This window comes from Kitasatospora sp. NBC_00039, assembly GCF_045160625.1.
Lineage (GTDB): Bacteria > Actinomycetota > Actinomycetes > Streptomycetales > Streptomycetaceae > Kitasatospora.
This window is the reverse complement of the sequence record NZ_CP108290.1, coordinates 112,625-169,191: the sequence shown is the minus strand read 5'-3', so window position 1 is coordinate 169,191 and position 56,567 is coordinate 112,625. Positions and strand designations below refer to the sequence as shown.

48 protein-coding genes and 1 pseudogene are annotated in these 56,567 nt (G+C 73.2%); 24 read left to right on the top strand and 25 right to left on the bottom strand.

What is annotated here, in order from left to right; translation table 11 throughout:
* Positions 1–408 precede the first annotated feature (408 nt).
* Both OG286_RS36990 and OG286_RS36985 read right to left on the bottom strand, forming a co-directional pair.
* A complete protein-coding gene (locus tag OG286_RS36990) occupies positions 409–2,112 on the bottom strand; it encodes a DUF885 domain-containing protein (protein ID WP_331741303.1) in 1,704 nt (567 codons plus the stop codon).
* A gap of 245 nt (positions 2,113–2,357) precedes the next feature.
* The gene (locus OG286_RS36985) at positions 2,358–2,885 is read right to left on the bottom strand and encodes an SRPBCC family protein (RefSeq protein ID WP_331741301.1); all 528 of its coding nucleotides are present in this window, start codon (positions 2,883–2,885) and stop codon (positions 2,358–2,360) included.
* Here OG286_RS36985 and OG286_RS36980 point away from each other — a divergent pair.
* Complete coding sequence (locus tag OG286_RS36980) at positions 2,884–3,552, top strand: XRE family transcriptional regulator (protein ID WP_331741299.1); 669 nt, start codon at positions 2,884–2,886, stop codon at positions 3,550–3,552. The two genes, OG286_RS36985 and OG286_RS36980, sit on opposite strands and share 2 nt — an antisense overlap.
* A gap of 229 nt (positions 3,553–3,781) precedes the next feature.
* Positions 3,782–4,828: a cation diffusion facilitator family transporter gene (locus OG286_RS36975; protein ID WP_331741296.1), complete on the top strand. Its 1,047-nt coding sequence runs from the start codon at positions 3,782–3,784 to the stop codon at positions 4,826–4,828.
* Between the two features lie 221 nt (positions 4,829–5,049).
* Here the strand turns inward: OG286_RS36975 and OG286_RS36970 are convergent, their stop codons facing one another.
* Positions 5,050–6,003 (bottom strand): NmrA/HSCARG family protein, encoded by a 954-nt coding sequence (locus OG286_RS36970; protein ID WP_331741294.1) that lies wholly within the window; start codon positions 6,001–6,003, stop codon positions 5,050–5,052.
* 217 nt (positions 6,004–6,220) lie between these two features.
* A complete protein-coding gene (locus OG286_RS36965; RefSeq protein ID WP_331741293.1) occupies positions 6,221–6,592 on the bottom strand; it encodes a hypothetical protein in 372 nt (123 codons plus the stop codon).
* A gap of 97 nt (positions 6,593–6,689) precedes the next feature.
* On the opposite strand from OG286_RS36965, the gene OG286_RS36960 reads away from it, so the two are divergent.
* Positions 6,690–7,541: an aldo/keto reductase gene (locus OG286_RS36960; protein WP_331741291.1), complete on the top strand. Its 852-nt coding sequence runs from the start codon at positions 6,690–6,692 to the stop codon at positions 7,539–7,541.
* A 341-nt stretch (positions 7,542–7,882) separates the two neighbouring features.
* Here OG286_RS36960 and OG286_RS36955 read toward each other — a convergent pair whose 3' ends face one another.
* Together OG286_RS36955 and OG286_RS36950 are read right to left on the bottom strand one after the other, a co-directional pair.
* Positions 7,883–8,089 carry a MarR family transcriptional regulator gene (locus tag OG286_RS36955; RefSeq protein WP_405358707.1) on the bottom strand — a complete coding sequence of 69 codons (207 nt, stop codon included), beginning with the start codon at positions 8,087–8,089 and terminating at the stop codon, positions 7,883–7,885.
* Positions 8,090–8,153: 64 nt separating this feature from the next.
* The gene (locus OG286_RS36950; RefSeq protein ID WP_331741290.1) at positions 8,154–8,474 is read right to left on the bottom strand and encodes a hypothetical protein; all 321 of its coding nucleotides are present in this window, start codon (positions 8,472–8,474) and stop codon (positions 8,154–8,156) included.
* Positions 8,475–8,696: 222 nt separating this feature from the next.
* On the opposite strand from OG286_RS36950, the gene OG286_RS36945 reads away from it, so the two are divergent.
* Positions 8,697–9,320: a hypothetical protein gene (locus OG286_RS36945; RefSeq protein WP_331741288.1), complete on the top strand. Its 624-nt coding sequence runs from the start codon at positions 8,697–8,699 to the stop codon at positions 9,318–9,320.
* 183 nt (positions 9,321–9,503) lie between these two features.
* Here the strand turns inward: OG286_RS36945 and OG286_RS36940 are convergent, their stop codons facing one another.
* The 3 genes from OG286_RS36940 to OG286_RS36930 all read right to left on the bottom strand — a co-directional run bounded on the left by OG286_RS36940 (position 9,504) and on the right by OG286_RS36930 (position 11,123).
* Positions 9,504–9,815, bottom strand: coding sequence for a DUF1232 domain-containing protein (locus OG286_RS36940; RefSeq protein WP_331741286.1), 312 nt, complete (start codon positions 9,813–9,815; stop codon positions 9,504–9,506).
* 223 nt (positions 9,816–10,038) lie between these two features.
* On the bottom strand, positions 10,039–10,527 hold the full coding sequence (locus tag OG286_RS36935) for a hypothetical protein (protein ID WP_331741285.1): 489 nt from the start codon (positions 10,525–10,527) through the stop codon (positions 10,039–10,041).
* A gap of 140 nt (positions 10,528–10,667) precedes the next feature.
* On the bottom strand, positions 10,668–11,123 hold the full coding sequence (locus OG286_RS36930; RefSeq protein WP_331741284.1) for a MarR family transcriptional regulator: 456 nt from the start codon (positions 11,121–11,123) through the stop codon (positions 10,668–10,670).
* Positions 11,124–11,154: 31 nt separating this feature from the next.
* On the opposite strand from OG286_RS36930, the gene OG286_RS36925 reads away from it, so the two are divergent.
* Entirely contained in the window at positions 11,155–11,397 is a 243-nt protein-coding gene (locus OG286_RS36925; protein ID WP_405366114.1) for a DUF2252 family protein, read from the top strand.
* A 335-nt stretch (positions 11,398–11,732) separates the two neighbouring features.
* On the opposite strand, the gene OG286_RS36920 is transcribed toward OG286_RS36925, so the two are convergent.
* From OG286_RS36920 to OG286_RS36910, 3 genes are all read right to left on the bottom strand, one after another.
* The gene (locus OG286_RS36920; protein ID WP_331741283.1) at positions 11,733–12,206 is read right to left on the bottom strand and encodes a hypothetical protein; all 474 of its coding nucleotides are present in this window, start codon (positions 12,204–12,206) and stop codon (positions 11,733–11,735) included.
* A 1,098-nt stretch (positions 12,207–13,304) separates the two neighbouring features.
* Entirely contained in the window at positions 13,305–14,891 is a 1,587-nt protein-coding gene (locus OG286_RS36915; RefSeq protein WP_405358708.1) for an FAD-binding oxidoreductase, read from the bottom strand.
* Positions 14,892–15,226: 335 nt separating this feature from the next.
* The gene (locus OG286_RS36910) at positions 15,227–15,559 is read right to left on the bottom strand and encodes a hypothetical protein (RefSeq protein WP_331741279.1); all 333 of its coding nucleotides are present in this window, start codon (positions 15,557–15,559) and stop codon (positions 15,227–15,229) included.
* Between the two features lie 103 nt (positions 15,560–15,662).
* On the opposite strand from OG286_RS36910, the gene OG286_RS36905 reads away from it, so the two are divergent.
* Entirely contained in the window at positions 15,663–16,358 is a 696-nt protein-coding gene (locus OG286_RS36905; RefSeq protein ID WP_331741277.1) for a TetR/AcrR family transcriptional regulator C-terminal domain-containing protein, read from the top strand.
* 155 nt (positions 16,359–16,513) lie between these two features.
* Here the strand turns inward: OG286_RS36905 and OG286_RS36900 are convergent, their stop codons facing one another.
* The gene (locus OG286_RS36900; RefSeq protein ID WP_331741275.1) at positions 16,514–17,920 is read right to left on the bottom strand and encodes an IS1380 family transposase; all 1,407 of its coding nucleotides are present in this window, start codon (positions 17,918–17,920) and stop codon (positions 16,514–16,516) included.
* 426 nt (positions 17,921–18,346) lie between these two features.
* On the bottom strand, positions 18,347–18,985 hold the full coding sequence (locus tag OG286_RS36895; RefSeq protein WP_331741273.1) for a TetR family transcriptional regulator C-terminal domain-containing protein: 639 nt from the start codon (positions 18,983–18,985) through the stop codon (positions 18,347–18,349).
* A gap of 195 nt (positions 18,986–19,180) precedes the next feature.
* Here OG286_RS36895 and OG286_RS36890 point away from each other — a divergent pair, with 195 nt between their 5' ends.
* The 5 genes from OG286_RS36890 (at position 19,181) to OG286_RS36870 (ending at position 28,029) form a co-directional block, all read left to right on the top strand.
* Positions 19,181–20,473 (top strand): FAD-dependent monooxygenase, encoded by a 1,293-nt coding sequence (locus OG286_RS36890; RefSeq protein ID WP_331741271.1) that lies wholly within the window; start codon positions 19,181–19,183, stop codon positions 20,471–20,473.
* 376 nt (positions 20,474–20,849) lie between these two features.
* The gene (locus tag OG286_RS36885; RefSeq protein ID WP_331741268.1) at positions 20,850–24,878 is read left to right on the top strand and encodes a Pls/PosA family non-ribosomal peptide synthetase; all 4,029 of its coding nucleotides are present in this window, start codon (positions 20,850–20,852) and stop codon (positions 24,876–24,878) included.
* A gap of 50 nt (positions 24,879–24,928) precedes the next feature.
* Positions 24,929–26,338: a M1 family metallopeptidase gene (locus OG286_RS36880; RefSeq protein ID WP_405366113.1), complete on the top strand. Its 1,410-nt coding sequence runs from the start codon at positions 24,929–24,931 to the stop codon at positions 26,336–26,338.
* A gap of 158 nt (positions 26,339–26,496) precedes the next feature.
* Complete coding sequence (locus OG286_RS36875) at positions 26,497–26,838, top strand: hypothetical protein (protein ID WP_331741264.1); 342 nt, start codon at positions 26,497–26,499, stop codon at positions 26,836–26,838.
* A gap of 39 nt (positions 26,839–26,877) precedes the next feature.
* Positions 26,878–28,029: a polymorphic toxin type 44 domain-containing protein gene (locus OG286_RS36870; RefSeq protein WP_331741261.1), complete on the top strand. Its 1,152-nt coding sequence runs from the start codon at positions 26,878–26,880 to the stop codon at positions 28,027–28,029.
* Between the two features lie 131 nt (positions 28,030–28,160).
* On the opposite strand, the gene OG286_RS36865 is transcribed toward OG286_RS36870, so the two are convergent.
* Together OG286_RS36865 and OG286_RS36860 are read right to left on the bottom strand one after the other, a co-directional pair.
* Positions 28,161–30,140 carry a HEAT repeat domain-containing protein gene (locus tag OG286_RS36865; RefSeq protein ID WP_331741259.1) on the bottom strand — a complete coding sequence of 660 codons (1,980 nt, stop codon included), beginning with the start codon at positions 30,138–30,140 and terminating at the stop codon, positions 28,161–28,163.
* A 109-nt stretch (positions 30,141–30,249) separates the two neighbouring features.
* Positions 30,250–31,070, bottom strand: a pseudogene (locus tag OG286_RS36860) (chitinase); the annotation flags it as partial.
* A gap of 257 nt (positions 31,071–31,327) precedes the next feature.
* Between OG286_RS36860 and OG286_RS36855 the strand changes: the two are divergent.
* The 3 genes from OG286_RS36855 (at position 31,328) to OG286_RS36845 (ending at position 34,866) form a co-directional block, all read left to right on the top strand.
* The gene (locus tag OG286_RS36855) at positions 31,328–32,707 is read left to right on the top strand and encodes a serine hydrolase domain-containing protein (protein ID WP_331741256.1); all 1,380 of its coding nucleotides are present in this window, start codon (positions 31,328–31,330) and stop codon (positions 32,705–32,707) included.
* A gap of 351 nt (positions 32,708–33,058) precedes the next feature.
* On the top strand, positions 33,059–34,045 hold the full coding sequence (locus OG286_RS36850; RefSeq protein ID WP_331741253.1) for a GNAT family N-acyltransferase: 987 nt from the start codon (positions 33,059–33,061) through the stop codon (positions 34,043–34,045).
* Entirely contained in the window at positions 34,042–34,866 is an 825-nt protein-coding gene (locus OG286_RS36845) for a lysophospholipid acyltransferase family protein (protein WP_331741250.1), read from the top strand. Before OG286_RS36850 ends, OG286_RS36845 begins: the two co-directional genes overlap by 4 nt.
* Positions 34,867–34,996: 130 nt before the next feature.
* On the opposite strand, the gene OG286_RS36840 is transcribed toward OG286_RS36845, so the two are convergent.
* Complete coding sequence (locus OG286_RS36840; RefSeq protein WP_331741248.1) at positions 34,997–36,610, bottom strand: MFS transporter; 1,614 nt, start codon at positions 36,608–36,610, stop codon at positions 34,997–34,999.
* 173 nt (positions 36,611–36,783) lie between these two features.
* Here OG286_RS36840 and OG286_RS36835 point away from each other — a divergent pair, with 173 nt between their 5' ends.
* The 3 genes from OG286_RS36835 to OG286_RS36825 all read left to right on the top strand — a co-directional run bounded on the left by OG286_RS36835 (position 36,784) and on the right by OG286_RS36825 (position 40,349).
* Complete coding sequence (locus OG286_RS36835; RefSeq protein ID WP_331741247.1) at positions 36,784–37,467, top strand: TetR/AcrR family transcriptional regulator; 684 nt, start codon at positions 36,784–36,786, stop codon at positions 37,465–37,467.
* 155 nt (positions 37,468–37,622) lie between these two features.
* The gene (gene pip, locus OG286_RS36830) at positions 37,623–38,609 is read left to right on the top strand and encodes a prolyl aminopeptidase (protein ID WP_331741245.1); all 987 of its coding nucleotides are present in this window, start codon (positions 37,623–37,625) and stop codon (positions 38,607–38,609) included.
* A 132-nt stretch (positions 38,610–38,741) separates the two neighbouring features.
* Positions 38,742–40,349, top strand: a complete 1,608-nt coding sequence (locus tag OG286_RS36825) for an alpha/beta fold hydrolase (RefSeq protein ID WP_331741243.1) — start codon at positions 38,742–38,744, stop codon at positions 40,347–40,349.
* Between the two features lie 134 nt (positions 40,350–40,483).
* Here the strand turns inward: OG286_RS36825 and OG286_RS36820 are convergent, their stop codons facing one another.
* Positions 40,484–41,041 (bottom strand): MarR family transcriptional regulator, encoded by a 558-nt coding sequence (locus OG286_RS36820; protein ID WP_331741241.1) that lies wholly within the window; start codon positions 41,039–41,041, stop codon positions 40,484–40,486.
* A 75-nt stretch (positions 41,042–41,116) separates the two neighbouring features.
* Here OG286_RS36820 and OG286_RS36815 point away from each other — a divergent pair, with 75 nt between their 5' ends.
* The 3 genes from OG286_RS36815 to OG286_RS36805 all read left to right on the top strand — a co-directional run bounded on the left by OG286_RS36815 (position 41,117) and on the right by OG286_RS36805 (position 45,421).
* A complete protein-coding gene (locus OG286_RS36815) occupies positions 41,117–42,391 on the top strand; it encodes an MFS transporter (protein WP_331741239.1) in 1,275 nt (424 codons plus the stop codon).
* A 50-nt stretch (positions 42,392–42,441) separates the two neighbouring features.
* On the top strand, positions 42,442–43,440 hold the full coding sequence (locus tag OG286_RS36810; RefSeq protein ID WP_331741238.1) for a YdcF family protein: 999 nt from the start codon (positions 42,442–42,444) through the stop codon (positions 43,438–43,440).
* Between the two features lie 349 nt (positions 43,441–43,789).
* Positions 43,790–45,421 carry a PHB depolymerase family esterase gene (locus OG286_RS36805; RefSeq protein ID WP_405358712.1) on the top strand — a complete coding sequence of 544 codons (1,632 nt, stop codon included), beginning with the start codon at positions 43,790–43,792 and terminating at the stop codon, positions 45,419–45,421.
* Between the two features lie 77 nt (positions 45,422–45,498).
* On the opposite strand, the gene mca is transcribed toward OG286_RS36805, so the two are convergent.
* Both mca and OG286_RS36795 read right to left on the bottom strand, forming a co-directional pair.
* Positions 45,499–46,380: a mycothiol conjugate amidase Mca gene (mca, locus tag OG286_RS36800; RefSeq protein WP_331741235.1), complete on the bottom strand. Its 882-nt coding sequence runs from the start codon at positions 46,378–46,380 to the stop codon at positions 45,499–45,501.
* Positions 46,381–46,542: 162 nt separating this feature from the next.
* Positions 46,543–47,904, bottom strand: a complete 1,362-nt coding sequence (locus OG286_RS36795; RefSeq protein WP_405358713.1) for an MDR family MFS transporter — start codon at positions 47,902–47,904, stop codon at positions 46,543–46,545.
* A gap of 276 nt (positions 47,905–48,180) precedes the next feature.
* Between OG286_RS36795 and OG286_RS36790 the strand changes: the two genes are divergently transcribed.
* Entirely contained in the window at positions 48,181–48,825 is a 645-nt protein-coding gene (locus OG286_RS36790; protein ID WP_331741231.1) for a TetR/AcrR family transcriptional regulator, read from the top strand.
* 128 nt (positions 48,826–48,953) lie between these two features.
* On the top strand, positions 48,954–49,634 hold the full coding sequence (locus OG286_RS36785) for a DUF6445 family protein (RefSeq protein ID WP_331741229.1): 681 nt from the start codon (positions 48,954–48,956) through the stop codon (positions 49,632–49,634).
* A 151-nt stretch (positions 49,635–49,785) separates the two neighbouring features.
* On the opposite strand, the gene OG286_RS36780 is transcribed toward OG286_RS36785, so the two are convergent.
* The gene (locus OG286_RS36780) at positions 49,786–50,430 is read right to left on the bottom strand and encodes an endonuclease (protein ID WP_331741227.1); all 645 of its coding nucleotides are present in this window, start codon (positions 50,428–50,430) and stop codon (positions 49,786–49,788) included.
* A gap of 65 nt (positions 50,431–50,495) precedes the next feature.
* Between OG286_RS36780 and murQ the strand changes: the two genes are divergently transcribed.
* Both murQ and OG286_RS36770 read left to right on the top strand, forming a co-directional pair.
* Entirely contained in the window at positions 50,496–51,425 is a 930-nt protein-coding gene (murQ, locus tag OG286_RS36775; protein WP_331741225.1) for an N-acetylmuramic acid 6-phosphate etherase, read from the top strand.
* A gap of 24 nt (positions 51,426–51,449) precedes the next feature.
* Positions 51,450–52,370 carry a Rieske 2Fe-2S domain-containing protein gene (locus tag OG286_RS36770; RefSeq protein ID WP_331741223.1) on the top strand — a complete coding sequence of 307 codons (921 nt, stop codon included), beginning with the start codon at positions 51,450–51,452 and terminating at the stop codon, positions 52,368–52,370.
* A 151-nt stretch (positions 52,371–52,521) separates the two neighbouring features.
* On the opposite strand, the gene OG286_RS36765 is transcribed toward OG286_RS36770, so the two are convergent.
* The 4 genes from OG286_RS36765 to OG286_RS36750 form a co-directional block, all read right to left on the bottom strand.
* Positions 52,522–52,755 (bottom strand): hypothetical protein, encoded by a 234-nt coding sequence (locus tag OG286_RS36765; protein ID WP_331741221.1) that lies wholly within the window; start codon positions 52,753–52,755, stop codon positions 52,522–52,524.
* A 158-nt stretch (positions 52,756–52,913) separates the two neighbouring features.
* Entirely contained in the window at positions 52,914–54,176 is a 1,263-nt protein-coding gene (locus tag OG286_RS36760) for an MFS transporter (protein WP_331741220.1), read from the bottom strand.
* A gap of 323 nt (positions 54,177–54,499) precedes the next feature.
* Positions 54,500–55,777, bottom strand: a complete 1,278-nt coding sequence (locus tag OG286_RS36755; protein WP_331741219.1) for an ABC transporter permease subunit — start codon at positions 55,775–55,777, stop codon at positions 54,500–54,502.
* Positions 55,774–56,562, bottom strand: coding sequence for an ATP-binding cassette domain-containing protein (locus OG286_RS36750; RefSeq protein ID WP_331741217.1), 789 nt, complete (start codon positions 56,560–56,562; stop codon positions 55,774–55,776). Before OG286_RS36750 ends, OG286_RS36755 begins: the two co-directional genes overlap by 4 nt.
* Positions 56,563–56,567: the final 5 nt, after the last annotated feature.

Genomic DNA, 56,567 nt, shown 5'->3' with positions numbered 1-56,567 from the left:
GCGCCACTCCGCGACCTTCACGGGCGCCACCACGCCCGCCCCAGCCGCCGCCCGCGCAGTACTCGGACACCCCGCCTGCCGCGCCCAGCGCCCCTGGCGCCAGCGCCCACGCCCACACCGGCAACTGCCCGCGTATCAGCAGAGAGCAACAGAAGAACCATCAGCGCCCTGGTCGATGTGGCCCGGTGACCACAGTGCGACCACCAGCTGACGCAACAACAGAAAGAAGCCCCGGACGAAGACTCATATGTCACCCTCTCACAGCGGTCACGTGTCTCAGCGTGGTCGTGGTAGGGCGGGCGCCCCAACGACACTGGACCTCACATCGGGGCGCTGCCCTGGGGGGCTCCTCGCCCCGCCAGGACAGCGCGGTTCGGCGGTGCGCGGCTCGTCCGACGCTGTCGGGACCTACAGCGCCGAGAGGTTGCCGACCAGATCGTCCAGGCCCAGGGAGCCCTGGGAGAGGGCCTTCATGTGCCAGGTCTTGAGGTCGAAGGAGGGGCCCTGGCGCCGCCGGGCGGCTTCGCGGCCTGCCAGCCAGGCGCGTTCGCCGAGCTTGTACCCGATGGCCTGGCCCGGCCAGCCCAGGTAGCGGTCGATCTGGCCGCACCGCTCCTCGGCCGAGGCGCCGTTGTAGGTGGCCATGAACTCCGTGGCCAGGGCCGGGGTCCAGCGCTCGCCGGGATGGAAGCCGGAGTCGGCGGGGATGGCGAGCCGCAGGTGCATCCCGATGTCGATGATCACCCGGATGGTCCGCAGCATCTGCTCGTCCAGGAAGCCCATGCGGTAGCCGGGTTCGGCGAAGAACCCCAGGTCGTCCATGAGCCGCTCGGCGTACAGTGCCCAGCCCTCGATGTTGGCGCTGACGATGCCCAGCGTGGCCTGGTAGCGGCTCAGCCGGTCGGCCACGGCGACCCACTGGGCGAGCTGCAGGTGGTGGCCTGGCACGCCCTCGTGGTACCAGGTGCTGACGAGCTGCCAGGTCGGGAAGGACTCCCGGCCGAGTGTGGGCAGGTAGGTCCGGCCGGGGCGGCTGAAGTCGAGGCTGGGGCCCGAGTAGTAGGGCCCTCCGACGCTGCCCGCGGGCGCGATCAGGGACTCGACCTTGCGTATCGGTCCGGTGATGTCGAAGTGGCGGCCGTCGAGGGCATCGATCGCCCCGTCCATGAGCTGCTGCAGCCAGTCGCGGATGCCCTCCTCACCCTTGACCGCGTGGCCGCGCCGCTCCAGGTGGTGCATGGCCTCCAGCGGAGTCGAGCCGGGCAGGACGCCGGCGGCCGCGGCCCGCATGTCGGCGAGCGTCCCGTGGAACTCGCTCCAGGCCCAGTCGTACGCCTCCTCCAGGTCGAGGTCGGCGCCGGTGTTGTAGCGGGCGGCACGCAGGTAGCGCTCGGGGCCGACGGCGTCCGGCGTGCCGGCGGCGGCGGGGGCGTAGGTGTCCCGCATCCAGTCCCGGAACTCCGCGACCGCGGCGGTGGCTCGCAGGGCGGCGGCGTCCAGTTCGGCGCGGAGCGATTCGGGACCGCCCGCGACGAAGCCGGCGAACCAGCCGGCGCCGGCGCCCGCCTGCGGTCCGGCCGCCCGGTCGACCGTTCCTCCGGTCCAGGCGGTGAGCTGGCCGATGACCACGTCCACCTGGCGCGGGGCCGCGAGCAGGTCGCGGGAGATCCCCTTGGTGAGGGTGGCCCGGTAACCGTCCAGTGCGCCGGGGAGATTACGCAGTCGCCCGGCCACGGCCGCCCAGTCCTCGTCGGTGGCGGTGGGCATGAAGGTGAAGATGTCCCGGACCTGGTGGACGTGGGCGCCGATCGCCCGCAGCTGGCGGTAGTTGTCACCGGCGTCCTGGACGGCGAGTTCGGCGGTGAGTCGCTCCCGCAGCAGCCTGGCGCAGGCCAGCTCGGCGGGATCGGCCGTCACCGGGGCGGCGTCGAGTGCGGCGAGGGCACGGCGTGCGATCTCGGCGTGGGCCTCGAAGCCCTCCGGCGAGAGGTCCGGCTGCCGGTCGTCGCCGGGGTGCAGGCCCAGCCATGCGGATTCCAGCGGGTCGTGCGCTGCGACCTGGTCGAGGTAGCTGTCGGCGATGGCGCGTGGGGTGGTCCGTTCATCTGACATGCCAGCATCATGACGCACTGTCATCCGGAGCGGTCAGGCGCGGTCACTCTGCTCGTCCTGTCCCCACGCACCCCGTTCCGGAACCGGGACCGCCCGATTGTGACGTGCTTCCTGGCCGCCTGGCTCCGGAATCCGGCCTTCCATCCGGTCAAGTGACGGACTCGGCTGCTCTCGGCCCGCGGCTCAGGTCACGCCGCGCCGCAGCCACAGCAGCAGCGACGCGGTCAGCGTCGGCAGCAGCGCTCTCAACGGCGGGCTTGCGCCGCCCTGCTCGCGAGTGTGTCGACGGCTTGCTGGAACTGGCGTCGCCAGCGTGGGGCGATCATCGGCTTGGTCAGGCCGATGACCGTGCCGTCGAACACCTCGGTATTGCCGATTCGGGTTCCCCCTCCAACCCTCGCGTTGAAGGTCCACAGATGGCAGGAGCGCACCCCGTTGACATCGCCGGACCAGGAGACGCGACGAGCGGACTCGGCGATGCCGACGGTGACGTGGTCGGTGGTGGTTCCGGCGGGAAAACCGAGGCGGAGAGTCTGGTCGAAGGTCGCACCCGCCGCGAATCCGGGCGGTCCGGTCCATTCGGCGCCCTCGTGCAACGGCGACCAGGACGGCCAGCTGCCCAGGTCGCTCCAGAGCGCCCAGACGTCCTGCGGGTCGGCAGGGCTGTCGGCTGTCGCGGTGACGATGAGCGTCTTCCAACTGGGCTCGGCCACCCCGACCCCCTCCAGACAGAACTGGACATCCGGGTGAGCGGCTGGGTTCTGGCTCGTCATGCTCGACTCCTCTCGGGTACATTATCTCGGAACTCAGATGCAATATCCTGGTCGCGGAGGCAGTGCGGTGTCAACAGATCCGGCAGAGGCAGTCAGCGCGACGTTGGCGGCGAATCTGCGGGCAGGTAGAAGAGAGCGCGGCTGGCGCCTGGAAGACCTCGCCTCTCGCAGCGGAGTCAGCCGCGGCATGCTCCAGCAGATCGAGACCGGGCAGACCAATCCCAGCATCGCGACGGTCGCCCGCATCTGCGTCACACTCGGGATCTCCATCGGACAGCTCGTCGAACCGCCCGACGATCTCGGCCACGTGACGACCGCCGCCGACATCGACGTCCGGCGAGCCGGACGTGCCAGCGAGGCGAGGCTGCTCATCAACGACGGCCAAGCGCCGTTCGTCGAACTGTGGGATTTCGTCATCGCGCCGAACGACGAGATCAGCTCACACGCCCATCCCACCGGCACTCGCGAGTTGATCCACCTGCATCAGGGACAACTCGACGTCGAGGTCGGCGGAGCCTCGTTCCACGTCCCGGAAGGCGGGTCGGTACGCATCCGGGGCGACCGGGCCCACGTGTACCGAAACCCGACCGCTCAGCCGGTCCGGCTCACCATGACCGTGGTCTACCTCGGCAACCAGGACCCGCGCTACACCCGGCCCGCCCTATGACACAGTCCTCGTTCCGGGGGGTCTGCAAAAGAACGACTCTGTCCCGTCATCGGTGGTAGCGCTCTGTGGTCATCACTCAGGGACTCGCCGCTCCGGCGGGACCGAAATCGGGCAGTCACTCGAGACTCCTGCTGATCATGCGTAATCCGAAGGCGATCGGGCATCCGCCCGGTGTGAGACCCACCAGTCGTGAGCCGCCCGTGCCGGCCCACCGTGCGCGAGGCGCAGGATGACTCCGGGCGACGGAGCCGTCCGCTCCCCGCCGGGGGGCAGGCGCGCCCGAACCGACCGCGAGACCCGGGGCACGGTCGTCGTGGCGTTGCTGGCCAACGTGGTGATCGCTGCGGCGAAGGTGGTGGCAGGGACGGTCGCGCCCTCGCCCGCGCTGCTCGCCGAGGCCGCGCACTCGGTCGCCGACAGCATCAACGAAGTGTTCCTGCTCGCCTCGTTGAGCCGCAGTCGGCGCCGGGCCGACGCCCGCCACCCGTTCGGTTACGGCAAGGAACGATTCTTCTGGTCCCTGCTGGCCGCAGTCGGCATCTTCGTGACCGGCGGCTGCTTCTCCTTCTACCAGGGTCTGCACACCTGGCTGTCGCCACCGTCGGAGCCCGAGAGGTTCCTCGCGGTCTACATCGTCCTGGTCGTGGCGCTGCTCGCGGAGGGTTCCTCGCTCGCCCGGGCCGTCTTCCAGCTGCGCCGGCAGGCCCGGGCACACGGATCTCCGCTCATGCGGCAGATCAGGCAGCCCGGCGACCCCACGGTGCGGACCGTACTCGCCGAGGACTCCACCGCGGTGGTCGGCGTGCTGATCGCGGCCGGCGGCGTCGCGGGCCACCAGATCACCGGTTCCCCCGACTGGGAGGCGGCTGCGGCGCTGGCCATCGGCGCGCTCCTCATCGCGGTGGCGTACCGCCTCGGCCGCGAGGCCCAGAGCCTGCTCGTGGGGCAGGCGGTCGATCCACGTCTACAGCAGCGGGCGCATGCGCTCCTGGCCGGGCAGGAGGAGATCGACACGGTGACGACCCTGCTGACGATGCGGCTCGGGGCCGACTCGGCCCTGCTGGCGGCACGCGTCGACCTGCGCGAGGGGCTGGACAGCGAGGAGGTGGAGGAGGTGTGTGTGCGGATCAAACAAGAGCTGCGGGAGGTTTGCCCCGCCTTCGACCAGGTCTTCCTCGACATCATCGACGCCGGCAGTGCGGAGCGGGCCCGGGCCCACTCCCTGAAGGAGGAGCTCGACCGCGTCGTCGCCGAGCAGGACGATCGCGGAGAGTGATCCCTTCGTACGGCAGGCCGCGGTGTCGGCAGGCCGCCCGCAAGTGGCGGTCGGCCCGCCGGACGGCCCGTTACGGCTGGTCCCGGCTCATGGTTGGACCGGCCCACGATGTCCAGGTCGGCAGTTTCTCAGCCGGTCAGGCTCGTCTTCGGTCGGCGCGAGGACGCTCTGCCCCAGAACCGTGCGGTCCTGCCGCCGATGGGCTTCCACCTGGCCGCCTCTCACTGCCACGCAGTGCGCAGCTCGTCGCGGTGGACATCGAGCCAGGTCCGGAAGTCCTGCAACTCGGGATTGAGTTCGCGAACGGCGTCCAGGTCGCGTGCGAGGGTGAACTGCTCCTCGCAGTCGGCGTAGTACTGGAACATGTTCCCCGCCTCGTCCGCGCCGGGAAAGCCCAGGGCACGAAAGGCGTCCGGTGTCATGGGCAGGTACTCGGCCGGGACGCCGACGGCCTCCGTGATGGCCGCGGCCATCTCGCCGACTCCCAGGTGCTCGCCGGCGATGCTGACGGTGGCGCCGATGAGATCGGTACCACGCTTGAGGACGGCGAGCGCGGTTTTGCCGATGTCGGCAACGGCGATGCCTGAGAGCCGGCTCGTGCCCATCGGGAACGAGAGCCGGAGAGTGCCGTCCTCAGCGCGCTGCGGGGCGAAGGCGCCGAGGAGGTTCTCCCAGTAGAACGTGGTGCGCAGGAACGTCGTCGGGACTCCGGCCTCGGTGAAGTAGTGATCGGCCTCCGCCTTGCCGTCGAAGTGCGGCACGTTGTACGAGCCCTGGAGGGTGGGCATGCGCCCGTCGTCGAGCGGAATGCACACGCGGGTGTCTTCCAGGGTCGACCAGACGGCGTGCTGCACCCCGGCGTGCCCGGCGGCCGTCGCGAGGGCGGCGGCCTGCGCCTTCTCGCGTTCCGCGGACATGTGTTCCCAGAAGTTGGTCACGAGGTACGCGCCGTAGGCGCCCTCGAAAGCCGGGCCGAGACTCGCCTCGTCGTCCAGGTCCGCCCGGACCACCTCGGCACCGGCCCTCGCCAGTTCCCGGGCGGGATCCGAGTCGGGCTTGCGGGTGACGGCGCGGACCGTGAATCCACTGCCCTGGTCCGCCAGGATGGCTCTTGTCAGGGCTCCGCCCTGGGACCCGGTCGCACCGACCACCGTAATGATCTTTCTCTCGGTCATGACGCCCTTCCCTCGTGCACTCCGCATCCCGGATCAACGACTCCAGCGCAACCCATGCCGCCTACCTCGGCAAGCCGAACGAGGCACGACGTCGTCGGCCCGCGTGGAGGTCACCCCGACCGGTACGTCGGCGCGGCCCCCGGCGCGCACCCGCGAAGCTGCCCCGCTCGCCGGCCGGCACCAGGACAGCCCTGTCCGAATCAGCGGGGTACCGGCCTCAGGACCGGTCGGGCTGTTGTGCGGGGTGAGGGGTGTTCCAGCTGGCGAGGAGGTCGAGGGTGTCGGCGTCGCGGCTCCCGGGCGGGACACTGCACAGGATGAGGTAGAGACCGTCGTCGGCGGTGAGCCGGGTGGTCTCGTAGGTGAAGGTGAGGTCGCCGACGAGAGGGCAGTTGAGGCGTTTCGCGCCGGCGCGGTGATGGCGGACGTCGTACCGGGCCCAGCGTTCGCGGAAGGTGTCACCGCGGGTGGACAGCTCGCCGATGAGGTCGGAGAGGGCCTTGTCGTGCGGCCGACCTCGGCGCGCAGGGTGGCGACGGTCTGGTCCGCGCGGCGGCCGGATGCCGAGCCCCGGTCCTTGAAGGAGCATGACGCCGTGAGCGCCGCCGGCATCCTGACCTCGGTCGCCGGAGCCACCGACTGACCCGCCATCCTCCCGACCACCAGGTCCTCCAGGAGAGTCCCCCGTGCAGCACGTCACCCTGAACAACGGCGTCCGGACGCCGATCCTCGGCTTCGGCGTCTACCAGATCCCGTCGGACAAGACCGAGCAGGCCGTCTCCGAGGCCCTCGCCGCCGGCTACCGGCTGCTGGACACCGCCGCCGCCTACGGCAACGAGGAGGCCGTCGGCCACGCCATCAAGAACAGCGGCATCCCGTGCCAGGAGCTGTTCGTCACCACCAAGCTCTGGGTCCAGGACGCGCCGGCCCAGGACAACACCCGCCGCGCCCTGGAAACCTCGCTGGCCAAGCTCGGCCTGGACCACGTCGACCTGTACCTGATGCACCAGCCCTTCGGCGACGTGTACGGCCAATGGCGCGCCATGGAGACCGCCAACCGTGAGGGCCTGGCCAAGGCGATCGGCGTCGCCAACTTCTACCCCGACCGCCTCCTGGACCTGGTCCTCAACAACGGGATCACCCCGCAGGTCAACCAGATCGAGACCCACCCCTTCTTCCAGCGCAACCCCGACCACGACCTCATGCGCGAGCACGGAGTCCAGCACCAGGCATGGGGCGGCTTCGCCGAAGGCAAGAACGACCTGTTCACCCACCCCGCCCTCGGCACGATCGGCGCGGCGCACGGCAAGTCCGTGGCCCAGGTCGTGCTCCGCTGGCTCATCCAGCGCGACATCGTCACCATCCCCAAGTCGGTCGACCCCGACCGGATGGCACAGAACATCGACGTCTTCGACTTCGAGCTCAGCGACGACGAGATGGCCCGCATCGCAGCTCTCGACACCGGCGCCACGCTGTTCTTCGACCACCACGACCCCGAGATGGTCGCATGGCTCTGCAAGCGTCGCCTGGACAGCTGAGCCACTGCAGCGCAGCTCGCCGCGCCCGCCGGACGGCGAAAGCCCCGGACTTCGGGCGCCACCGAACCCGCGGGCTGAACGGCCTCCAGGGCCGTCGGGCGCGCGGGTTCATGCCATGGACCCTCCGAGAAGATGCGACCGTCCGGGCCGCCCTCGACGAACGGGGCCCGTGTCGGATCGTGCAGGATTCAGGGCCTGGCGACCGCCCATCCGCTGGAGGGATCAGTCAGACCCGCGGGCGGGCTCGGGGCCACCACCCCCGCCACTCCTGTGAGCCAGGACCTCGCCGCGCTCCTGGTCGGCCTTGTTGCAGGTCGGTGCCAGCAGGTCGAGCAGTGCGCTCACACTGAGCCCGGCCTCGGGCAGGGCCTCAGCCAGGTGCCGGAGGCGATGCGGTAGTGGTTGCGGCGGCCGGTGCGGGTGCGGGCGAGGTAGCCCGCCTGTTCGAGGTCCGCGACGATCGCCTGCACGGCGCGTTCCGTCAGCTGGACCTCTAGTGCGATGTCGCGAAGCCTGACGCCGGGGTCGCGGGCGATCGCCGCAAGCACCCGGGCGACAATCACCCTTCTCACCGGGCACCCGTCTTACCGACCCTGTAGCCGGTGGAGGATGTCACCCCTCGTGGGACTCAGCCGCCCATTGCCCAGCGAGCACCTGTACACGCTGGAGGGCAGCGTCGACCGACGCAGGCGCCCGGTAACCGTGAGCGGGCGCTTCGATGACGCCGACGCGAGGCGAGGCCAGGAAGACCAAGGCCTCGGCAACCTCCTCCGCACCAACGCGCCGGTCGCGACCGCGCAGCTCGCGCCTGAGCGCTGCGATGTCCAGCCATCCGCCCTCCTGGAACGGATCCTCGGCCTCGGCGATCAGGATGTCCAGCCGCGTGCGTTCGAGCCGGGTTCGGCGGCGTTGAGCGTCCCAGGTCTTACGCAACGGTTCGATGCGCTGGTCAGCGCGGAGCGCAGAACCGAGGCCCGACTCCCCTGTGCTGCCGGACCGGCCTGTGCGACGACCAGCATGTCCCCGACCGCCACTCTGCGTGAGGCCCGGTCGAGCCGCCGCCCGTCGGCTGGCCCGGCCGCCGGTCCCGGGCGGGCCCGCTGCTAGCATCCGCGGAGCTCGAACAGTGGATCAAGGCGGACAGGACGGGGCAGGATGCAGCACAGCGGAGCCGAGGAGCAGGCGCAGGTGCCGGCACGGCGCCGTAGGATCGTCGTCGGCATCGCCGCCGGGGCGTGCCTGCTGGGACTGGCGGGCACCGGTGGACTGATCCTCACGTACGGACACGACAGCGCGCCGAGCGGTGCCCCGGCCGACCTCTCGTCACCTACGCCACCGGCCCCGGCCCCGTCCTTTCCGGCGAGCCCCTCGCCGTCGGAGTCCGTTCTGCCGCAGGAGCCGTCGCCGACCGCGTCCGCCGTCGAGGACGCGTCGCCGACCGGGGCTCCCTCGAGCCCGGCGCCGCCCGCACCCACCCCTCCCGCGGCCGGACGGGCGACCGCCGCGCAGGGGCGAGCCTCCGCCGCGCCCACCAACTCGCCCGCCGCGGCCAAGCCTTCGCCTCGTGCGTCGGCGAAGGCCGGCCCGGATCTGCCGAACGGCTGGACAATTCCGCCCAGGCCCGAGCCGACGCTGCCGCCGCGGCCGGCCGACTGCCCGCCCGGATACCTCCCGCCGACCTGGGACGGATCCTGCCACCCCCTCGGTCCGGTGATCACGCCGCCCCCGATGACCGTCCCGCCGCAGCCGAACGTGCTGCCCAGCACCGTGCCCCGCTGACACCGGCCGCCGTCACCGTCACCGACCGCTGCGACCAGAGCCAGTTGACGGGCGCGTCCTGCTTCTTGCGTGGTGCGCTCTCGTCCGTAGCCCTTCAATGCGGCTTCCACCGCCGCCGGCAGGCCGTCCAGGAGTGAGGGCCCGTCGTGGACTACGTGCCGCACCGCACACGTGCTCCGGCCGCTACGGGGCTTCGGGCCCACCCGTCCGGTGCCCGGCGGGCCCGATGCCCAGCCTGGCGCCGGCCTTGGTCAGCGAGCGCAGGGCCACGAGGAGGAACGCGATGTCGTCCAACAGGACCGGGTCGGGCAGAAGGTCCACGGGACTGACCAGGTAGACGATGGACGCCCAGAACAGCACCTTGGTCGACATCGGGATGCCGGAGGCCACCAGCAGCTTCCTGGTCCGGACCAGCTTGACCACCAGGACGGCCGCAACCGCCAGGCTGGCCGCGACGACTCCCGCGGCCACCCACCAGAACACGCTGCCGTCCACGTGACCACCTCCCGCTCGAACCGGTGGTTCCCCGGGAGCCTGCCCCGTTCTCGGGAGACCGTGCACACCTCCGGACAGACTCAAGCTTCGCATCCGTGGCCAGGGAACCGCGGGTCCGTGCCCGGCCCCACGGCGGCAGGGGGCACGCCACCGGGCACGGCTGCGGGCCCGACTGCGGGCCGAAGTCGCCCGACCGCGTCCCGGGCCGGGCGCCGCTTCGCCGTCACCGCTGGAACGGGCTCGGCTCCCAGGCCCGTCCGCCGATCGGGCCGAGACCGATGGGGAGTACCCTCTTCCGGTTGCCGCTGGACCGCTCCAGTTCCAGGTACCAGCTCACGTCGTGGGAGGTCGTCTCGGCGGTGACCTCGATGACCTCCGGGTCGCCCTCGCTCACCTTGACCGGCAGGCCGGTACTGCCCTGGGTCACGACCGGACGGGGGCGGGCCGCGTCCAGATCGAGGTCGTAGGAGTGGACGCCGACTCCTCCGCCGCAGCCCTCCCCCATGGAGTAGGCGTTCCAGGCGAGGGGGGCCGCGATCCGGGCGATCCGGACATTGAGGCCCGACAGCACCACGGTGTCCCTGCCGGTGCCCTGCACCGTGATCTCGATCGACTGGTAGTGGCCGGGAACCGCGCCGAGCCGGGAGACCCAGCCCGGTACGTCCGGAACCTCGGGCGGTCGGGGGACCACGGACGGCGGACGGTCCACCACGACCGTCTCCCCCGACAACGGACTCGGTGGCTGGAACCTCCCCTGGGTGAACTGGTAGACCCGCCCACCCGTACCGCCCGTGACGCCCCTGCCGCCCCTGCCGCCCGTGCCGCCCGTGCCGCCCGTGCCGCCCGTGACGGTCAGTCGTGGCCGGCGGCGAAGGGCCCCTCGTCGACGAAGCGGCGCAGGAGGCGGGCGAAGTCCCGGGCATCGGCCTCCGGCCAGGCCGCCAGCGCGTGCTCGATGCCCAGGGCCAGCTGCCGCCTGGTCGCCGCGATGACGGTGCGTCCGTCGTCGGTGAGGGCGAGCAGGGTGGCGCGGCCGTCGGCCGGGTCGGGCCGGCGCTCGACGAGGCCGGCCCGTTCGAGGCGGTCGGCGCGGCGGGTCACGGTGGTGCGGTCGAGTCCGACCTCGCGCCCCAGGTCGGCGGCGCTGCACGGGCCGGTGCGTGCCAGGCCGCTGAGGACCGGATAGGTGAGGTCGTCGACCGCCTCCCCCAGCCCCTCGGTCAAACGGGCGTAGAGGCGTGCGCGGGTGCTCCGCCGCAGGAGCAGTGCGAGGGCGTCGGCGATGTCGTGTCCTGTCGAGTGCTTCACCCCTCCAGATTAGCGTGCGCCGAGCACGCTTATCCGCTACAGTCATGACTGGAAACTCTCCGCACCGATCGAGACGACGGTCCCCTCGGGCATGGCGCCGTACGGGCGGCTCTGCGGTTGGGCCCTGGCCCGAGCGCACGCCCGCTCCGGCGACCGGGTCGCATTGGCCACCTGCCTCGGCGCTCCGACCGGTTCGACCAAGCCAGCGCGGACTTCGCCGAAGCCTACGCCGACCAGAACGAGGACGACTTCACAGCCCTGCAGATCGCCGTGAAAGAAGGCCGGGCCGAAGCCACCACCGGGAGGCGCTGCTCCATCTCGACGGCACGGTGGTCTCGATCGGATCCTCGGCCCGTCGGTGGGAGCCCCGGGGAGCGTCCCCAGGCCACGGGCCAGGACGGCGTTTGAACAGCGACACCCCGTGCTGTACACGGGCGGTCTGGCAGAGGGCCGGCACGAGGACATCGGCACCACCGCCGACCGGCCGGCCGCAGCGCTCGTCCGCCACCCTGGGACCGGTTCCGCGACGATCGCGGACACCCTGCCGCTCGCCCCCCGACCGCGACTCCTCGGACCCGGCAAGAACCCGGCCGGGTGTCGTCAGTGTGCTCATGGCGGCAGCTGCCGCACTGGCCGCCGCGGACCCCGCCGCGGTGACCGCGTCGAGCCCGCCGTCGTTCCGGCGCAGAGGGCCCAGATGATGAAGATGTCGATGGCGATCAGCACGATGGCCCAGAACGGGTAGTAGGGCAGCCAGAGGAAGGTGGCGATCGTGCCGAGCCCGACGACGACGACACCGACGGCACGTGCCCAGACGGCGCCGGTGAAGAGGGCCACGCCGACCAGCACGATGAGTACGCCCAGGATGAGGTGGATCCATCCCCAGCCGGTGGTGTTCATCTTGTAGGTGTAGTTGTGGGTGACGACGATCAGGTCGTCCTTGGCGATGGCGGCGATCCCCTCGAATATCGCCATGGCGCCACCGAAGATCATCAGTACTGCGGCCAAGACGGTCCAGCCGGTCACTAACGGCCGCCGGGACACCTCGGCTTCGGGCGGCGCTTTGTCGGCGTTGCTGGCCATGTGTGGGCTCCTCGGGGTGGATGGCCTTGCCGCCGACTCGGGCGACCTGGCGGGAGACCCCCTGTGGCCAGGCTCCCACTTCGAAGGCTCGTCGGCACTTGCTGGTTGACGGATCCACGCCCGGCCCTGTGCGTCCGCAAGGGGCCACTGGTGTGCGGCGGCCGTCAGGCCCGTGGGGGCATGAGGCGTGTCCCTCACTCCCCCGTCGCTGCGCCGGTGGCGGCGGCCTGGCGTGGAAGTGTCCTGCTGTTCGCACCCGAGCCGCCGACCGGAACCCGGGCCCGCTGTGAGGTCCCGCGATCACGTGCCGGCCACAGAGCCCGGTGGGGCGGAGGTCCCGGACGGCCTGGTGGTCGACGTCGGTGAGCCTGTGGAGCCCGGCGCGGGCGAGGGAGGTGCAGAGGGGTCGGCGGCGGGGCCGGCGAGGTTGCGTCGCGCGATGTCGGCGGTCTGCCGGGCCTGGAGGGCGGCATCGCGAGTGCGGTCGGCGACGTCCTGGCGGTGCGCTGGGCGCGCTGGGCCCGCTGGAGTGCGAGGTTCCGGTCCGGATCGTAGGTCTCGCGCCCGGTGGTGGCGGCCTCGCCGCGGATGCGCTGCCGCTCCTGAGAGACGACCGCGGCCCGGACGACGGCGCCCTCGTCGCCGGCGTCGGCGTGCCGCTCCGCGATCCGCAGTTCGTCCTGGGCGGCGGCCACGGCCTGGTCGATGGCGCCTGGGGTGAACCCGGGGCCCTGGTACCGATCACCGGCCAGGCCGTTTCCGCGCATGCTCATGCAGAGGCAAGCCGCAGGACGTACCCAGTCCATTGCCCGGGTTCTCCGGCCGGCTGCTGGGCGAACAGCCACCCCTACGCCGATCAGACCTGACCTCCCATCAGCTCAGGTCAGCAAAAGTCAGCATCAGCCCGAGTCCGCCCTCACAGATGCGCGCATACCTGAGAACTCAGCGCACGGCACGAGGGACCCGCGCCGGCGCTGTGAGGAGGTCCGGCCGGGTCCGCCGCGCTCGGGGTGGCACCCTGCTCCGACCCCTCTACTCGCACGATTCGCCCCGATATCATCTATCTTCCGGATGGTTGGCGTGGCACTGCATGCCGGGTCAGGACGGCAGGGTGATCGACTGGGCGTGGTGGAACACGTTCTTGTCGTCCCAGGTCTTCTTCGCCCTCTGCAGGCGGCTGTAGTTCTGCTTGTAGTACAGCCGCTGGTAAGCCGGGTTCGCCTGGCCGACCACGCCGAGGTCGGTGTCGGGGTAGTTCACATAGGCGCCGTCGGTGTCGGTGTCGATCTCGGGGATGCCACCGGTCGCCTTGTACACCGCCCGGTAGAGGCCGCGCAGGTAGTCGAGGTGAGTGGTGTCCTGGGCGGGGTCGGTCCAGTAGGTCTGGTACTGGAGCTTCATGATCGAGTCACGCTGGGGGATGGCGTCCTCGGTGGGCCTTCGCTCGTTGATCCTGCAGCCGTACGAATCGACCTGGACCAGCGTCTGCGTGAGGTCGACGCCCTGGACGTCCTTGGTCAGCCACTCCCAGAAGCTGTCGACCTGTGCGGGGGTGAACGCCCTGCGGTGGTAGGCCGACTTGTACTTGCCCCGCTGGTTGTCCCCCGAGGGGTTGAGCGTCATGGTGGCCTGGAACCACGGCATCTGGCGGCTCTTGTCCGGATACGGGAGGAACAGCCCGCCGGCGCTGTAGGTCTGCACGGCTGCCTTGGTTTTCATCCCGTCCTCCATCGCGGCCAGGAATTGCTCCAGCGGCCCGGGATCGTCCTCGTCCCACTGGCTGAACAGGACGACGTTCCCGTTCGTCCGATGCGTGAGTTTGAGGATGGCGAACAACCCCCGGTAGGCCGATTCGCCCTTTCCGCTGTGCTCGGCGAAGAAGGCGGCGAAGTTGTTCACCAGCCGGCGGAAGTCCGCCGGCTGCTTGACCAGCTCGTCCCACGGCCAGGCGACACTGCTCAGCCAGACCCTCGGCGGTGGCTTCGGGAGCTCGTGGTGGAAGTGGTAGCGCAGTACCACGCCGAAGTTCCCCCCGCCACCGCCGGTGTGCGCCCAGAAGAGGTCTTTCTCGGCCGAGCCCTTCGGGTCGTCGCGGTGCGCCCTGGTCACCTCCACCTTGCCGCCGCGGACGGTGACCACGTCGACCTGGACCAGATGGTCGACGGTCAGCCCGTGCCGCCGGGAGAGCAGCCCGTACCCGCCGCCGCAGATGTGCCCGCCGGCCCCCACCGAGTAGCACGAGCCGGCCGGCAGCGTGACTCCGTACTTGCGGAAGAGCGTGGTGTAGACATCCCAGTTGGTGGCGCCGCCCTCCACGCAGTACGTGGACGCGCCGTACTTGTCCGTCGCCGCGCGGACACCGCGCAGGGTACTGAGGTCGAGGATGACGCCGTTGTCGTTGTCGACGAAGCCCTCGTAACAGTGCCCGCCGCCCCGGATCGTCGGCCGCAACCCCTTGTCGAGCGCCGTCTTCACGGCCGCGACGGCGTCGGCATCGTTGCCCACCAGCCGGATGTAGGCCGGTGTGCTGCTCCACCGCTGATTGAAGCCCTGACTGAGCGTCTGGTACCGCGGGTCGCCGGGGAGCACCGACTGCCCGTCGGGCACCTCGGCGGACTCGGCGGCCGCCGGGCCGGCGCCGGCCGCCAGGCCGAGGGAAGCGGCGGACGCCCCGGCGGCGGCCATTCCCGCGGTACCCAGAAATCCACGCCGGGAGAATTCTTGACGCATGACAGGACCCACTTTCTCGACTCTGAGAAGCTGGCAACCGCACGCTAGCATGTACGTTTGGCCCTGTGAATCCCTGTACGAATTAGTGTGACTGTAAGCCATTTCCCTGGAACGCCTCACACCCTGCGGGCCGAACGAATTGTCAGTGGCATCGGTTAATGTCCCGCCACCTTCTCGGAATCACCGCCGAGCGAGGTCGAACCCCTGGAAGGGGAGAGCGCCGTGAGAAACCAGAAGACCGACCCACGGGCCGCCCCCTGCAGCCACCGACCGCCCCACTCCCGCTCGCGCTACTCGGCGATCGGCCTGGAGAGGTCGTCCTCGGCGAGCACCTGGTAGACGGCGTTCAGGGTGGGCGGGCCAACCAGGTCCTTGATCCGCTCGAAGCGGCGCTCCTCGGCGGGGGCGAGCCGTTCCATCCACTCCTGGATCGACTCGGGCCCGTGGTCGCCCTCGATGATCGCGATGGTGACGATCTTCTGCGGGTCCTCCACATCGGCGGCGGTGATCACCCGGGTCCGCGGGTCACCCGGGACGATCTCGTCCGGAATCCAGCTCTTGCGGAACTCCCCGTAGTCGACCCCGTCGTTGAGCCTGCGCACCATGACACTGACGAGCTGCATGACGTCCTCCCCGAACTTTTTCTTGCAGCGCAAGAAACTGGCGTCCGCTATTGTTTTCTTGCACCGCAAGACATGTCAAGTCCCAGTACGGAGGAGCACATTGATGGCGAGTGGACGCGGGCGCCCGAGGACGGGCCTGACCAGGGAGAAGGTCATCGACGCGGCCCTGGCCTTCGTCGACGAGCACGGACTCGCCGCCCTCTCCAACCGCAAGCTCGGCGCGGCGCTCGGCGTCGAGGGCATGACGCTCTACTACTACGTGCCGAGCAAGGCCGCCCTGCTCGACGGCATGGTGGAGCGTCTGCTCGAGCTGTCCGCCGGCGACCTCTTCACCGAGCCCGCCGGGCGCCCGTGGACGACGGTGGTGGGCGACTTCGCCGCCGCCCTACGCAGGATCCTGCTCGACCACCCGGCCATGCTCACCGTCCTGGCCACCCGCCCGGCCGCCACCCCGGCGGCGCTGCACCTGCTGGAACGCGGCGTCGGCGCGCTGCGCGCCGACCGGGTTCCGCTCGCGGACGCCCTGGACGTCCTCAACGCCGTGGCGTCGTTCACGCTCGGCCACACCCTCGCGGAAGTCGGCGAGACCCCCCACCACGAGGGGACGGAGCCCGATCCGGAGCAGTTCCGCTCACTGGACCCGGCGGTGTTCCCGCAGTTGGCCGAAGCCTTCGGCACCGGCGCCGGCCTGGACTCGGAGCAGCGCTTCCACCGCACGCTGCGCATCCTGCTCGCGGGGTTCGCCGCCGAGATCGACGAAGGCGCCGGGGCCGGCGATGAGGGGAGGCCGCAAGGCTAGCCTCCGCGTTTCGGTTGGGGCTGGCTGAGCCGGGTTGATCTCCGGGGCGGTGGTGCTGGACTGCTTGGGGCTGGGTGGGCGTGCCGGGGGCCCGACGCGTGGTCGGGTGCTCCTTGGTCCTCGGGTCGTGGGCGGTCAGCGGCGGTGTCTTCGGGTCAGGTCACCGGTCGGGGTAGTGCTGCGAGGCGGGCAAAGGCGAGGGCGAGTTCGTGGCGCCAGGGCCAGGTGGAGGCGATCCGTAGGCGGATGCGGCGTGCGGCGCGGGTGATCCGGGCCGCGGTGTGCAGGATCCGGTAGCGGAGCTTCTTCGGCTCAGCGGTGGCGAGCTCGCCGTCCAGCAGCAGGGTCCGGGTCCAGACGAGCAGGTCGATGGCGGTCAGGGACAGCTCCAGCCAGGCCGCGTTGATCGCGAAGTGGCGTGAGGGGAAGCGGCCGAAGCCGGTGGTCTTGCCGCAGCGGATGTGGTCCTCGACCCTGGCGTGGGCGCGGTGGCGGACCTCCAGGTGTTGCAGGGAGCCGCCGCCGGCGACGGGCGTGTCGGTGAGGAAGACCTGGTGGCGCATCCCTTCGTCCTGGTCGAAGAGCGAGAGCTGGGCTCCGGGGTGGGGACGCTCGCGCCGCACGATGGCGCGGGTGCCGTCCGGGTGGCCGGCGAGGTCGACCAGGCCGGTCAGTTCGGCGACCTCGGCCCCGGTGCGAAGGGAGCCGTCCTGTTCCAGGGCGGGGTGCCAGACCTGCTCGGGCAGGGCGCGGATGGCCTTGCGGAACTCGGCGGTGACGGCGTGTCCGACGGAGAAGGTGGTCTGGATGCCGCGCTGTCTGAGGGCGCGCACGTGGGTCAGGAACGCCTTGGCGCCACCCGCGCTGTCGGCGCGGATGAGGATCTCGGTGCCGTGGCGCTGGGCATCGGGGATCTGTGCGAGCGCCTGGTCGATGACCGTGATGTGGTCGGCTGCGGTGTTCGCTCCGGCGTTGCCCGGTCGCAGGAGGCCGGCCAGGGCCTCGCCGGTGTTGTCCAGGAAGCAGAGCAGCGGGTGGTAGCCGAAGCCGCGTTTGTAGGTGGCGGCGGCCTGTTCCTTCTCGGAGTGGCAGGTGACCAGGGTGGCGTCGATGTCCAGGACCAGGCCCGGCAGTTGACGTCCTCCGACTCGGGCCGACGGTATCCCGTCCCTGGTCTCGGCGGCCTGCAGCCAGGCGACCTCGCGGGCAGCGGCGCGGGCGGCTCGCAGCGCCTTTAGGGCTTGGGTGTCGATGCCTGCCAGGACGCGCCAGGCGGTGGGGATGGAGGCGACGGGGCCGAACACCTGCTGCTGGTCGCGCAGAAGGGCCAGGTCCCGGATCGCCTCGCCGCCGTCGGCGAGCATCACCGCCAGGTCCACCGCGACGCGGCCGGGAGCGTGCCCGGTGCCGCGTGGCCGCAGCCGCCGCAGTGCCTCGGAGAAGGTGCTGGTCAGTGTGGTGGCATCGGCCAGATCCGCCAGCAGGCGCGATCCGGCGTGGCTGACGACCCCGTGCCCGTCGGCGCTGACGACGAGCTTGGGGCGTGACCGGGTAGTGTGCACGCAGAAAGTGCCTTCCTACTGGTACGACGGAGACCTTAGACAAGCCTCATCGTCCCAGTTCAGAAGGCACTTTCGCTTTTCTGGTCATGATCCGGACGCGCCCCGAAGTGAAACGCGCAGGCTAGGGCAATTTCTTTCACATCAGCAGAGGTGATCACCGTGCGATGGGTGGTCCGGGGTCCGATCACCGGCACGTGGGACCATGCCTCGCATGGCATCAGAGGCGGCCGAGGCCGACGCGCCATTCGCCCGCGGGCCGAGCTGACGGTCCGCCAGGCAGGACTCTCGTTCATCCCGTACGCCCGGCACCGGTGGCCCGAATCAGGCTCCCGAACCGCCCCTCCGACAGCGACTCGGACCCACGCCGCTGGTGCTCGGCCACCACGGCGTGTGCGACCGACCGGCGCCCCAGCTGCGCCACGGGGGTCAGGCGTCCGCGCCGCCCGAGACGTCCAAGCCATCCGCGCCGTCCGCCCCGCGCAGGGCCGCCGCGACCAGGCCCTGGATCTCGTCCGCCCGTAGGGTCCCGCCGCCGACCAGCCGGTCGAAGACCAGGCCGTCCACGCAGGCCAGCAGTGTGAGGGTGCGTGCCGCCGGGTCCGCGACGCCCTGGGCTGCGATGAAGCTGCGGACGGCCGCGTGGCCCGCGTTCTCGCGCGGGACGAGAATCTCGCGCAGTTCGGGATCACGCACGCTCTCCACCGCACAGGCGTAGCGCGCGAGCGAGCGCCGCCGCCCTTCGCCCGTCAGCCGGCGCTCGGCCAGCAGGGCGATGCCCTCGGCCAGCTCGGTGGCCGAACGCGGCGTCGGCACCTGCTCGCCCATCGCCTGGAGCTCGCCCTGGTCCAGCTCGACCAGGCGCCGGACGAGGGCGGTGAGCAGCGCCTGCCTGGTCCGCAGGTACGCCGAGGTGGTGCCGACCGGCAGGCCGGCCGCCGCGTCCACCGCCCGATGGGTCAGCCCGCGCATGCCCGCGTCGGCGAGGACGCCGATGGCCGCGTCCGCCAGCAGGGTCCGCCGGTCGGCCCCTCGCGTCGCCGAACCGTGCCCTGCCGAACCGTGCATTGCCGAACCACGCGTTACCGCCCCGCGCGCCGCGTGCCCGGCGGGGCCGCGTTCATTCGGCCCACGCCCGTCCGGCTGCTTCTGCCCGTCTGCCTCAGCTTCCTGCATCCCCCCTTTCTACACCCGTAGTAAGTGCGAGTACTCTCCCTCTACAGCTGTAGAAGGTCAGCGCGAACGACAGGGGAAGGACCGGGCATGAGCAGCAACAGCGCGGTGGTGGTCGGGGGCGGCATCGGAGGGCTGGCAGCCGCGATCGGGCTCCGGCTCGCCGGGTGGGACGTCACGGTGGTCGAGCGGGCAACGGAGCTGGACGACGCGGGCGCCGGGATCTCGCTGGCCGCCAACGGCCTGCGGGCGCTCACCACCCTCGGCGTCGGCGAGGCGGTGGAGGCGGCCTCGCGCCGCCAGTACACCGGTGGCACCCGCACTCCGAGCGGCCGCCGGCTGGCCCGGATGGACGGCACGGCGCTGGAGCGCGAGCTGGGCGCGCCGATCATCGGCATCCCGCGCGCCGCGCTGCACCGGATCCTGCGGGAGGCGCTGCCGGCCGAGTCGCTGGTGATCGGCGCAGAGGTGACGGCGGTCGAGGCGGCCAAGCCGGCGATTGGCGCCACCCGGCCCCCGCGGATCCGGGTCGAGTACGGCGGCACCGCGCTCGACGCCGACCTGGTGGTCGCGGCCGACGGGATCGGCAGCCGACTGCGCCGCCGGCTCTTCCCCGACCACCCCGGCCCGGTCTACAGCGGCTCGACGGCGCTGCGGGCGATCACCGAGCGGCCGGTCGAGGGGACGACCGGCGACTCGATCGCCGACTTCGAGCTGACCTGGGGCCACGGCGCGGAGTTCGGACACATCGCCTTCCCCGACGGCCGGGCCGAATGGCACGCGGTGCTCACCGCCCCGGCCGGTATGCGCTACCCGGACCCGCTGGCCGAGGTCCGCCGTCGCTTCGCCGGCTGGCACGAGCCGATCCCCGCACTGCTGGCCGCGACCCGCCCGGAGGCCGTCCTGCATCACGACGTCAACGAGCTGGTCACGCCGCTCCCTTCGTTCACGGCGGGCCGGGTCGCACTGCTCGGCGACGCGGCCCACGCCATGACCCCCCACCTGGGACAGGGCGCCTGCCAGGCCCTGGAGGACGCGGTGACCCTGGCTGCCGCGATCGGCTCGGAGCCCGGCGTCGAGTCGGCCCTCGCCCGGTACGACGCCGAGCGGCGCACGCGGAGCCAGGCGGTCGCCCGCGATGCGCGGCGCGCCGGCCGGATGGGACAGCAGCTCGCCCACCCGTTGGCCGTCGCCGCCCGCAACGCGGCGATCCGCCTGACCCCGCCCGGTGCGATGGTGCGCACCGCACTGCGCCACGCCGACTGGACACCGCCACAGATCACCGCCGCAACCACCCGGGCCTGCCCCGGACGCACCCCGCACCTCACACCCCGCGGCAGGCCCGGCTCCAGGGGCCGCCGTGGGGCCGCGGCGGGGCCATGACGGGCACGCCACCGGACCCGCAGCCGCGTCCAGCACCCTCCAGCGCGGCGTCCGCCACCCGAAGGGAGCACCTTTCGGTGTGGCGTGGGTCACGGCCCGGAAAAAAGGCTGACGGTCCGTCAAGCTGACTGACAGCTCGTCACAAATGACTCACAGAAGCTCAGTTATTCGCTGACTTACAGTCAGATTCGGCCAGCTGGGCGCAAGTTGGGTGGAGTGTCGGGCAGTACGCCGTTCATCACCCCGGGCTACCATCGGTCGGGTTGTCCGCTCCGGCCCCGGAGTGGGGTCACCCGATCAGGCGTGTGCTCCCACCGCCCCCAAGGGCCGAGCGCCGGTCGGGACAGGGGCGAGGACGAGGAGCGCACGGGCTGCCATGACAGCTGAACCGAGCCACATCGAGCACCCCCCGCACGCCCCGCACACCCCACAGGCCCCCGCCCCCGGCGTGACGGCCGCCCCCGAGAAGGCCCGGCAGACCCCGCAGGCCCCACCAACCTCCCAGACCCTGCAGACCTCGCACACCCCACAGGCCCTCGCCCCGGCCCTCTTCCCCGGACGCCCGGCCCCCGCGCCGCGCACCCTGGTCGACGTCCTGGACGCCACCGTCCGCGTCCACCCCAACGAACCGGCCCTGGACGACGGCCGGACCGTGCTCAGCTACCGGGCGCTCGCCGCCGAGGTCGAGCAGCTGCGCCGCCGGCTGGCCTCTGCCGGGATCGGCACGGGCGACCGCGTCGGCATCCGCGTCCCCTCCGGCACGAACGACCTCTACGTCTCGATCCTCGCCGTGCTCGCCGCCGGGGCCGCCTACGTCCCGGTCGACGCAGAGGACCCGGACGAGCGCGCGCAGCTGGTCTTCGAGGAGGCAGCCGTCGCCGCCGTGCTCGGCGCGGAGCGCGCCCTGACCCTCACCGGCGCGCCGCAGGAGGCCGCCAACCCGGCCCGGCCCGCCCCGGCCCGCCCGACCCCCGCCCGCCCCACCCCGGCCGACGACGCCTGGATCATCTTCACCTCGGGCTCCACCGGCCGCCCCAAGGGCGTCGCCGTCACCCACCGCAACGCCGCCGCCTTCGTCGACGCCGAGGCCGCGCTCTTCCTCCAGGACGAGCCGATCGGCCCGGGCGACCGCGTGATGGCCGGGCTCTCCGTCGCCTTCGACGCCTCCTGCGAGGAGATGTGGCTGGCCTGGCGATACGGCGCCTGCCTGGTACCCGTCCCGCGCTCACAGGTCCGCAGCGGCGCCGACCTCGGGCCGTGGCTGGCCGAGCAGGAGATCACCGTGGTCTCCACCGTCCCCACGCTGGCCGCCCTCTGGCCGGCCGAAGCCCTGAACGAGGTCCGGCTGCTGATCTTCGGCGGCGAGGCCTGTCCGCCGGAGCTGGTGCAGCGGCTGGTCACCGAGGGCCGCGAGGTCTGGAACACCTACGGGCCCACCGAGGCGACCGTGGTGGCCTGCGCAGCGCTGCTGACCGGGGACGGCCCGGTCCGGATCGGCCTGCCGCTGGACGGCTGGGACCTCGCCGTGGTGGACGAGGCCGGCGAGCCGGTCGCGACGGGCGGCACCGGCCAGCTGGTGATCGGCGGTGTCGGCCTGGCCCGCTACCTGGACCCGGCCAAGGACGCCGAGAAGTACGCGCCACTGCCCTCGCTCGACTGGGAGCGCGCCTACCGCAGCGGCGACCTCGTCCAGGCCGACCCGGCCGGCCTGCTCTTCCTCGGCCGCGCCGACGAGCAGATCAAACTCGGCGGCCGCCGGATCGAACTCGGTGAGGTCGACGCCGCCCTCCAGGCCCTGCCGGGCGTTGCCGGTGCGGCCGCCGCCGTCCGCACCGCGCGCGGCGGCAACCAGCTGCTGGTCGGCTACCTGGTGACCAAGGACGGCTGGGACCGCGAGCAGGCCGTCGAACGGCTCCGCGCCGAGCTGCCCGCCGCCCTGGTGCCGCTGCTCGCGCCGGTCGAGTCACTGCCCACCCGCACGTCCGGCAAGGTCGACCGCAACGCGCTGCCCTGGCCGCTGCCCGGCCTGGAGACGGCCGGGCCCACCGAGCAGCTCTACGGCACCGAGGCCTGGCTGGCCGAACAGTGGACCGAGATCCTCGGTGTTCCGGTGAGCGGCCCGCGCGAGGACTTCTTCGCCATCGGCGGCGGCAGCCTCGCCGCCGCCCGGCTCACCACCCTGCTGCGAACCCGCTACCCCAGCGCCGCCGTGCTGGACATCTACCAGCAGCCGACGCTGCGCAAGCTCGCCCGCCACCTGGAGCGCGGCGCGTCCGACGGCGGCGAGGCCCGCACGGTCGCGCTGGTGCCGACCCGGGCCAAGGTGCTCCAGCTGCTCCTGCTGATCCCGCTCTTCACCGTGGTCGGGCTGCGCTGGACGGTCGCGCTGCTGGCACTGGGCAACGCGCTCACCTGGCTCGGCGACTACCCGTGGGCGCCGACCGCCTCCTGGTGGGCGGTCGGCGCGGGCGCACTGGCGCTCTACACCCCGGCGGGCCGGCTGGCCGTCGCGGCCGGGGGCGCCCGGCTGCTCCTGCGCGGCCTGCGCCCGGGCCGCTACCCGCGGGGCGGCTCCACCCATCTGCGGCTCTGGACGGCCGAGCGGCTCGCCGAGGTGACCGGCGCGACCGCGCTCTCCGGGGCGTGGCTCGTGCGCTACGCGCGGGCGCTCGGCGCCAAGGTCGGCCCCGAGGTGGACCTGCACTCGCTGCCGCCGGTCACCGGCATGCTCAAGCTCGGCCGGGGCTGCGCGGTGGAGGCCGAGGTCGACCTCTGCGGCTACTGGCTGGACGGTGACCGGCTGGAGGTCGGTCAGGTCGAGGTCGGCCCGGGCGCCGTGGTCGGGACGCGGTCGACCCTGCTGCCCGGCGCCAAGGTCGGCAAGGGGGCCCAGGTGGTGGCCGGCTCCAGCATCACCGGCCAGGTGCCGACCGGCCAGCGCTGGGGCGGCGCGCCCGCCGTCAAACTGGGCCGCGCCGAGCGCGCCTGGCCCAAGGAGCGGCCGGTCCGCCGGGCCCGCTGGGCCGCGCTGTACGGGGCCAGCGGCACGGCGCTCAGCCTGCTGCCGGTCCTGCCGGCGCTCGCCGGGCTGGCGGTGCTCGCCCGTTTCGCGCACCCCGGCACGGGCCTCGGCACCGCGCTCGGCGGCGCCCTGCTCGGCCTGCTCCCGGCCACCCTGGCCTACGGGGTGGTGTACGCCGCGCAGCTCGTCGCGGCCGTCCGGCTGCTCAGCGTCGGGCTGACGCCCGGGGTGCACCCGCTGCACGGGCGGGTCGGCTGGCAGGCGTGGACCGTCACCCAGCTGATGGACCAGGCGCGCGAGATCCTCTTCCCGCTGTACGCGGGTCTGGTGACACCGCTCTGGCTGCGGGCGCTCGGGATGAAGGTCGGCCGTGGCGCCGAGGTGTCCACGGTGCTGGCACTGCCCAGCCTGACCACGGTCGGGGACGGCGCGTTCCTGGCGGACGACACCCTGATCGCCCCGTACGAGCTGGGCGGCGGCTGGGTGCGGCTCGGCGAGGCGAAGGTCGGCGAGCGGGCGTTCCTCGGCAACTCGGGGATGACCGCACCGGGCCGGTCGGTCCCCAAGCGGGGGCTGGTGGGCGTGCTGTCCGCGACTCCGGCGAAGGCCAAGAAGGGCGGCTCCTACCTGGGCATGCCGCCGATGCGGCTGCCGCGGTCGGCCGACCAGGCGGACCAGAGCCTGACCTACGAGCCGCCGGCCCGGCTGCTCTGGGCCCGCGGGCTGGTCGAGGTGGCCCGGCTGCTGCCGGTGCTGGCCTCCGGGGCGCTCGGCGCGCTGACCCTGGCGGCGCTGTCCTGGCTGGCGGCCGGCTGGTCGCCGGTGGCGGCGGCGCTGCTGTCCGGCGTGGTGCTGCTGACGGCGGGCGGGGCGGCCTGCCTGGTCGCGGTGGCGGCGAAGTGGCTGCTGGTCGGGCGGTTCCGGGCGGTGGAGCACCCGTTGTGGAGCGGTTTCGTCTGGCGCAACGAGCTGGCCGACACCTTCGTCGAGGTGCTCGCGGTGCCGTGGCTGGTGGGCGCGGTGCCGGGCACCCCGGTGCTGAACCTCTGGCTGCGGGCGCTCGGCGCGAACGTCGGGCGGGGCGTCTGGTGCGAGAGCTACTGGCTGCCGGAGGCGGACCTCGTCACCCTCGGGGACGGCGTGAGCATCAACCGGGGCTGTGTCGTGCAGACCCACCTCTTCCATGACCGGATCATGCGGATGGATACTGTCATCCTCCGCGAGGGCGCCACCCTGGGCCCGGGCGGCATCGTGCTGCCCGGCAGTACGGTGGGCGCGCGCAGCACGCTGGGCCCGGCCTCGCTGGTGATGCGCGCCGAGTCCGTGCCCGCGGACTCGCGGTGGCTGGGCAACCCGATCGAGGCGTGGCAGACCACCTCGTGACCGGCCCCGCCTCCCCCGCACCCACGTCCGTCCCGTCCGCCACGCCCCCCATGTCCGCCGTGTCCCCCGTGGATGCGTCCTTGTCCCCCAGCTCGCAGGGAGCGCACGACCCGGTGAAATCCCGCCCGGTGACCCACCAGCACGCCCCGGCGGCCCCCACCGCCGCGCCCGACCCGTACTTCCCGAACAGCGGCGACCCCCGCTACAAGGTCCACCGCTACGAACTCGCGCTGGACTACCGGCCCGGCCCCAACCGGCTGGGCGGCACCGCCCGGCTCAGCGCCGTCGCGGGCACCGCCCTGCCCGAGTTCGCGCTGGACCTCGCCGATTTCCGGATCGGCCGGGTGCTGGTGGACGGCAAGGCCGCCCGCTACACCCACCGGGCCGGCAAGCTGCGGGTCCGGCCGGCCAAGGCGCTCGCGGCGGGGGCCGCGTTCACCGTCGAGGTGCACTACACCGGGAACCCACGCCCGGTTCGCAGCCCGTGGGGCGGCCTCGGCTGGGAGGAGCTGACCGACGGCGCGCTGGTCGCCAGCCAGCCGGTCGGCGCGCCCTCCTGGTTCCCGTGCAACGACCGGCCGGCCGACAAGGCGACGTACCAGATAGCGGTCACCACACCGTCCCCGTACACGGTGGTGGTCGGCGGCCGGCCGCTCACCCGCACCCCCCGGGCGTCCAGCACGACGTGGGTGTACGAGCAGTCCGCGCCGACCTCGACCTACCTGGTCACCGTCTCGATCGGCCACTACCTGCCGGTGGCGCTCGCCGAGCGCCCGGCCGTGCGGCAGACCGGCTACGTGCCTGCGGGGCTGGCGGCCGAGTTCGCCGCCGACTTCGGCCGGCAGCCGCAGATGATGGCGTACTTCGAGGAGATCTTCGGCCCGTACCCGTTCGGCGAGTACGCGGTCGTGGTGGCCGACGAGGAGCTGGACGTCCCGGTGGAGGCGCAGGGCGTCGCCACCTTCGGCACCAACCACCTCGGCGGCGGCTGGGAGAACGAGCGGCTGATCGCCCACGAGCTGGCGCACCAGTGGTTCGGCAACAGCGTGTCGATCGCCGACTGGAGCCACATCTGGCTCAACGAGGGCCTGGCCAAGTACGCGGAGTGGCTCTGGTCCGAGCACACCGGCGGTCCGTCCGCGGCCGCCCACGCCGCGGCCGCGCGCGCCCTGCTGGCCCGCCTTCCGCAGGACCTCCGGCTCGGCGACCCGGGCCGGAAGCTGATGTTCGACGACCGGCTCTACCAGCGCGGCGGCCTCACCGTCCACGCCCTCCGGGTCACTCTGGGTGAGGCCCCCTTCTTCCGGATGCTCAAGGACTGGGCCACCCTCAACCGCCATGGCAGCGTCACCACCGCCGACTTCACGGCGCACGCCCAGCGGTACGCGCAGGGCCTGGCGTTGGGCGGCCTGTTCGAGGCCTGGCTGTGGCACGGCACGCTGCCCCCGGTGTCCGCCTGACCGGCCGCTCCCCGTCGTCGGAGGCTGTTCGGCGGCGACGGCTCGCCCGCTACCATTCGCCGCATCAGAAACGTACATCCGTACGATGGGCTGGGCCGGTCGGCGGGGCGGAGCCCCTCCTCCGGCGCGCGGAACCGACGACGAAGGGGGCAACAGGGATGCCGGAAGGCGGAAACGGCGGCTCGGGCGGGGTCAGCGTCAACACCGGGGTGCTGCGCAAGTCCGCGGGGCACTGCCGGGAGATATCGCCGGCCGTCCAAGCCGGATCGAAGCATCCGGAGGCGCCGGGCCAGCGGGCCGGCAGCATGCTGGCACACCAGGGCTTCGAGCTCGGCGCGGCGCTCCAGACGGCGGTCACGCGCTGGTCCAGGCAGACCGCCTCGATCCTCCAGGCGGTCGACCTCACCGGCCGCAACCTCGACGAGAGCGCCGCCGGCCACAGTGCGACCGACAACGGGATCGCGCAGCAGATGCAGGGCATGGGTTCGCAGTTCCACTGACCGCCCACGACTACGGGCGGATCGCAAGACAGCACGGGGATGAGCATGCTGACATACGAACAGGTGCTGGCCGCACCTCTCACCGAACTCAAGGAGGCGGCCGACCAGTGGTCGAACGCCGCCCGGGCCATGGGCGAGCAGCAGGGCAAGTACCGGGACCAGGTGATCGTTCCGACTCACGCCAGCTGGAGCGGCGCCGACGCGGACGCGGCGCAGACCTTCATGGCGAAGGTGTCCAAGGAGCTGTACGACGCCATGACCGAGGCGGACGCCATCCACGGCGTCCTGCTGGACGCCCACACGGCGATCTCCGCCGCCCGCAAGGAACTGCTCCGGCTGGCCGAGCAGGAGGCGCCGCGGCTGAACCTGGTGGTCGGTGCCGGCGGGAAGGCGATGCCCGCCCAGTGCCTGGCCGAGCCGGACCCGGAGCAGGACGCCCGGGACAAGAAGAACATCGAGGAGCTGGAGCGGGCCATCGTCAACGCCCGCGCAGCCGCCCACGAGGCTGACCGCGCGGCGGCCTGGGCGCTGGGGCGCAACACCGGCGCCAGCGACAAGGAGTTCAACCCGGGCGGGTACAACACGCTCGACAAGGCCGAGGCGGGGCTGGGCGAATCCCACTTCACGGACGCCTCGAACTTCATCTTCGACGAGATGAAGACCAACATCGACTCCGCGCAGGTCGCCGAGATCCGGCGGAACATGGAACAGAGCGAGAGCCCCTGGGCCATCATCAACCCGATCCCGGGCTCGGTCGCCGGGCCGCGCGCGATGGGGCTGGCGATCTGGTACGAGCAGGTCAAGAGCGGTGGTCCGTGGGACCACAAGCCGATCCTGGAGAAGCGCTACGACCTCCAGTCGGCGAACGACTTCTACTTCAAGGTGCCCGACCGGGATGTGGAGGTCTCGTACGACATCTACTCCAACATCCACTACGGGTACGTCGGGAGGTCGGCCGGGATCAGCCGGGTGGAGCTCGTCGAGGCCGCCAACGCCGGTACCGGCGGCACCGGCACCAACGACCCCGGTGACGACATGTCGATGAAGATCGGCATGGACCTCTACGAGAAGTACGGCCCGAACATGACGAAGGAGCAGATGGACGCGGCGGTGCTGCAGCTGATCGACGACATGGAGGCCAAGCGGCGGGCCGGTGACACGAGCATCACCCAGGTCCGCCCGGCCCGGTAGCGGGCCGCGGAGGCCGGTACGCGTCCGGCTCGGGGCGGGGTGGAGTACCTCGCCCGGGTCCTGCCCCCGAGGCCCTCGTCGGTGGTGCCCCGGTCGTCCCGGACCGGGTGCCCGGTCACCGCCGGACTCGCTCAGCCCGCCGGGGCTGTCACCTCGGCGGCTGTGCGGCAGGCGTCGAGCAGTTGCTCGTCGTCGTGGATGACGTGGCTGCTGCCGAAGCCGGCGTTGTGGCGGCGGGTGGCGGCCAGTTCGGCGTGGACGAGTGGCAGGGCGGGCACCGCGGCCGAGCCCATGGCGGTAAGGCAGCCGGCGGTGGTGGCGCGGGTGTGCGGGTTCTCCGTCCAGGCGGCGGTGAGGACGGGGAGGACGGCGCCGGCGTCGGCGTCGGCGGTGATGTGCCAGAGGGCGGTGGCGCCGTCGACCCGGACCCAGACCTCGCCGTCGGCGAGCATGGCCCGCAGGGCCGGGGCGGCCTCGGCTGCGGCCGGGCCGATCGGGGCGAGCGCCCTGGCGGCGGCGCGGCGGACCCACGGGCTCGGGTCGCCGGCCTTGGCGAGGAGCAGCTGAAGGACGGCGCCGGTGTCGCCGGTAGCGGCCCAGAGGGCAGCGGCGGCGGGCAGGGCGTGCGGCGAGCCGGGATCGGCGAGCAGTGTGCGCAGTGCGGGGGCGGCCTCGGCGGCGGCCGGGCCGAGCCGGGTGAGGGCCCGCAGGGCGGAGTCGGTCGGCGGGCCCGCGGGGGCGGCGCGCAGCACGCGCAGGACGGCGGGGACGGCGTCGGCGCCACCGGTCGCGCCGAGGGCGGTGAGGAGTGGGTCGACCCGGTCGAGATGCGGTGGGCGCTCCAGTGACAGGGCGGCGAGGCGCTCGCGCAGCGGGCCGGCGAGCGGAGCGGCGGCGGGGCCGAGTTGGGCGACGAGGAAGCCGAGGTCGTGCGGGAGGGCCGGCCGGTCGAGGGCGGCGGCCAGCGCCGGGAGGGCGCGCGGGTCGCCGAGCCGGGTGAGGGTCCGGAGCAGGTGGTGCGGGTTGGGCAGGTCGTCGGAGCGGGTGTCGGACCAGGGGTCCTCGGCCGTGGCGAGGCAGTCGGCGACGGCGTCGGCCGCGGGGGCGGCGAGGCGGAAGAGGTCCGGCAGGACGGCGGCGGCGGCCTTGCCGACGGTCCGGTCCGGGTCGGCGAGCCGGCGGCCGAGCAGGGCGGCCAGCTCACCGAAGGGGCCGCGCACCTCGTGGAACAGCAGGCCGGCCTGCCGGATGCCGCCATGTCGCAGCGCCGGGTCGGCGGCGGTCAGCTGCTCGGCACAGAGCGCCACCCGGTCGGTGAGGCGGTCGCCGAGGGCGCGGTGGATGATCTGCAGGGCGGCGTCGGCCGACCGGCCGGCCTGGCCGACGGGGATGTGGCGGAGCAGTCGGGCGGTGGACGCAACGGTGTCGGCGGCCAGTGGGCCGGGGGCGCGGGCGGCGAGCCGGGCGGAGGCGGTGAGACGCAGGGCGGCGGGCTGATTCCCGTCCCCGGCCAGGGTGGTGAGCCAGGCGGTGGCGGGCGCGGCGAGCTCGGGGAAGCGGTCGGCCAGGGTGGCGGCGGCGGTGGCGAGGGCGGTCCGGGCCTCGGCCTCGGGTTCGTGCGACAGCCGCCCGCGCAGCAGCGCGAGGGTGGCGGGGCCGTTCGCGTGCAGGAGGGCGAGGGCGGCGGCCGCGGCGCAGCGCACGTCCGGATCGGGGTCGGTGAGCAGGGGGGAGAAGGCGTCGGCGCGCGCGGCCACGGCGGCCCGGCCCTGAGCCAGGGTGAGCCGCCAGACGGACCCCTCCGTGCTCTCCTCCTCGCCGGCCGGGTAGTGGTGGACGGCCTCGCCGATGCTGGTGAGCAGCTCGACCACCGGCCCGCGGTCCGGCCGGGTCCGGTCGGCGATCAACTCGAAGAGGAAGGGCACGCAGGCGAGCGTGGAGTCGTAGATGTCGCACTGTTGGTGGACGGCGTCGTGCAGGTCGTCGAGGGCCGCCTCACGCTCGCCGGGGTGGTCGGAGGCGAGGCCGAGCAGCATCCCGGGCACGTCGTCGGCCGGGCCGTAGGCGTGGTGGAGGGCCGCCCAGTCGATGTCGTGCAGGGTGTCGAACATGCCCGTCCTCCCGGTGGTCCTGTGCACGGCCCACTCTGCACCACCCCGCTGACAGTCCGGCCCGGGCCTTTCTCGACGAGAGGCCCGGGCCGGCCGGCCGGACGGGGTGTCAGCCGGTGAAGCCGGCCGTGACGGAGGTGAACTGCCAGTCGTTCTGGGCGATGCCGGAGCAGGTCTCCTGCCGGCCGCCGCCCGGGCAGCCGCGGTCGCGGTTGACCGACCAGAAGGCGAGCCGGGCGATGTGGTGGCTGTCGGCCCAGTCGCGGATCGCGGTCCAGTTCCGGACGGTGGTGGTCTCGCCGGTGTCGCTGAGGCCGTTCATTCCGGATATGCCGACGTGCGCATAGGCGGTGGCGTCGTCCCAGCCGTAGGTGGACCTGAGCTTGGCCTTGAGGCCTTCGGCGGCGCTGACGGTGGCGGCGTACATGTCGGTGGAGGCGTTGGCGAAGTCGAACGGCATGATGGTGAAGACGTCGGTGTCGGTGCCGAAGGTCAGGATGGTGCGCAGACCGGGGTTGTTCTGCTTGACGATCTTGAGCGCGCCGAGGATGCGGTCCTGGACGGCGGGTTCTCGAACTCGTCGGTGTTCTCGATGTCGACGTCGACCGCCTTCAGGCCGTAGGCGTCGATGACCTTCTGGGAGGCGGCGGCGAGGTCGGCGGTGGCCGCGCAGTTGGGGCCGAGCTTGTTGCCACTCCAGCCGCCGATGGACGGGACGACGTCGCCGCCGGCCGCGCGGACGGCGTTGACGGTGGCCTGGTCCACGCCGTTCAGCAGCGGGCGCTCGCCGTCCCAGGCGGGGTTGCAGCCGTTCTGGGCGAGGACGAAGGCCAGGGTGAACCACTTGACGCCGGCGGCGTTCATGACGGTGGTGGCGGCGGGCGGGTTACCCGGTGACGCCGAGGTGGACGTAGCTGCCGCGAACCCAGCCGGCGAGTGTGTAGGCGGTGTTGGGCTGCACGGGCGGACGGTGAACGGACGGGGCCGGCCGCTCCTCGCCCGGGAGAGCTTTCGGGCAGCACCCTGCGACATTGCGGGACGACGGGGAATATGGGGTGGAGCAGAGCAGGCCGCCGGACTAGGTTGAGGGCGCCCGCCGTCCGCGCCGCCGCCGACACCCCGGTGGCGGCCGGAGCGCTCGCGCCCGACCCGTTCAGCCGTTTCCACCCGATGATGCAGAGGATCAGATGACCGACCAGTACGACGAGTTGCTCCCCGCCACCCGCCGCGCCCTGCTGCACCGGATCGCGGTGGCCCAGGCCGAGGGGCGTACGCCCTCGCTGGTCGCCGCGGTGGTCCGGGACGGCCGGCCGGTCTGGAGCGGTACCCGCAGCATGATCGACGACCACGCCCCCACCACCGACGTGCAGTACCGGATCGGCTCGCTCACCAAGACCTTCGTCGCCGTCCTGGTGCTCCGGCTGCGCGACGAGGGCCTGCTCGACCTCGCCGACCCGGTCGGGCGCCATCTGCCCGGGAGCCCGGCCGACGGTGCCACCGTCGGCCGGTTGCTGGCGCACTCGGCCGGCCTCGCCTCCGAGACGCCCGGGCCCTGGTGGGAGCGGACCGACGGCGCACTGCGCCCCGCCCTCGGCGACGTCCTCGAGAACGAGTGCCCGCAGAAGCACCCGGCCGGGCAGCGCTTCCACTACTCCAACCCCGGCTACGCCCTGCTCGGCGCGCTGGTCGAGCGGCTGCGCGGCGAGCCCTGGGGCGAGGTGCTGCGCCGCGAGGTCCTCGAACCGCTCGGCATGGACCGCACCACCCTGCTCCCCCAGCACCCCCACGCCGGCGGCTTCGCCGTCCACCCCTGGGCGGACGTCATGATGCCGGAGCCGCTCACCGACACCGGCCTGATGGCTCCGGCCGGGCAGCTCTGGTCGACCGTCGCCGACCTCACCCGCTGGGCCGCCTTCCTGGCCGGCGGCGACGACAAGGTGCTGTCCGCCGACACCCTCGCCGAGATGCGCCGGCCCGCCACCGGCCCGGACAGCGCCGACTGGTCCGGCGGCTACGGACTGGGCCTCCAGCTGATGCGCCACGACGGCCGGGTGCTCTTCGGGCACACCGGCTCGATGCCGGGCTTCACCGCCGGCCTCTGGGTCAGCGAGGCGGACGGCCTGGCGGCGGTCGCGCTCTCCAACGCCACCAGCGGCGCCAACACTCCGCTGGTCGCGGCGGACCTCATCGCGCTCACCGCCGAGCACGAACCCCGGCTGCCCGAGCCCTGGCGCCCGCTGCCCTCCGTCGACGAGGAACTGCTCGCGCTCACCGGCCCCTGGTACTGGGGCGCCGCCCCGCACTTCGTACGGCTCAGGGCCGACCGTCTGCTGGAGCTGGCCTCCCTCGCCGGCAGCGCGCGCCGCTCGCGGTTCCGCGCCGAGGCCGACGGCACCTGGACGGGCCTGGACAACTACTACGCGGGCGAGAAGCTGCGGGTGGTGCGGGCCGCCGACGGTTCGGTCAGCCACCTGGACGTCGGCTCCTTCGTCCTCACCCGCGAGCCCTACGGCCCGGCCGGCGCCGTGCCGGGCGGGGTCGACCCGCAGGGGTGGCAGGCCTTCTGAGGCACCGCCGCCCGGAACACCGGGGCCGGGGCCGACACCACTGCCCGGAACACCGGGGCCGGGGCCGACACCACTGCCCGGAACACCGGGGCCGGGGCGGGCCCCGGCCCGCGGTTTCCACCCCATGGAGCGGAGCATGCGGCAACGTCCGAGCGCCCGGCAGGTGGCCGGAAGGCGCCGGGTGCCCCCATTCAGCAGGTGCACATCTGCGCTCCGCCGAACCGCAACGTGGACGCCAGCCGGCTCGGAAAAACATACGGAGACCGGCCCGCAGGCGACGACCGCGCGGGCCGGGCAGGCGCCACGGCGATCCGTGGCCGCCGTCGTCCGTGCTGCCCTGGAGGGTCTGCCATGACCACCGTCCCCACGTACGCTCCGCCCGCAGTCGCCCCCGGCCACCTCACCGGCCACACCGGCGTGGTGCCCACCCCGCGTCAGACCCGTCCGACCGGCGCCCGGCCGACCACCGCCCGGCCCGCCCCCGGCGGGGCACCCGCCGCCTACACCGTCTCGCTGGCCCGCGACGAGGACGACGTCCGCGCCGCCCAGCGGCTGCGCCACCAGGTGTTCGCCGCCGAACTCGGCGCCGTGCTGCACAGCCCGGTGCCCGGCCTGGACGTCGACCCGTTCGACGAGTACTGCGACCACCTGCTGGTGCGCGAGGGCGAGGACGGCCCGGTGGTCGGCACCTACCGGCTGCTGCGTCCCGAGGCCGCGCGACGGGCCGGGCGGCTCTACTCCGACGGCGAGTTCGACCTCTCCGCCCTCGCCCCGCTCCGCGACGGACTGGTGGAGCTGGGCCGTTCCTGCATCGACCCGCGCCACCGGGGCAACGGTGCCGTGATCAACCTGATGTGGGGCGGCATCGCCCGCTACCTCGCCGAGACCGGCAACACCTGGGTCGGCGGCTGCTGCTCGATCCCGCTGGACGACGGCGGCGCCACCGCGGCCCGGGTCTGGGACACCGTCAGCGCCAAGTACCTGGCACCCGAACAGTACCGGGTCGCCCCGCACCGGCCGTGGGACGCGACCGGCCTGCCGCGCGCCGAGCGGGCCGCTCTGCCGCCGCTGCTCCGCGGCTATCTGCGGCTGGGAGCGTGGGTCTGCGGCGCACCCGCGCACGACCCCGATTTCGCCACCGCCGACCTGTACGTGCTGCTGTCGCTGGAGCGCACCGACCCGCGCTACCTGCGGCACTTCCTCGCCGGGCTGCCGGGACCGACCGGTCAAGCCCCTTCCGGCGCCGCAGCCTCCCCGGGCGCAACCGCTTCTTTGGACCCTTCCGGCGCCGCAACCGCCGTCGCTGCCCCTGGGGCTGCCACCGCCACGACCGAATGAGCGTCTGGCTGCCCACGGCTCCCTGCACGCCGGCGAGCTGCCTGACCGAACCGGCCCCGGTCGTGGTGCTCCCCCGGCGGGTGATGCGGCTGGCCGCCTTCCTGCCCGTGCTGGTGGCGGGCATCGCGCTCATCCCGCCGGTGCGCGCCCTCCCCGCGGGGGTGCGCGACCGGCTGGTCCGGCTCTGGGCGCGCACCCTGCTCGGCGCGCTCGGGGTGACCGTCCGGCTCGCGCCGCCGCCGGCCCACGGCGGCGTCCTGGTGGTGGCCAACCACGTCTCCTGGCTGGACATCCCGCTGATCGCGTCCGGCCGCCCCGGCCGTTCCGTCGCCAAGGCCGAGGTGGCGAAGTGGCCCGTCCTCGGACGGCTGGTCTCCTCGGGCGGCACCGTCCTCGTGGAACGGGACCGGCTGCGTGCCCTGCCGGCCGCGGTCGATGCCGTCGCCGGGGTACTCCGGGCAGGCCGGCCGGTGGTCGTCTTCCCGGAGGGGTCGACCTGGTGCGGGCGGGAGAGCGGCCGGTTCCGCCCGGCCTTCTTCGAGGCCGCGGTGCGGTCCGGCGCTCCCGTCCAGCCGGTGACGATCCGCTACCGGCTGGCGGACGGACGGCCGACCAGTGTGCCCGCCTTCGTCGGCGATGACGACCTGGTCACCTCGCTCGCCCGGGTGGTCGCGGTGCGGGGGCTGGTGGCGGAGGTGACGTTTCTGCCACCGATCCCGGCGCCGTTGGCCCCGATCGGGCCGCGCGGGCCGGAGCTGTGGCGGGCCCGGCGTGACCTGGCCCTGGCCGCCCAGGCCGCCGTGGAGGCGGCCGGGCGGTGACCGTCTGCCGGTGGACGGTCACCGGCAGACGGTCCCTGGTCTGCGGTCCCTGGTCTGCGCTCACCGGTGGGCGCGCCCTTGCAGTCGCTCAGGTGCGCGGGGTCACCGGCGGGCGCGCACTCGCAGTCCCTCAGGGGCGGGCGCTCACCGGGCGAGTCGGCGCCGGCCCAGCGGTGCGGGCCGAGGCGACACCGGCCGGTGACTGCCGGCCCCGGCCGCCGACCGGGGCCGACGGCCCGGACCGGGAGCCCCGCCGGAGCAGGACGGCGACCAGGACGGCGGTGGCCGCCAGCCCGGCCGAGCCGCAGCGCACGGCGAGGTGCACGCCGTCGACGAACGCGCCGTCCACCGCTGCCTGGACCGGCCCCGGCAGCGCCGCCCCGGAGCCGCCGTACCCGCCGCCCGCGCCGGCCAGGGCGTCGGCGGCCCGCCCGACCGTGTCCGGCGCCACGCCCAGCCGCTCCAGCGAGCCGGTGAGGCTACCGGTCATGCGGTGGGTCAGGACTGCGCCGAGGGCGGCGACGCCGATCACACCGCCGAGCTCGCGCAGGGTGTTGACGGTCGCCGAGGCCATCCCCGTCCGGGCCGGGTCGACCCGCTGGAGGACGGCGATGGAGACGGGCGTGAACGTCAGCCCCATCCCCAGGCCCATGGCGAAGAGCGTCCACACGTACTCCGGGTAACGCGCCTGCTCGCCGTAGAGGGAGAGCCCGCCGAGCCCCGCGGCGCAGAGCAGCAGGCCCAGGACCAGCGGCAGCCCCGGGCCGTGACGGCCGGTCAGCCGCCCCGCGACCGGGGCGCCGGCGACGATCATCGCCGCCATCGGCAGGCCCGCGTACCCGGCGTCGGTCGGGGCCCACCTCAGCACGCCCTGCATCAGCAGCGGGAGGAAGAACATCGCCCCGAACATCCCGAAGCTCACCATGAACCCGCTGAGCAGGGCCCCGCCGAGGACGCCGTCGCGGAACGGCCCGAGGTCCAGCATGGGTTCGGCCAGGCGGCGTTCGAGCAGGAGGAAGGCCGCCAGCAGCAGGGCGGCCGCCACCGCACAGCCGAGCACCCGGCTGTCCGTCCAGCCCCGGGACGGGCCCGCGATCAGCGCGTAGACGAGAGCGCCGAGACCGGCCGCGGAGAGCGCCAGGCCCCCGAGGTCGATGCGCCGATCCCGCCGGGCGATGGCCGGCAGCACCCGGCTCGCCAGGAACAGCCCCACCACCCCGATCGGCACGTTGATCCAGAAGACGCTGGCCCAGCCCAGGTGGTCGACCATCGGCCCGCCGATCACCGGCCCGACCGAGAGGCCGAGTGCGGAGACGGCCGACCAGAGGCCGACAGCCCGGGCCCGCTCGCGCTCGTCGGTGAAGACATGCCGCAGGATCGCCAGGCTGCCCGGGGTGAGCAGGGCCGCGCCGACGCCCTGGAGCATCCGGGCCGCGACCAGCACGTCCGTCGTCCCGGCGAGCGCGGCGACCGCCGACCCGGCCGTGAACAGCGCGAGCCCGAGCCGGAACACCCGGGTGCGGCCGTAGCGGTCGCCGAGCGCGCCGCCGGTGAGCAGCAGCGCGGCGTAGACCAGGCTGTACCCCTCGACCACCCACTGCAGGCCGCTGATCCCGGCATCCAGGTCGCGCCCGATCCGGGGCAGCGCGATGTTGACGATGACGTTGTCCAGCATGGACATGAACATGGTGACGCACAGTGTCGCCAGTGCGAGCCGCTTGCGCAGGGCGCTCGACTCCCCCATGGGTACTCCTTCATCCTCCAAGCCCCTAACACTGTTAGGGGCTGCCCGGCACGGACAGAGTGCCCCTAACAGTGTTAGATTGCAAGCGGGATTTCCGCGGCCGCGGGAGTCCGGCGAGACGCGGGGGCCGGACCGGCCGAGCCCGCGAATCCACGGGAGGCGAGCGGAGGCCCATGCCGGCGGACGACGACAGCGACACCCAGCCCGCTCTGACCAGGGACGGCCTCGCCGCGGCGGCCCTGCGGGTGCTGGAGCGGGAGGGCCTGGCGGGCCTGTCCATGCGCAAGGTCGCGGCCGAGGTCGGCGTGAAGGCGGCCTCGCTGTACTGGCACGTCCGCAACAAGGACGAGCTGCTCGACCTCCTCAACGACGCGATCATGGCCGACGCCGTCGCGCCGCCTCGCGAGGGCGACTGGCGCACCCAGTTCCTGGAGTACGGGCGCCGCTACCGCCGCCTGCTGCTGGACAAGCGTGACGCCGCCAAGGTGGTCGCCGGGCGGCTCGCCCCCGGCCCGCACCTGCTGAGGCTCATGGAGGAGCAGCTGGACCGGCTGCGCGAGGCCGGGTTCTCCGATGCCGACGCCGCCATGACCACCTATCTGCTGGGCGCCTACGTCCAGGGCTTCGTCCTCCAGGAGCAGTCACCGATCTCCGCCGACGAGACCAGGGGCGCGAGCCGCGGCGAGATCGTCGCCGCCGCCGGCGACCGCTTCCGTGCACTGCCGCCCGAGGAGTTCCCCAACCTCGTCGCCCTGGCCGGCGACCTCACCGAGCCGGTGATGGACACCCGGTTCGACTTCGGACTGGAACGCATCATCGACGGGCTCGCCGCACTTCTTCCGCCGGAGAAACGCTGACACCGCGGCACACTTGACGATCCGTCGGACGTGGTGCTCCGGGCGGGAGCCTGCGCGCCCCGCCGCGTCACCACCGGGATCAACGGCGTCGACGGCCGCCGCGGTGGGCGGGTAGCCTCACCACTCCCCGTCCGTCCGCCCAGGAGGTGCTCCGCATGCCCGAGTTCTATCCGCACAGCGAGCCGTACGCGCAGGGATGGCTGGACGTCGGCGACAGCCAGCAGATCCACTGGGAGGCCTCCGGCAACCCGCAGGGCAAGCCCGCGCTGACGGTGCACGGCGGCCCCGGGTCGGGGCTGCGCACGGGCAACCGGAAGTACTTCGACCCGGAGCGCTACCACCTGGTCCACTTCTCCCAGCGCGGTTGCGGGCAGAGCCGGCCGCACGCCGCCGACCCGGCCACCAGCCTGGAGCACAACACCACGGCCCACCTGATCGCCGACATGGAGCGGCTGCGCGAACACCTCGGCATCGAGCAGTGGCTGCTCTACGGCGGGTCGTGGGGGTCCACCCTGATCCTCGCCTACGCGCAGGCCCACCCGGAGCGGGTCTCCGAGATCGTGATCTGCGGGGTCACCATGACCCGCCCCGAGGAGACCGACTGGCTGTACCGCGGTGCCGCCCGACTGGTCCCCGGCCCCTGGGAGGCGTTCCGGGACGCGCTGCCGCCTGCCGACCGGGACGGCGACCTGGTGGCGGCGTACAGCCGGCTGCTGAACAGCCCGGACGAGGCCGTCCGGCGCAAGGCCGCACGCGACTGGGCCACCTGGGAGGACGCGGTGATCGCGCACGAGGTGCTCGGAGCGCCGAACGCCTACACCGACCGGCCGGACGACGCACTGATGGCCTTCACCCGGATCACCGCGCACTACTTCTCCCACCACGCCTTCCTGGAGGACGGCCAACTCCTGCGCGACGCCGGGCGGCTGGCGGGCATCCCGGGTGCGCTGATCCACGGGGCGCTGGACCTCGGCGCGCCGCTGGAGAGCGCCTGGACACTGGCCAAGGCCTGGCCGGACGCGGAGCTGACGGTCGTCCAGGACTCCGGGCACACCGGCAGCCCGGCCATGGGCGAGGCGGTCTTCGCGGCCATCGAACGGTTCGCCGGGCCGGCTCCGGAGCACAAGCCCCGACACGAGTAGTGACGAGTCATCAACGGTCCGCACCCGGGGGGTGACAGCCCGGGTGCGGACCCCGACACTGGAGGGAGAACCTCCACTTCCACAGGTCGGCCGGTGCCGGCCGGTACCGGCCGCGGAGAGGGCAGGCCGGCCATGAGCACGCCGTCCGCCAGGCTCCCGATCATCTACGTCCGGGGTTACGCCGGGGGCACCTCGGGGATCGAGAAGGCCGTCACGGATCCGTTCTACGGATTCAACGAAGGCTCGACGCACATCCGCGTCGGGCGCGAAGACTCCCCCGTCTTCTACCAGTTCGAGAGTCCCTTACTGCGGCTGCACCTCGACGAGGGCTACCACATCTTCGTCGAAGGCGGTCAGGGGACGTACCTGGAGACCCACGACGACATCCCGCCGGACAGCATCTGGATCCACCGTTTCTACGACCTCTGCTCCGGCACCTGGGGCGCCAAGCCCAAGCCGTTCGACCTGGAGTCCGCCGCCGCCGACCTGCTGGCCCTGATCGAGAAGCTGCAGGCCAGGACGGGCGCGCCGCGCGTCAACCTGGTCGCCCACTCGATGGGCGGCCTGATCTGCCGCTGCCTGCTGCAGAAGACCATCCCGGACCTGCGCCCGGGCCGCCGGGCCGCCGACTACGTGGCCAAGCTCTTCACCTACGGCACGCCGCACGGCGGGATCACCTTCGACGTCGGCTTCGGCGTCCCGGAGGCGCTGCGCGACACCCTCAACGTCAGCGGCGCGGACATCTTCGGCCCTGACCGGATGTACCAGTACCTGACGCCGACGGCCCGGCTCGCCCCGGACGGGCCGCCGGACGGCTGGCGAGCCGTCGACATGCCGGACGACGACGGCACCGGGCCGGCGGAGGACGCCGCCGGCGCGTTCCCCCTGGACCGGGTGTTCTGCCTGGTGGGCACCGACCCGACCGACTACGACGTGGCCCACGGGATCTCGGCGGCGACGGTCGGGCCGCGCAGCGACGGGCTCGTACAGATCACCAACGCCCAGGTCACCGGCGCCCAGCAGGCCTTCGTCCACCGCAGCCACAGCGGGCGCTACGGGCTGGTCAACTCCGAGGAGGGCTACCAGAACCTGCGCCGCTTCCTCTTCGGCGACCTCCGGGTCCGTGCCGACCTGGTCGGGGTGGAGCTGCCGACCGACGACCCCGACGTGACGTGGCAGGCCGAGGTCGCCCTCTCGGTACGCGGGCTGCCGGTGACGATGCATGAGCGGGTCGCACCGCACTGGTGCCCGATCCAGCTCTCCGACCCGGCGGAGAACGGCCACGGCCGTGGCGGTGGCAGTGCCGATGGCGACGGGGACGGCCACGGGGGCGGGGGCGCGGGGAACGGCGCCGTCCGGCTGGCGACCGCCTTCCTCTCCAGCGCCCTGCCGCGACCCGATGCGACCGGACCGCTGCGCTACGCGCTCGACCTGCGGGTGCTCTCCCTGCGCGAGCACCACGGCTTCTTCGGCTTCGGCGACCACCTCGAACGGACCGCCGACTTCTCCGACAGCCTGATCGTCGATGTGGACGCCTCCAGGCCGCGCCCGGCCGCCTGGGCCCACTGGAACTCCCGGATCGCCGGAGCGATCAAGGACCTCCGGCCCGAGGACGCCCCGCTCCCCGACGACGACCCGGCCGCCGACTCCTGGGTGGGCCACGTCGACCTCCCGGCGACCGCCGCCCCACTCCTCGGCCCGCACGCCGCCGTCCGCCTCTCGGTGAGCCCCTGGAACTAGAGCCGGCTGCAGGGCTCGCAGGTGGGCAGGTCGAGGTGTGCTCCGACCTGGTGGCTCACCCCTTCCGGGAGATGTCGTGCATGTGCTGATGGCCTGCACCGCGTGGTGCGGGCCATCGCCGGCAGGCCCGGCCGTCAGGGGTGCGGCTGCCCACCCCGCCCGCTCCCGTCGGCCGGCGCGGGCGTCTCCGAGGCCAGCAGCACCCGGCGCAGCAGGTCGGAGAGGAGACGCCGCTCCTCGGGTGCCAGGACTCCGAGCAGTCGGTGTTCCTCACGTCCGACCACGTCCAGCGCCTCCTGCCAGGCCGCCCGGCCTGCCTTGGTCAGCTCGACGTCGACGCGGCGGCGGTCCTCGGTGGAGGGGGTGCGGACGACGAACCCCCGGCGTTCCAGGGCTTCGAGACGGCCGGTCACCGAGGCCGGTGCCAGGTTGAGGTCGGCCCGCAGCTCGGAGGGGACGGCGCGGCCGCCGCGACCGGCCAGCTCGTGGAGCGTGTCGAACTCGTGCTTCTGCAGGCCGTAGTCGGCGACGCCCTGTTCACGCACCCGGCGCAGGTGACGGGAGAGCTTGTTCATCCGGGTGACGGCGCCCTCGATGTCCGGGTCGAGGTGCGGCAGGACCGACTGCCAGCGCTCGACGTGGCCGTCGGCCCAGTCGCGCGGCTCGTCGAACCGTCGTTCGGGGTGCTCCATGGGTCGAGTCTAGGCGTCGCCGGCCACAGCTGATATTTCGTTGCCGAAATTTCGGCACCGAAATATAGTCCCGTCGTGACTCACCCACTCGGGCTCCTCGACTTCCGCCTGCTCTTCGCCGGCCGGACCATCTCCACCCTCGGCGACGCCGTCGTCCCCGCCGCACTGGCCATCGCCATCACCCGGGCCACCGGCTCCTCCGGCGCGCTGGCGCTCGTACTCGGCTGTGCGATGGTGCCCCGGCTCCTCCTGCTCCCACTGGGCGGGGTGGTCGGCGACCGGTTCAACCCCCGGGTGGTGGCGCTGGTGACCGACCTCGTTCGGGCCGCCGCACAACTGTCCGTCGGTGTCGAGCTGATCGGCGCCGAACCGCGGCTGCTCCACATCGCCGTGGCCGAGGCGATCGGCGGCACGGCCTCCGCGTTCGCCATGCCCACCGCCTCCCCGCTGGTCGCGGCCACCGTCGAGGGACCACTGCGGATGCAGGCCAACGCCCTGCTGGCGTCCGTCACCAGCGCCGCCCGCCTCGGTGGGCCCGCGCTGGCGGGCCTGCTGGTGTACACGGCGGGCGCGGGCTGGGCGTTCGTGCTGGACGGGGCCTCCTTCGCGGTCAGCGCCGCCCTGCTGACGCGGATCACCGTCCGGCACACCCCCGCCGATCGCCGCCCGTTCCTCGCCGACCTCACCGAAGGATGGACCGAACTCCGTTCACGGACCTGGTACTGGACCAGCCTCGTCGCCCACGGCGCGTGGAACGGCGCCAACACGGTGCTGCTCACCCTCGGCCCGCTGATCGCCGCCCGCGAGCTGGGCGGGGACGGCGTCTGGATCGCGATGACCCAGGCCGGGGCGATCGGCATGCTCGCCGGATCGCTGATCGCCGGCCGGGTGCGCCCGGGCCGCCCGGTCCTGGTCGCCAACCTCGGTCTCGCCCTCTACGCGCTGCCGCTGCTCGCCCTCGCCACCACCGCCCCGGCTCCGCTCACCGTCGCCGCGTACGCCGTGGCGATGACCGGGCTCGGCTTCCTCAACCCGGTCTGGCAGACGGTGGTGCAGCAGGAGTTCCCCGAACAGGTGCTGGCCCGGGTCACCTCCTACGACTGGCTGCTCTCGTTGGCCGCCGCACCGCTCGGTTACACGCTCGCGCCACTGGCCGCGGACGCCTGGGGCAGCACCGGGCCACTGCTGGTCACGGCCGCCCTGGTCGCCGTCGCCTGCGCCGGCACGGCGGCGGTGCCGGGCGTACGGAGGATCGGACGGACGGCGCCGGACGGGCCCAAGGAGGCGAGCGGACCTGCCGGTTCGGACGAACAGAGCGAGCGAACCGAGACCGCCCAGGCCCGCGCCTGACCCGGTTCCAGCGGTCTTTCCGGTCCTACCGGGGCACCTACGATACAAACATGATCGCCTATGCCCCAGCAGCCCTCTTCTTCGTCCTGTGCGGGATCGGGGTCCTGCGCGACCGTCGCCAGTTCAGCAATGCCGTCCTGCTCGGCATCGCCGTGTCCTTCCTCGCCCTCGCGCTGCTCGCCGAACTGCGCAAGGCGCCCACGCTGGTGGCCGAACTGGCGGCGGCCGCGATCATCCTGCTACCGGCGATCGGCACCCTCGCGCTGATCGGCTTTCTGATAGCCAACGGCCTGACCATGATCCGGAAGGAGGGCCTCCGGCCCGCCAACCTGCTCTCCCTGCTCGCGGGCCTCGGCATCCTCGCGGTGCTCGTCCTGCTCGCCACGGCGCTGTTCACCCACTCCTACCGGCTCGGCATCCTCGCGGGAACCGCCGTGCTGGTGGTCGGGTACGTCGCCTTCCTGTTCGTCTGCTTCGTCGGCTACGCCTTCCTGTACGGCCGTCACCGGCCGCGCCGGGACGTGGACTTCGTCGTGGTGCTCGGCTCAGGCCTGATCGGCGGCGACCGGGTGCCGCCACTGCTGGCCAGCCGGCTCGACCGTGGTCGCGACGTCTTCGAGAAGCAGGCCGTGCGCGGCAACCCGCCGGTACTGATCACCTCCGGCGGGCAGGGGCCGGACGAGAAGCTCCCGGAGTCCCACGCGATGGCCGACTACCTCGTCGGGCGCGGGTTCCCGGCGGAGCGGATCGAGCGCGAGGACCGCTCCCGCACCACCGAGGAGAACCTGCTGTTCAGCAAGGCGATCATGGAACAGGCCAAGCCCGACTACCGCTGTGTGATCGTCACCAACAACTTCCACGCCTTCCGGGCCGCGTTGATGGCTCGCAAGACGGGCGTCAACGGGCAGGTGTTCGGCTCGCCGACGGCCGCGTACTACTGGCCCAGCGCGACCATCCGCGAGTTCGCCGCGGTGTTCCTCTCGCACAAGCTGATCAACTTCGGCATCTGCGGCGTTCTCGCGCTCTGCGGACTGCTCGCCGCGCTCTGACACCGGCAGCCCTGCCGCCTCACCTCCCTTGGTTCGTTCGCTCCGGGCCCCGGCCGCTTCGACGGCCGGGGCCCGGTGTCTCGGGCCGTGGGCGTCCGCCACGGTCACGACGCGGGTGCGTCGAGCCCGGTGCTCCGGGCAGCCGGACGGGCGGTCAGGATCGCGTGGTCGGTGGTCCGGTGCGCGTTCAGCCACAACGCCGCGGTGCCCGCGGCCACGACCGCGCCATGGCGGTACCGGCCATGACGGGCCGCCCGAGGCCGGGGGACCGTCACATACCTCCCGACGGCCGGACGCGCCACGCTGCACGGCATCCCACCCGAACTCCTCCCCCACCCCGGAGTCCTCCATGGCTGTGCTGCCCACCACCGGTACGTCCACCCCGTTCACCCCGTCGACCCCGTCGACCCCGTCCACCCCGTCCGCGGCCTTCCTCGGCGCTCCGCCACGGCGCGGCGGGCGGTTCGCGCGCTGCACGGCCGCCGCGGCGCTGGCGGCGGGCGCGCTCGCGGCCACCACCGTGCCCGCGGCGGCGGGCCCTGCCGTCACTCCGGTCACCGCCGTCTCCGGCGTCTCCGGCGCCTCCGCGGCCAATGCGGCTACCGCGGTCACCGTGGCCGATGCCGCACCGAGCGGGACGTACCAGCAGGTCACAGGCTTCGGCACCAACCCGGGCAACCTCGCCATGTACGCGTACGCGCCCGCGGGTCTGCCGGCCGGTGCGCCGCTGGTGGTCGCGCTGCACGGCTGTGTGCAGACCGCCGACGACTACTACCGTAGCTCCGGCTGGACCAAGTTCGCCGACCTCTACGGCTTCGCCGTGGTGTTCCCGCAGACCGGCCCCGCCAACAACAGCCTGTCCTGCTTCAGCTGGTTCGACGCGAACAAGGACGGCCGGGGCATGGGCGAGGCCGAGTCGGTGGTCGAGATGGTCTCCAAGGCCGAGTCGCTGTACGGCTCGGACAGCCGTCGGGTGTTCGTCACGGGCCTCTCGGCGGGCGGCGGGATGGCGGCCGACCTGCTGGCCGACTACCCCGACGTGTTCGCCGGCGGTGCGATCGACTCCGGCTTGCCCGCCCACTGCGCCACCTCCCAGAGCGCCGCGTCCGGCTGCCAGAACAACGACCAGCGACTCACCCCCGCCCAGTGGGGTGACAAGGTCCGCCGGGCGTACCCGGGTTACACCGGGCCGTGGCCGAGGGTCGCGATCTGGCAGGGCAGCGCCGACACCACCGTGAAGCCGGTCAACGCGACCGAGCTGCGGGACCAGTGGACGAACGTGTGGGGCATCGGCCAGAACGCGTCCGCCACCCGGAGCCTTCCGGGCGGCACCACCCAGTCCCTCTACAACGACGCCGGCGGCCGGCCCGCCGTGGCGCTCTACTCGGTCGCGGGGATGGGCCACGGGCTCGCGGTCAGCCCGGGCTCCGGCGCCGACCAGTGCGGAGCCACCGGCAGCTACTTCCTCAACACGATCTGCTCCGGCTACTACACCGCGCAGTTCTGGGGTCTGGACGGCGGTGGCGGCCCCACCGACCCCTCGCTGCCCGCACCCACTGGACTGACCGCGACCGCCACCGGCGCGGACACCGTCTCGCTCGCCTGGCAGGCCGTCACCGGCGCCGCCTCGTACGCGGTGTACCGCGACGGCGTCCGGGTGGCGGGCCCGTCCGGCGCGTCGTACACCGACACCGGATTGAGCGCCGGGACGGCGTACGCCTACACCGCGGCGGCCGTCGACGCGGCGGGCGTCGAGGGTGCCCGCTCCGCGGCGGTGACGGCGACCACGGGCGGCGGCGCGCCGCAGTGCTTCACGGACGACAACTACAACCAGGTGAAGGCCGGGCGGGCGACGCAGAGCGGCGGCCTCACCTACGCGCTCGGCTCCGGGCAGGGCATGGGGCTCTGGAACACCTTCACCACCCACACCCTCAAGCAGACCGGCCCGGGCTGGTTCGTCCTCGCCGACGGGCAGTGCTGACGTACCGGCAGAAGGCGTCGCGGCCGGTCGGCCCGGTCGGCCCGGTCGGCCGCCATGGGCCGCACAGCTGAGGCGCCTCATCCGCTCGCCTCCCCGGGGCGCAGGCCGGCGAAGAGGTCGGCCTCGGGGAGCGCCGTGCGCACCACGCTGCGCGCGAGGTGGTAGTCCTCCGTCGGCCAGACCTGGCGCTCGATGTCGCGCGAGTGCGCCATGAAGCCGGCACCGGGCTCGATCTGGGTGGCGTGCGCGAGCAGCGCGGCGTCCCGGACGGCGAACTGCTCGGTGCACGCGATCCGCGTGGTGGTGGCGAGCGCGGGCGGGGTGTCCGGCCAGTCGGCGAGCAGCTCGCCCATGGCCGAGGCGACGCCGTGCGCCGTCATGGCGTCGTGCAGGGTCTGGAACCAGGCCCGGGAGAGCGCCAGGTGGTAGTAGAGCTTGGCCGGCTGCCAGGGCTCGCCCGCCTCCGGGTACCGGTTCGGGTCGGCGGCCGCCTCGAAGGCCTCGACGGTGACCTGGTGCGTCATCACATGGTCGGGGTGCGGGTAGCCGCCGGTCTCGTCGTAGGTGATGACGACGTGCGGGCGGAACTCGCGGATCAGGGCGACCAGCGGTGCCGCGGCGGTCTCGACCGGCTGGAGGGCGAAGCAGCCCTCGGGGAGCGGCTCCTCGGGGCCGGGCATGCCCGAGTCGGTGAAGCCGAGGAAGCGCTGGTCGACCCCGAGGATCTCGCGGGCGGCCGCCATCTCCTCTCGCCGGATCCGGGTGAGGTCGGCCCGGACCTCGGGGCGGTCGAGCGCCGGGTTGAGGACGGATCCGCGCTCGCCGCCGGTACAGGTCGCAACCACGACCTCCACGCCGTCGGCGGCGTACCGGGCGAGGGTGGCGGCGCCCTTGCTCGACTCGTCGTCGGGGTGGGCGTGCACGGTGAGCAGGCGGAGTCCGGGGGGCTTGGTGAACATGCGTGGGTCCTTCTCTCGGATCTCGGTGGTCGGTGGATGGTCGGTATCCGCCCGTCGTATCTCGACGGCCGGTGTCTCGACGGCCGGTGTCTCGACGGCCGGTGTCTCGACGGCCGGTGATTCGATGGCGTGTTTCGGCGATCGGTTGATCAGCGGGGCCGATCAGTGCTGCTTGCGGCCGGCGGGATAGAGCAGGGCGGGTGCGATCGCGAGGGCGGAGAGGCCGAGCACCCACCAGAAGGTGGAGCCGAAGGCGGCGGCCCGGTGCGCCGGATGCTCGGCCAGCGAGTGCTGGAGGACGAGCGTCAGGACCGCGGTGCCGAGCGCGCCGCCCACCCGGTTCAGCACGTTGACCGCGCCGGCGGCTGCGGGGACGTGGGCCCGCTCCACGCTGCCGTACACCGCCGCCATCCCGGGGATGACGATGATGCCCATGCCGGCGCCGCGCAGGGCCAGCGAGGCCGCCAGCAGCCCGTCGGCGGGGCCGGAGCCGGCGCCGAGCCGGGTGAAGGCGAACGTGCCGAGCAGCGAGCAGGCGATGCCGATGAGGATCAGCGGGCGCGGGGCCATCCGGTCGGCGATCCGGCCGGCCAGCAGTGAGGTGACGGCCGTGCCGAGCGCCTGCGGCGCCAGCAGCAGCCCCGCCTCGACGGCTCCGCGGTGCTCGACCTGCTGGTAGTAGAGCGGCACCAGGAACATCGAGCTGTACAGCGCGGCGCCCTGGAGAAAGGAGTTGGCGGTGGCCACCGCGAAGCCGCGCCGGGCGAACAGCCGCAGGTCGATCAGCGGCAGTCGGCCCTCGCCCGGAGTGCGGAGCGCGTGCACGCCGTACCCCAGCAGCAGTGCGGCCCCGATTCCGACGGCCGCCCCGCTCGCCCCGCCCCCGGCGTCGCCGATGGTGGCGAGCCCGTAGACCAGTGCCGCCAGGCCCGGTGACAGCAGGGCGAGCCCGAGGGCGTCCAGCCGGGGCCGCGGCTCCGGGTGTCGCACGTCGGCCGGGATCAGGCGGGCGCCGAGAAGCAGGGTGGCCAGGCCGACCGGAACGTTGAGCAGGAACATCCACCGCCAGTCCAGTTGCTCCAGGACGAGGCCGCCGAGGACCGGCCCGAGGACCGGGGCCAGGCTGATCGGGAACATCAGCACGCCCATGACCCGGCCGATCCGGGACGGGCCGGCCGCCTGCACCATGATCGTCTGCCCGAGGGGCTGGATCATGCCGCCGCCGATCCCCTGCAGCACCCGAAAGGCGATCAGACTGCCCGTCGACCAGGCCAGCCCGCAGAGGGCGGAGCCGGCGACGAAGAGCGCGACCGAGACCAGCCACGTCCGGCGGGCGCCGAAACGCCCGGCGGCCCAGCCGGAGAGCGGCATGACGAGCGATAGGGCCAGGAGGTAGCCGGTGGACACCCACTGGACAGCCGTCATCGAGCTGTGCAGGTCGCGGGCGACGGAGTCGATCCCGACGTTGACGATCGTCGTGTCGAGCAGGGCCAGCACCGGCCCCAGCGCGAGGACGGCCCCCATCCTCATCAGGCCGGGCGGCAGCGGCTCGCGCCCGCTCCCCCGTTGCCCGGCATGCTCTGCGCTTCGCCCGGCACGCTCCACACGTCGCCCGGCCCGTGCCGCGCCCGATGTGTGTGACGTGCGCGAACCTGCCGCCGATCCGGCCATGGCCCCTCCCCGAAGTCTCCCCTGCGACGACCTTCCCGGCCGCCAGGACAGAACTTAGGTCCGACCCACTGATTGGGTCAAGCACAATTTCTGTGTTCGACCCAGCGAGGCTGCGCTAGGCTCACGTCCATGACCGACGGCACCCCGAATCTGCGCGAGCTCAACAAGCGCCGCACCCGCCAGGCGATCTCACACACCGCGACCCGGCTGTTCATCGAGCGGGGCTTCGACCGGACGACGATCGCCGAGGTCGCGGCCGCAGCCGGCGTGGCCAAAATGACCGTCACCAACCACTTCCCGCGGAAGGAGGACCTGGTCCTCGACCTGCACGAGGAGATCGTCGCCGGGCTCGCCCGGACGGTCGCCCGGCGGGCGCCCGGCGAGTCCGCACTGGCCGCACTGCGCCGGGAGTGCCTGGCCGCGATCGACCGGCACGACGCCGCGCTCGGGTTCTCCGGCCCCGCCTTCGCCCGCACCATCGCCGAGAGCCCCGCGCTGGTCGCCCGCCTTCGCGAGATCCACGAGCAGAGCGAGGACGCTCTCGGCACCGCCCTCGCCGAGGCCACCGGCACCCCGCCCGCCGACCTCACCGCCCGGCTCGCAGCCGGCCTGCTCGCCGCAGTCCACCGGACGCTGTTCGCCGAGGTGTTCCGCCGCGTCCTGGCCGGCGAGGAGTACGAGCCGATAGCCGACGCCATCCGCCCGGCCGCCGGCCGCGCCTTCGACCAACTGCAGAGCGCCCTCGGCGGATACGCGGTCCGGCCGGCGCCGTGATCGAGACCTGCCCCAGGACAACCGCCCTGAGCAGCGACGACAGGCGGCAGCGCCGGCGCGGGCCCCTTGACGAAAGGTTGACCTGCTCACGGCAGAAAGTTGGGCAGTGCCGACCCTATGGTCGGCGCATGCCCTCACAGCCCCTCAGGCGGACCGCCCTGCCGGTCCTGCCCTACCGCAAACCCACGCCCGGCCGGGACTACTGGGTGATCAACGACGTACTGTCCGATCCCGACGCCGTCCGAGAGCGCGTGCTGGCCCGCGGCGAGTGGACCGAGGGCTACCCCTACCGACCCGAGGCGTGGCCGGGGCTGCGCACCATGCCCGGGCTGGAGCCGGACGAGCTGGCCCGGGTCGAGGCACTGGTCCGCAAGGCGACCGGAGCCTCCCGGCTCTGGGTGCAGAGCACTCCCGGCGGCGGGACGCTCAACCACAACTGCGTCCAGGTCGTCGGCGCCGGGGAGTCGACCTCCCGCCCGCACACCGACTCCCGCGCACTCTGCCGCTACGCCGCCGTGCTCTACCTCAGCCCCGGCGCCCCCAAGGACGCCGGGACCAGCTTCTACCGCCAGCAGTTCCCGGGCGGCCGGCTCGGCGGCAACCTGGTCAACGCGCCGCACAACAACCTGGTGGAGGCGCTCGGCACCCGCCACGTCCCCGGCGACGCGTTCACCGAGGACGTCCGCGTCCCCAACCGCTACAACCAGTTGCTGCTCTACCACGCCAACCTGATCCACAGCGCCACCACGTACTACGGCACCGAACTGGAGGAGCGGCGGATGACGGCGGTCTTCTTCTGGATGGCCTGACCCGCGACTACGGGTGGCCAGACCCGCGGTTACGCGTGGCCGGACCGCAGCCGGCCGGGCCGGGCGGACCGGACCGCAGCCGGGCAGGCCCGGCGGACCTGACGAGCCGAGCGGGGCAGACCTGACGCGCCGGGCGGACCGGACGGCCCGTTCACGAAGCGGCCCCCACCAGCTCACGCGGCGCGCCGTGGGCCAGCCCGACCCTGGTCAGCGCAGCGGCGAGGCGGTCCAGGTCCCCGGGCGGGACCAGCTCCGCGAGACCCGCCGGGGACTCCGGGAGGCCCAGCTCAGCCGCCACCGCGAGGGCGCGCCCGTCGAAGAAGGGCCGCAGCTCCGGCCAGACGGCCTGGGCCTCGCGGCAGAAGATCCCGGCGCCGACCGGCCCGATCCGCGGGAACTCCTGGAGCAGTTCCACGACCCGCCCGGGTGCGCCGCCCGCCTCGGTCCGCAGGCGCCGGAGATCGCCGTGCCAACGGTCGAGCAGGAGGTCGGCGCCCCGGCCGAGGGCGGTGGCGGTGCTCTCGTCGTACCGGACGTAGTGGGCGCGTCCGAGGGCCTCCACCCGGGACCGCCAACTCGCCCCGGTCATCGCGCGCGGCGTCCGCAGGCCCGCCGCGAAGAGCTCCCCGGCGGCGGCCACGGCGGTGGCGGCGCCGATCCGGACGGAGCAGAGCACGGTGAGGACGAGCAGTTGGTAGAGCGGCGCCGGGGTGTCGCGCAGCGCGATACCGGCCTCCTCGGCGTAGGTGCGGCCGTACCGCTCCAGCAGGGCGGCAACGGTGCGGTCCTGGTTCATGGCATGCCTCCCTCCCCGGGCACCTGCCCGGGTTGACGCCGCCCATGCACGGGGAGGGTGCACCCATGGAAACGCAACCACCCTCGCAGCCGGTGACCGAGGCGGTGCGGCCCGAGTGGGCCGGGATCGACCGGATGGCGACGCTCGATCTTCTCCGGCTGATGAACGCCGAGGACCGCACCGTCGCCGAGGCGGTGAGCGGCCGGCTGCCGGACATCGCGGCCGTGGTCGACGCGGTCGCCGCCCGCATGGGGCGGGGCGGCCGGCTGCTCTACGCCGGCGCGGGCACGGCCGGTCGGCTCGGGGTGCTGGACGCGAGCGAGTGCCCGCCGACCTTCGGCACCGCGCCCGGCCAGGTGGTCGGCCTGATCGCGGGCGGGCCGCCGGCCCTGGTGGGCGCCGTCGAGGGCGCGGAGGACCGCACCGACCTTGCCGTCGCCGACCTGGAGGCGCTGGCGCCGACGCCGGCCGACAGCCTGGTGGGCATCTCCGCATCGGGCCGGACACCCTACACGGTGGCGGCCGTCCAACGTGCCCGCACGGCCGGGGCGCTGACGGTGGGGCTGGCCTGCGCCCGGGGCTCCGCCCTGGTGGCGGCGGCCGAGCTGGGCATCGAGATCGAGGTCGGGCCCGAGGTGGTGGCGGGCTCGACCCGGCTCAAGGCGGGCACGGCACAGAAGCTGGTGCTGAACCTGATCTCCACCGCCGTCATGGTCCGGCTCGGCAAGACGTACGGAAATCTGATGGTCGACGTCCGCGTGGGCAACGAGAAGCTCCGGGACCGGGCACACCGCATCGTCGCCGGGGCCACCGGCGCCGACGAGGCCACCGTCCGGGCGGCGCTGGCCGCGACCGGCGGCCGGGCCAAGGACGCCGTCCTGGTCGTCCTCGCCGGGGTGGACGCGCCGACCGCCGGCCGGCTTCTCGCTGCCTCGGGCGGACGGCTGCGCGAGGCGCTGGAATCCCTGCCGCCGGGGGCCCGGCCGAGGGGCTGACGCCGGCCACCGCGCGGACCGCGCATGTTTGGAATCCCGGGCAGCGGCCAGCCGCTGACCATGGACACCTTCGCGCACATCTCCCCGTGGTCCCGGCGGCTGCGTGGCGCCTTGGACGCGCCGGCGGGCTGGGACTTCCTGGACGCTCCGGCCGGGCCGCTGCACGACGCGGTCACGGCGCTACCGCTCGGGCCGTTCCGCGACGTCCTGCACGGCGTCCCGCTCGGGCACCCGCTGCACCCGGCCCTGGTGCAGGTGCCGCTCGGCTGCTGGCTCTCCGCGGGCCTGCTCGACCTGACCGGCGGGGACCGGCGGGCGGCGGGCCGGCTGGTCGCCGCGGGCCTGGTCACCGTCGGCCCCGCCGCCCTGGCGGGCTGGGTGGACTGGGCCCGGCTGGATCCGCCGCGGCGACGGACCGGTCTGGTGCACGCGGTCTCCAACACGACCGGGGTCGTGCTGTACGCGGCTTCGCTGGTGGCCCGCTGTCGCGGCCACGGGTTTCACGGGCGGTTGCTCGGCCTGGCCGGGCTGACCGCCGTCTCGGCCGGTGCGGCGCTCGGCGGCCACCTCTCCTACCGGCAGGCGGCCGGGCCGAACCGGGCGGCGGCGGTGCACCGGCTGGCGCCCGCGGACTGGGTGGAGCTGGGCGGGGTCGAGGAGTTCCCGCCTGGTGAACCGGTCCGCCGGAGGGCCGGTGGGGTGGACGTCGTCGTGGTCGCCACCGGGGACGGCTTCGCGGTGCTCGCCGAGCGCTGTTCACATCTCTCCGGCCCGCTCGCGGAGGGCACGGTGGTCGACGGCTGCCTGCGCTGTCCGTGGCACGGCAGCACCTTCCGGCTAGGTGACGGCGAGGTCGTACGCGGGCCGGCCACCGCCGCGCAGCCGGTGTTCGAGACCCGGGTGCGCGCCGGCCGCCTGGAGGCCCGGCTCCCGGGCGCAGGCTGACGGAGCCCGGCGCGCGGCCGGTGCGGTCCCGACCGGCCGCGCGCCGACGGACGGCTGACGCCCCGCCGGGCCGCTCACGCACCGAAGAGCCGCTCACGCACTGACGGGGCGCTCATGCACCGCCGGGCCGCGTCCGCGCCCCGAGGAGTCGCTACGCCTCCTGGGCGTCGAGCCAGCTCAGCAGGACGGTCCGCTCGGCCGGCGTTCCCGGCATGGTGGCGGGGTCCTTGGCCCACCGGCGGATCCGTTCGACGGTCTCGCGATCGAGGTCCATGTAGAGGCGCCAGTGCGCTCGCGGATGGCAGTTCGGGTCAGGCGGCTCCTGGCAGTGGTCGCAGTGGGTGAAGAAGGCGTCCACCAGGCGGTACACGATCTCGTCGGACATGGACGGGGTACTTCCTCACTCTCGGGCTCCGGCACCGCGGGCCTGCCCGGGCCGGCGGCGGTGTGCTCCTTCCAGGGTGTGCGGCAGGCCCCCCGCAACAGGCGGTGCGAACGGCCCGTGCAGCCGGGACCAACGTCCCGACCCCACGGAAGCTCGGCTTACGACGCCGCGCCGGCGTCGCCCCCGCCGCCGGGAGCGCCCCGGAGCCGCATCGCGCCCAGCGCGAGGAGCGCCGTGACGCCGCCCAGCACCATGACCGTGGGGGTCGAGGCGGCGTCCACCACGGCCCCGCCCGCCAGCGCACCGAGCGAGATCGTCGCCTGGAAGGAGGCGGTGAACAGCACGGATGCGGCCTCGGGGGCGTGCGGCGCCGCCGCCAGGAACCAGGCCTGCGAGCAGACCGGCACCGCGCCGTACGCGAATCCCCAGACGAGCAAGAGCAGGAGTGCGCCCGGCCGGCCGGTCCCGAGGACGGGGAGCAGCAGCGTCGCCGCGGCGAGCAGGCCGGCGGCGGCGGTGAAGGTCGGGCGCAGGGCGCGGCGGGCGCGCGGGCCGGCGGCGAAGGTGCCGGCGATGCCCGCGGCGCCGTATGCCAGCAGGGCCGCGGTGATGAGCCCGGGGCCGGCATGGGCCTCGTCGGCGAGGAACGGGGTGATGTACGTGTAGCTGCCGAAGTGCGCGGTCACGACGAGGAGGGTGACGAGCAGGCCGGTGCGGACGGGGGTGTCGCCGAGCAGCCCGCGCAGGACGGCGAGCCGGGTGGCGTGCAGGGGTGGCAGCGGGGGCAGCGTCAGCGCGAGCGCGGCGGCGACCAGCAGGGAGAGGGCCGCCATCGCGAGGAAGGCCGTCCGCCAGCCGGCGAGGTCGCCGAGGTAGACCCCGGCGGGGACGCCGAGCACGGAGCCGAGCGGGACGGCGGAGAAGATCACGGCGGTGGCGACGGCCCGGTGCCGCTCGGCGACGAGGCGGTCGGCGAGGCCCGAGCCGATCGACCAGAAAGCGCCGATGACCAGTCCGACCAGGATCCGCGCGAGCAGCATCGTCCAGTAGGCAGGCGCGAGCGCGCTGAGCAGGTCGGCCGCGGCGAGCACCAGCAGCAGGGCCCACAGCATGGGGCGGCGGTCGATCCGCGCGGTGGCGGCGGTCACGGTCGGGGCGGCGAGGGCGGCCAGCAGGCCGGGGATGGTCATCATCAGTCCGGCGGCACCGTCCGAGATGCGGAAGGTCGCGCCGATCGGGGTGAGCAGGCCGATCGGCAGGATCTCGGTGGTGACGAGGGAGAAGATCCCCGCGGTCAGGGCGAGCACGGCGGACCGGCCGCTCAGTGGCGGACGGGCGGTGGGATCGGTACGAACGGTCCGGGCTGTTCGGGCGGGCAGAGGGGAGGCGGAGGCGGCGGCGGATGAGGAGGCGGCGGACATGGTCCCGTCCTGTCGGGGTGGCGGTGGTCACCCCGAGTCCAGCAGCCCGCCCCCACCGGGCTCCGGCGCATTTGCGACCCGGACGTCCGGCCCGACGGTGAGGTCGCAGAACCGCTGCTCCCCCGAACGCCGGAACGGTCCGCTCCCTCGGAGAACCGAGGAACGGGCCGCTCCCCCGGCAGGACGATCCGCTCCCTCGAAAAGGAACGCGAAAGGGAACGCGAAAAGGGAAGAGGCCCGGTACCCGTGGGGGTGGGTACCGGGCCGTTCGAGGGAGGGCGGGTCAGCGCCCGCGGGTCAGCGAGCGCGTGTCAGCGCCCGGGTCAGCCGCGGCCGGAGGACTTCTGGGTGCGGCGCGAGACCGAGTCGAGCACCACGGCGGCGAGCAGGACGGCACCGGTGATCATGTACTGGATCGCCTGTGCGGCGTGGACCATGTCCAGGCCGGTGGTGATCGACTGGATGACCAGGATGCCGAGCAGCGCGGACCAGGTCTTGCCACGTCCGCCGAAGAGGCTGGTGCCGCCGATCACGGCCGCCGCGATGGCGCTCATCAGGACGTTCCCGCTGCCGAGCGTCTTGTCGGCGGAGCCCTGCTGAGAAGCGATGAACAGACCGCCGAGGCCGGCCAGGCCGGCGGAGATCATGAACACCGAGATGCGGACCCGGGCCACGTTGATGCCCGCCCGGCGGGCCGCCTCGATGCCGCCGCCGACGGCGAAGATCTGCCGGCCGTAGGAGGTGCGGCGCAGCACGAAGTCGGTCAGCACGACCACGCCCAGCAGGATGACCAGCGGCAGCGGCAGGCCGCGGTCCTGGTTGAGCATGTAGGCGCCGACCAGGGAGAGCACGGCGAGGGCGCCGGTGCGCAGCGCGATTTCGCTGGTGCTGCGCGCGGGCAGGCCGGCGGCGGTGCGGCGGCGGGCGTCCAGCAGCTGCCCGGCAAGGAAGACTCCGATGGCGAGGAGCGCGAGCAGCCAGGCGTAGACGATGTCGCCGTCGCCGATGAAGTAGGTGTCGAGGTTGGCGACGACGCCGTCGTTGATGTTGTTGACGGTGCCGAGCTTGCCGAGCACGTAGTCCTGCAGGCCGCTCCAGGCGAGCATGCCGGCCAGGGTGACGACGAAGGCGGGCACGCCGATCTTGGCGAAGAAGAAGCCGTGCAGGGCGCCCATGGCCACCGCGGTGGCGAGGGCGAGCAGGATCGCCAGGCCTTCGTTGAGGCCTTCCCGTACCGCCAGGACGGAGGTGACGGCGGCGCAGACGCCGGCGAGGGAGCCGAGCGAGAGGTCGATCTCACCGAGCAGCAGGACGAACACCACGCCGACCGCGATCAGGCCGGGCCCGGCGATCCACTTGGTGATGTTGGTCAGGTTGTCGGCCTGCAGGAAGTGGCCGGTGACGCTCTGGAAGATGACGGCGATCAGGACCAGGCCGATGACGACCGGCAGCGAGCCGAGATCACCGCTCTTGATCTTGCGGCGGAACTCTTCCAGGTATCCGGCGAAGCCGCCCTGGCGGACCAGCAGCCGGGGGTCGGTCGCCGGTGCGGCGGGGGTTCCTCCCGCGGCCGGGGTGGGGGTGGTCTGGCTGGTGCTCACTTCGCTTCCTCCGCTATGCGTGCCTGGCGCCGGGTGACGGCGTTGTCGGTGGCGCCGGTGATGGCGGAGATGATCTCCTCGTGCGAGGTCCCGGCCACCGGGAAGACCCCGTTGTTGCGGCCCAGGCGCAGGACGGCGACGGTGTCGGCGACCGCCTTGACGTCCGCCATGTTGTGGCTGATCAGGATGACGCCGAGGCCGCGCTCGCGCAGTCGCTCGACCAGGTCGAGGACCTGCGCGGTCTGCTCGACGCCGAGGGCGGCGGTCGGCTCGTCCAGGATGACGATCTTGGGGTCGCCGACCAGGGCACGGGCGATGGCGACGACCTGGCGCTGTCCGCCGGAGAGCGCGGCGATCGGGATCCGCACGCTGGGGATCCGGATCGAGAGGGTATCCAGCAGTTCCTTGGCACGCCGTTCCATGGCGACCTCGTCCAGCGTGCCGTGGCGGCGCAGTTCACGGCCGAGGAAGAGGTTGGCGACGACGTCGAGGTTGTCGCAGAGCGCGAGGTCCTGGTAGACGGTGGCGACGCCGAGCGCCTGGGCGTCCTGGGGGCGGCCGATGCGCACGGCGCGGCCCTCCCAGCTGATCTCGCCCTCGTCGATCGGGTGGACGCCGGCGATCGTCTTGACCAGCGTGGACTTGCCGGCGCCGTTGTCGCCGACCAGCGCGACGACTTCGCCGGCGTGGACGTCGAGGTCGACGTCGGTGAGTGCCTGGACGGCGCCGAAGCGCTTGGAGACCTCGCGCAGCGCCAGTACGGGTGCGCCTGTCACGTGAACCATCTCCT

Bases quoted from the DNA above. Each gene is read 5' to 3' on its own strand.
- OG286_RS36990 (WP_331741303.1), bottom strand. From the start codon at position 2,112: ATGTCAGATGAACGGACCACCCCACGCGCCATCGCCGACAGCTACCTC.
- OG286_RS36980 (WP_331741299.1), top strand. From the start codon at position 2,884: ATGCTCGACTCCTCTCGGGTACATTATCTCGGAACTCAGATGCAATAT.
- OG286_RS36985 (WP_331741301.1), bottom strand. From the start codon at position 2,885: ATGACGAGCCAGAACCCAGCCGCTCACCCGGATGTCCAGTTCTGTCTG.
- OG286_RS36975 (WP_331741296.1), top strand. From the start codon at position 3,782: ATGACTCCGGGCGACGGAGCCGTCCGCTCCCCGCCGGGGGGCAGGCGC.
- OG286_RS36970 (WP_331741294.1), bottom strand. From the start codon at position 6,003: ATGACCGAGAGAAAGATCATTACGGTGGTCGGTGCGACCGGGTCCCAG.
- OG286_RS36965 (WP_331741293.1), bottom strand. From the start codon at position 6,592: ATGCTCCTTCAAGGACCGGGGCTCGGCATCCGGCCGCCGCGCGGACCA.
- OG286_RS36945 (WP_331741288.1), top strand. From the start codon at position 8,697: ATGCAGCACAGCGGAGCCGAGGAGCAGGCGCAGGTGCCGGCACGGCGC.
- OG286_RS36920 (WP_331741283.1), bottom strand. From the start codon at position 12,206: ATGGCCAGCAACGCCGACAAAGCGCCGCCCGAAGCCGAGGTGTCCCGG.
- OG286_RS36915 (WP_405358708.1), bottom strand. From the start codon at position 14,891: ATGGCCGCCGCCGGGGCGTCCGCCGCTTCCCTCGGCCTGGCGGCCGGC.
- OG286_RS36910 (WP_331741279.1), bottom strand. From the start codon at position 15,559: ATGCAGCTCGTCAGTGTCATGGTGCGCAGGCTCAACGACGGGGTCGAC.
- OG286_RS36905 (WP_331741277.1), top strand. From the start codon at position 15,663: ATGGCGAGTGGACGCGGGCGCCCGAGGACGGGCCTGACCAGGGAGAAG.
- OG286_RS36895 (WP_331741273.1), bottom strand. From the start codon at position 18,985: ATGCACGGTTCGGCAGGGCACGGTTCGGCGACGCGAGGGGCCGACCGG.
- OG286_RS36890 (WP_331741271.1), top strand. From the start codon at position 19,181: ATGAGCAGCAACAGCGCGGTGGTGGTCGGGGGCGGCATCGGAGGGCTG.
- OG286_RS36885 (WP_331741268.1), top strand. From the start codon at position 20,850: ATGACAGCTGAACCGAGCCACATCGAGCACCCCCCGCACGCCCCGCAC.
- OG286_RS36880 (WP_405366113.1), top strand. From the start codon at position 24,929: ATGTCCGCCGTGTCCCCCGTGGATGCGTCCTTGTCCCCCAGCTCGCAG.
- OG286_RS36875 (WP_331741264.1), top strand. From the start codon at position 26,497: ATGCCGGAAGGCGGAAACGGCGGCTCGGGCGGGGTCAGCGTCAACACC.
- OG286_RS36870 (WP_331741261.1), top strand. From the start codon at position 26,878: ATGAGCATGCTGACATACGAACAGGTGCTGGCCGCACCTCTCACCGAA.
- OG286_RS36865 (WP_331741259.1), bottom strand. From the start codon at position 30,140: ATGTTCGACACCCTGCACGACATCGACTGGGCGGCCCTCCACCACGCC.
- OG286_RS36855 (WP_331741256.1), top strand. From the start codon at position 31,328: ATGACCGACCAGTACGACGAGTTGCTCCCCGCCACCCGCCGCGCCCTG.
- OG286_RS36850 (WP_331741253.1), top strand. From the start codon at position 33,059: ATGACCACCGTCCCCACGTACGCTCCGCCCGCAGTCGCCCCCGGCCAC.
- OG286_RS36845 (WP_331741250.1), top strand. From the start codon at position 34,042: ATGAGCGTCTGGCTGCCCACGGCTCCCTGCACGCCGGCGAGCTGCCTG.
- OG286_RS36840 (WP_331741248.1), bottom strand. From the start codon at position 36,610: ATGGGGGAGTCGAGCGCCCTGCGCAAGCGGCTCGCACTGGCGACACTG.
- OG286_RS36835 (WP_331741247.1), top strand. From the start codon at position 36,784: ATGCCGGCGGACGACGACAGCGACACCCAGCCCGCTCTGACCAGGGAC.
- pip (WP_331741245.1), top strand. From the start codon at position 37,623: ATGCCCGAGTTCTATCCGCACAGCGAGCCGTACGCGCAGGGATGGCTG.
- OG286_RS36825 (WP_331741243.1), top strand. From the start codon at position 38,742: ATGAGCACGCCGTCCGCCAGGCTCCCGATCATCTACGTCCGGGGTTAC.
- OG286_RS36820 (WP_331741241.1), bottom strand. From the start codon at position 41,041: ATGGAGCACCCCGAACGACGGTTCGACGAGCCGCGCGACTGGGCCGAC.
- OG286_RS36810 (WP_331741238.1), top strand. From the start codon at position 42,442: ATGATCGCCTATGCCCCAGCAGCCCTCTTCTTCGTCCTGTGCGGGATC.
- OG286_RS36805 (WP_405358712.1), top strand. From the start codon at position 43,790: ATGGCTGTGCTGCCCACCACCGGTACGTCCACCCCGTTCACCCCGTCG.
- mca (WP_331741235.1), bottom strand. From the start codon at position 46,380: ATGTTCACCAAGCCCCCCGGACTCCGCCTGCTCACCGTGCACGCCCAC.
- OG286_RS36795 (WP_405358713.1), bottom strand. From the start codon at position 47,904: ATGGGGGCCGTCCTCGCGCTGGGGCCGGTGCTGGCCCTGCTCGACACG.
- OG286_RS36790 (WP_331741231.1), top strand. From the start codon at position 48,181: ATGACCGACGGCACCCCGAATCTGCGCGAGCTCAACAAGCGCCGCACC.
- OG286_RS36785 (WP_331741229.1), top strand. From the start codon at position 48,954: ATGCCCTCACAGCCCCTCAGGCGGACCGCCCTGCCGGTCCTGCCCTAC.
- OG286_RS36780 (WP_331741227.1), bottom strand. From the start codon at position 50,430: ATGAACCAGGACCGCACCGTTGCCGCCCTGCTGGAGCGGTACGGCCGC.
- murQ (WP_331741225.1), top strand. From the start codon at position 50,496: ATGGAAACGCAACCACCCTCGCAGCCGGTGACCGAGGCGGTGCGGCCC.
- OG286_RS36770 (WP_331741223.1), top strand. From the start codon at position 51,450: ATGTTTGGAATCCCGGGCAGCGGCCAGCCGCTGACCATGGACACCTTC.
- OG286_RS36765 (WP_331741221.1), bottom strand. From the start codon at position 52,755: ATGTCCGACGAGATCGTGTACCGCCTGGTGGACGCCTTCTTCACCCAC.
- OG286_RS36760 (WP_331741220.1), bottom strand. From the start codon at position 54,176: ATGTCCGCCGCCTCCTCATCCGCCGCCGCCTCCGCCTCCCCTCTGCCC.
- OG286_RS36750 (WP_331741217.1), bottom strand. From the start codon at position 56,562: ATGGTTCACGTGACAGGCGCACCCGTACTGGCGCTGCGCGAGGTCTCC.